Annotated in this window: 55 protein-coding genes, 3 tRNA genes, 1 pseudogene and 1 riboswitch; of the genes and pseudogenes, 33 read left to right on the forward strand and 26 right to left on the reverse strand. The window is 70.2% G+C overall.

The annotated features are described in order from the left end of the window. Nucleotides 1-61: 61 nt before the first annotated feature. From ACZ562_RS23740 to rdgB, 4 genes are all read left to right on the forward strand, one after another. Entirely contained in the window at nt 62-295 is a 234-nt protein-coding gene (locus tag ACZ562_RS23740; RefSeq protein ID WP_471182483.1) for a PTS sugar transporter subunit IIB, read from the forward strand. A gap of 87 nt (nt 296-382) precedes the next feature. Next, a complete protein-coding gene (gene rph / locus ACZ562_RS23745) occupies nt 383-1,120 on the forward strand; it encodes a ribonuclease PH (RefSeq protein WP_471182486.1) in 738 nt (245 codons plus the stop codon). Nucleotides 1,121-1,231: 111 nt separating this feature from the next. Next, nucleotides 1,232-1,642, forward strand: coding sequence for a hypothetical protein (locus ACZ562_RS23750; RefSeq protein WP_471182488.1), 411 nt, complete (start codon nt 1,232-1,234; stop codon nt 1,640-1,642). A gap of 42 nt (nt 1,643-1,684) precedes the next feature. Continuing rightward, nucleotides 1,685-2,287 carry an RdgB/HAM1 family non-canonical purine NTP pyrophosphatase gene (rdgB, locus tag ACZ562_RS23755; protein ID WP_471182490.1) on the forward strand — a complete coding sequence of 201 codons (603 nt, stop codon included), beginning with the start codon at nt 1,685-1,687 and terminating at the stop codon, nt 2,285-2,287. Between the two features lie 43 nt (nt 2,288-2,330). Here rdgB and ACZ562_RS23760 read toward each other — a convergent pair. Then, nucleotides 2,331-2,413: transfer RNA gene (locus tag ACZ562_RS23760), tRNA-Leu, on the reverse strand. Nucleotides 2,414-2,578: 165 nt separating this feature from the next. Beyond that, the gene (bcp, locus tag ACZ562_RS23765; RefSeq protein WP_471182492.1) at nt 2,579-3,046 is read right to left on the reverse strand and encodes a thioredoxin-dependent thiol peroxidase; all 468 of its coding nucleotides are present in this window, start codon (nt 3,044-3,046) and stop codon (nt 2,579-2,581) included. A gap of 94 nt (nt 3,047-3,140) precedes the next feature. Here bcp and ACZ562_RS23770 point away from each other — a divergent pair, with 94 nt between their 5' ends. From ACZ562_RS23770 to sugE, 3 genes are all read left to right on the forward strand, one after another. Continuing rightward, a complete protein-coding gene (locus ACZ562_RS23770; RefSeq protein ID WP_471182495.1) occupies nt 3,141-3,470 on the forward strand; it encodes a DUF3618 domain-containing protein in 330 nt (109 codons plus the stop codon). Nucleotides 3,471-3,514: 44 nt separating this feature from the next. Beyond that, nucleotides 3,515-3,871, forward strand: coding sequence for a GroES family chaperonin (locus tag ACZ562_RS23775; protein WP_471182497.1), 357 nt, complete (start codon nt 3,515-3,517; stop codon nt 3,869-3,871). Nucleotides 3,872-3,940: 69 nt separating this feature from the next. Further along, nucleotides 3,941-4,004: riboswitch (guanidine-III (ykkC-III) riboswitch) on the forward strand. A gap of 33 nt (nt 4,005-4,037) precedes the next feature. Continuing rightward, complete coding sequence (gene sugE / locus ACZ562_RS23780) at nt 4,038-4,358, forward strand: quaternary ammonium compound efflux SMR transporter SugE (RefSeq protein WP_471182500.1); 321 nt, start codon at nt 4,038-4,040, stop codon at nt 4,356-4,358. Nucleotides 4,359-4,374: 16 nt separating this feature from the next. On the opposite strand, the gene ACZ562_RS23785 is transcribed toward sugE, so the two are convergent. Then, nucleotides 4,375-6,780 (reverse strand): transglycosylase domain-containing protein, encoded by a 2,406-nt coding sequence (locus tag ACZ562_RS23785; protein WP_471182502.1) that lies wholly within the window; start codon nt 6,778-6,780, stop codon nt 4,375-4,377. 203 nt (nt 6,781-6,983) lie between these two features. Between ACZ562_RS23785 and ACZ562_RS23790 the strand changes: the two genes are divergently transcribed. The 4 genes from ACZ562_RS23790 to ACZ562_RS23805 are packed head-to-tail and all read left to right on the forward strand — an operon-like array spanning nt 6,984 to nt 10,359. After that, on the forward strand, nt 6,984-7,784 hold the full coding sequence (locus ACZ562_RS23790) for an ABC transporter permease (protein ID WP_471182862.1): 801 nt from the start codon (nt 6,984-6,986) through the stop codon (nt 7,782-7,784). Nucleotides 7,785-7,833: 49 nt separating this feature from the next. Further along, nucleotides 7,834-8,598, forward strand: coding sequence for an ABC transporter permease (locus ACZ562_RS23795; protein WP_471182864.1), 765 nt, complete (start codon nt 7,834-7,836; stop codon nt 8,596-8,598). Nucleotides 8,599-8,601: 3 nt separating this feature from the next. After that, nucleotides 8,602-9,579, forward strand: coding sequence for an ABC transporter ATP-binding protein (locus ACZ562_RS23800; protein WP_471182504.1), 978 nt, complete (start codon nt 8,602-8,604; stop codon nt 9,577-9,579). A gap of 33 nt (nt 9,580-9,612) precedes the next feature. Then, nucleotides 9,613-10,359, forward strand: a complete 747-nt coding sequence (locus ACZ562_RS23805) for a DUF1707 SHOCT-like domain-containing protein (RefSeq protein WP_471182507.1) — start codon at nt 9,613-9,615, stop codon at nt 10,357-10,359. Between the two features lie 303 nt (nt 10,360-10,662). Here ACZ562_RS23805 and ACZ562_RS23810 read toward each other — a convergent pair whose 3' ends face one another. Further along, nucleotides 10,663-11,997, reverse strand: coding sequence for an SGNH/GDSL hydrolase family protein (locus ACZ562_RS23810; RefSeq protein WP_471182509.1), 1,335 nt, complete (start codon nt 11,995-11,997; stop codon nt 10,663-10,665). A 218-nt stretch (nt 11,998-12,215) separates the two neighbouring features. Between ACZ562_RS23810 and ACZ562_RS23815 the strand changes: the two genes are divergently transcribed. The 3 genes from ACZ562_RS23815 to ACZ562_RS23825 all read left to right on the forward strand — a co-directional run bounded on the left by ACZ562_RS23815 (nt 12,216) and on the right by ACZ562_RS23825 (nt 14,808). Further along, a complete protein-coding gene (locus ACZ562_RS23815; protein WP_471182511.1) occupies nt 12,216-13,535 on the forward strand; it encodes a DUF445 domain-containing protein in 1,320 nt (439 codons plus the stop codon). Between the two features lie 55 nt (nt 13,536-13,590). Further along, entirely contained in the window at nt 13,591-13,740 is a 150-nt protein-coding gene (locus tag ACZ562_RS23820) for a hypothetical protein (protein ID WP_471182881.1), read from the forward strand. Between the two features lie 75 nt (nt 13,741-13,815). After that, nucleotides 13,816-14,808 carry a WD40 repeat domain-containing protein gene (locus ACZ562_RS23825; protein WP_471182514.1) on the forward strand — a complete coding sequence of 331 codons (993 nt, stop codon included), beginning with the start codon at nt 13,816-13,818 and terminating at the stop codon, nt 14,806-14,808. Nucleotides 14,809-14,907: 99 nt separating this feature from the next. On the opposite strand, the gene ACZ562_RS23830 is transcribed toward ACZ562_RS23825, so the two are convergent. Further along, nucleotides 14,908-15,210 carry a hypothetical protein gene (locus ACZ562_RS23830; protein ID WP_471182516.1) on the reverse strand — a complete coding sequence of 101 codons (303 nt, stop codon included), beginning with the start codon at nt 15,208-15,210 and terminating at the stop codon, nt 14,908-14,910. A 97-nt stretch (nt 15,211-15,307) separates the two neighbouring features. Further along, complete coding sequence (locus ACZ562_RS23835) at nt 15,308-16,153, reverse strand: NAD(P)H-binding protein (protein ID WP_471182519.1); 846 nt, start codon at nt 16,151-16,153, stop codon at nt 15,308-15,310. Between the two features lie 107 nt (nt 16,154-16,260). On the opposite strand from ACZ562_RS23835, the gene ACZ562_RS23840 reads away from it, so the two are divergent. Further along, on the forward strand, nt 16,261-16,647 hold the full coding sequence (locus ACZ562_RS23840) for a winged helix-turn-helix transcriptional regulator (protein ID WP_471182521.1): 387 nt from the start codon (nt 16,261-16,263) through the stop codon (nt 16,645-16,647). 183 nt (nt 16,648-16,830) lie between these two features. Here ACZ562_RS23840 and ACZ562_RS23845 read toward each other — a convergent pair whose 3' ends face one another. Then, nucleotides 16,831-19,911 carry a DEAD/DEAH box helicase gene (locus ACZ562_RS23845; RefSeq protein WP_471182524.1) on the reverse strand — a complete coding sequence of 1,027 codons (3,081 nt, stop codon included), beginning with the start codon at nt 19,909-19,911 and terminating at the stop codon, nt 16,831-16,833. 3 nt (nt 19,912-19,914) lie between these two features. Between ACZ562_RS23845 and ACZ562_RS23850 the strand changes: the two genes are divergently transcribed. Continuing rightward, nucleotides 19,915-20,037: a hypothetical protein gene (locus ACZ562_RS23850; RefSeq protein ID WP_471182526.1), complete on the forward strand. Its 123-nt coding sequence runs from the start codon at nt 19,915-19,917 to the stop codon at nt 20,035-20,037. A gap of 72 nt (nt 20,038-20,109) precedes the next feature. Here the strand turns inward: ACZ562_RS23850 and ACZ562_RS23855 are convergent, their stop codons facing one another. The 3 genes from ACZ562_RS23855 to ACZ562_RS23865 form a co-directional block, all read right to left on the reverse strand. Further along, nucleotides 20,110-20,529, reverse strand: a complete 420-nt coding sequence (locus ACZ562_RS23855; protein WP_471182528.1) for a DUF3592 domain-containing protein — start codon at nt 20,527-20,529, stop codon at nt 20,110-20,112. A 172-nt stretch (nt 20,530-20,701) separates the two neighbouring features. After that, nucleotides 20,702-21,712: a hypothetical protein gene (locus ACZ562_RS23860; RefSeq protein ID WP_471182531.1), complete on the reverse strand. Its 1,011-nt coding sequence runs from the start codon at nt 21,710-21,712 to the stop codon at nt 20,702-20,704. Between the two features lie 123 nt (nt 21,713-21,835). Next, on the reverse strand, nt 21,836-22,243 hold the full coding sequence (locus ACZ562_RS23865; RefSeq protein ID WP_471182533.1) for an RICIN domain-containing protein: 408 nt from the start codon (nt 22,241-22,243) through the stop codon (nt 21,836-21,838). 430 nt (nt 22,244-22,673) lie between these two features. Between ACZ562_RS23865 and ACZ562_RS23870 the strand changes: the two genes are divergently transcribed. Together ACZ562_RS23870 and ACZ562_RS23875 are read left to right on the forward strand one after the other, a co-directional pair. Beyond that, the gene (locus ACZ562_RS23870) at nt 22,674-22,985 is read left to right on the forward strand and encodes a DUF6412 domain-containing protein (RefSeq protein ID WP_471182867.1); all 312 of its coding nucleotides are present in this window, start codon (nt 22,674-22,676) and stop codon (nt 22,983-22,985) included. A gap of 122 nt (nt 22,986-23,107) precedes the next feature. Further along, nucleotides 23,108-23,824, forward strand: a complete 717-nt coding sequence (locus ACZ562_RS23875) for a YidC/Oxa1 family membrane protein insertase (RefSeq protein ID WP_471182536.1) — start codon at nt 23,108-23,110, stop codon at nt 23,822-23,824. Nucleotides 23,825-23,980: 156 nt separating this feature from the next. On the opposite strand, the gene ACZ562_RS23880 is transcribed toward ACZ562_RS23875, so the two are convergent. Both ACZ562_RS23880 and ACZ562_RS23885 read right to left on the reverse strand, forming a co-directional pair. Beyond that, nucleotides 23,981-24,484 carry a heme-degrading domain-containing protein gene (locus ACZ562_RS23880; RefSeq protein ID WP_471182538.1) on the reverse strand — a complete coding sequence of 168 codons (504 nt, stop codon included), beginning with the start codon at nt 24,482-24,484 and terminating at the stop codon, nt 23,981-23,983. Then, on the reverse strand, nt 24,481-25,578 hold the full coding sequence (locus ACZ562_RS23885; protein WP_471182541.1) for a Gfo/Idh/MocA family protein: 1,098 nt from the start codon (nt 25,576-25,578) through the stop codon (nt 24,481-24,483). Before ACZ562_RS23885 ends, ACZ562_RS23880 begins: the two co-directional genes overlap by 4 nt. Before the next feature lie 48 nt (nt 25,579-25,626). Here ACZ562_RS23885 and ACZ562_RS23890 point away from each other — a divergent pair, with 48 nt between their 5' ends. From ACZ562_RS23890 to ACZ562_RS23910, 5 genes are all read left to right on the forward strand, one after another. Beyond that, nucleotides 25,627-26,757, forward strand: a complete 1,131-nt coding sequence (locus ACZ562_RS23890; protein WP_471182543.1) for an ROK family transcriptional regulator — start codon at nt 25,627-25,629, stop codon at nt 26,755-26,757. Between the two features lie 81 nt (nt 26,758-26,838). Continuing rightward, nucleotides 26,839-27,612, forward strand: coding sequence for a hypothetical protein (locus tag ACZ562_RS23895; RefSeq protein ID WP_471182546.1), 774 nt, complete (start codon nt 26,839-26,841; stop codon nt 27,610-27,612). Nucleotides 27,613-27,727: 115 nt separating this feature from the next. Beyond that, on the forward strand, nt 27,728-28,507 hold the full coding sequence (locus ACZ562_RS23900; RefSeq protein WP_471182548.1) for an HAD-IIA family hydrolase: 780 nt from the start codon (nt 27,728-27,730) through the stop codon (nt 28,505-28,507). A 112-nt stretch (nt 28,508-28,619) separates the two neighbouring features. Then, nucleotides 28,620-29,153, forward strand: coding sequence for a hypothetical protein (locus ACZ562_RS23905; RefSeq protein WP_471182550.1), 534 nt, complete (start codon nt 28,620-28,622; stop codon nt 29,151-29,153). A 5-nt stretch (nt 29,154-29,158) separates the two neighbouring features. Then, complete coding sequence (locus ACZ562_RS23910; RefSeq protein ID WP_471182553.1) at nt 29,159-29,824, forward strand: class F sortase; 666 nt, start codon at nt 29,159-29,161, stop codon at nt 29,822-29,824. A 423-nt stretch (nt 29,825-30,247) separates the two neighbouring features. Here the strand turns inward: ACZ562_RS23910 and ACZ562_RS23915 are convergent, their stop codons facing one another. Then, nucleotides 30,248-30,433 carry an ANTAR domain-containing protein gene (locus ACZ562_RS23915; RefSeq protein ID WP_471182555.1) on the reverse strand — a complete coding sequence of 62 codons (186 nt, stop codon included), beginning with the start codon at nt 30,431-30,433 and terminating at the stop codon, nt 30,248-30,250. A 113-nt stretch (nt 30,434-30,546) separates the two neighbouring features. Then, nucleotides 30,547-30,999: pseudogene (locus ACZ562_RS23920) on the reverse strand (GAF domain-containing protein); the annotation flags it as partial. A gap of 165 nt (nt 31,000-31,164) precedes the next feature. Between ACZ562_RS23920 and ACZ562_RS23925 the strand changes: the two are divergent. Next, nucleotides 31,165-32,199, forward strand: a complete 1,035-nt coding sequence (locus ACZ562_RS23925) for a glycoside hydrolase family 6 protein (RefSeq protein ID WP_471182557.1) — start codon at nt 31,165-31,167, stop codon at nt 32,197-32,199. Nucleotides 32,200-32,299: 100 nt separating this feature from the next. Here ACZ562_RS23925 and glxA read toward each other — a convergent pair whose 3' ends face one another. From glxA to ACZ562_RS23940, 3 genes are all read right to left on the reverse strand, one after another. Continuing rightward, complete coding sequence (gene glxA / locus ACZ562_RS23930; protein WP_471182560.1) at nt 32,300-34,237, reverse strand: radical copper oxidase GlxA; 1,938 nt, start codon at nt 34,235-34,237, stop codon at nt 32,300-32,302. Next, nucleotides 34,234-36,207 carry a glycosyltransferase family 2 protein gene (locus ACZ562_RS23935; RefSeq protein WP_471182562.1) on the reverse strand — a complete coding sequence of 658 codons (1,974 nt, stop codon included), beginning with the start codon at nt 36,205-36,207 and terminating at the stop codon, nt 34,234-34,236. The genes glxA and ACZ562_RS23935 overlap by 4 nt, the downstream gene beginning before the upstream one ends. A 490-nt stretch (nt 36,208-36,697) precedes the next feature. Continuing rightward, a tRNA-Lys gene (locus ACZ562_RS23940) sits at nt 36,698-36,771 on the reverse strand. A gap of 177 nt (nt 36,772-36,948) precedes the next feature. Here ACZ562_RS23940 and ACZ562_RS23945 point away from each other — a divergent pair. The 4 genes from ACZ562_RS23945 (at nt 36,949) to ACZ562_RS23960 (ending at nt 40,651) form a co-directional block, all read left to right on the forward strand. After that, complete coding sequence (locus ACZ562_RS23945) at nt 36,949-38,310, forward strand: peptidoglycan-binding protein (protein WP_471182564.1); 1,362 nt, start codon at nt 36,949-36,951, stop codon at nt 38,308-38,310. Between the two features lie 40 nt (nt 38,311-38,350). Continuing rightward, on the forward strand, nt 38,351-39,472 hold the full coding sequence (locus tag ACZ562_RS23950; RefSeq protein WP_471182567.1) for an SPFH domain-containing protein: 1,122 nt from the start codon (nt 38,351-38,353) through the stop codon (nt 39,470-39,472). A 114-nt stretch (nt 39,473-39,586) separates the two neighbouring features. Next, on the forward strand, nt 39,587-40,192 hold the full coding sequence (locus tag ACZ562_RS23955) for a lytic polysaccharide monooxygenase auxiliary activity family 9 protein (RefSeq protein WP_471182570.1): 606 nt from the start codon (nt 39,587-39,589) through the stop codon (nt 40,190-40,192). A 27-nt stretch (nt 40,193-40,219) separates the two neighbouring features. Further along, on the forward strand, nt 40,220-40,651 hold the full coding sequence (locus ACZ562_RS23960) for a hypothetical protein (RefSeq protein WP_471182572.1): 432 nt from the start codon (nt 40,220-40,222) through the stop codon (nt 40,649-40,651). A 477-nt stretch (nt 40,652-41,128) separates the two neighbouring features. On the opposite strand, the gene ACZ562_RS23965 is transcribed toward ACZ562_RS23960, so the two are convergent. From ACZ562_RS23965 to ehuB, 6 genes are all read right to left on the reverse strand, one after another. Beyond that, a tRNA-Lys gene (locus ACZ562_RS23965) sits at nt 41,129-41,202 on the reverse strand. 206 nt (nt 41,203-41,408) lie between these two features. Continuing rightward, nucleotides 41,409-42,167 carry an IclR family transcriptional regulator gene (locus ACZ562_RS23970; protein WP_471182575.1) on the reverse strand — a complete coding sequence of 253 codons (759 nt, stop codon included), beginning with the start codon at nt 42,165-42,167 and terminating at the stop codon, nt 41,409-41,411. Nucleotides 42,168-42,363: 196 nt separating this feature from the next. Continuing rightward, nucleotides 42,364-43,149 (reverse strand): ectoine/hydroxyectoine ABC transporter ATP-binding protein EhuA, encoded by a 786-nt coding sequence (gene ehuA / locus ACZ562_RS23975; RefSeq protein WP_471182578.1) that lies wholly within the window; start codon nt 43,147-43,149, stop codon nt 42,364-42,366. Continuing rightward, nucleotides 43,139-43,789, reverse strand: a complete 651-nt coding sequence (gene ehuD / locus ACZ562_RS23980) for an ectoine/hydroxyectoine ABC transporter permease subunit EhuD (RefSeq protein ID WP_471182581.1) — start codon at nt 43,787-43,789, stop codon at nt 43,139-43,141. The genes ehuA and ehuD overlap by 11 nt, the downstream gene beginning before the upstream one ends. Next, nucleotides 43,786-44,505 carry an ectoine/hydroxyectoine ABC transporter permease subunit EhuC gene (ehuC, locus tag ACZ562_RS23985; RefSeq protein WP_471182584.1) on the reverse strand — a complete coding sequence of 240 codons (720 nt, stop codon included), beginning with the start codon at nt 44,503-44,505 and terminating at the stop codon, nt 43,786-43,788. Before ehuC ends, ehuD begins: the two co-directional genes overlap by 4 nt. Then, nucleotides 44,502-45,416, reverse strand: coding sequence for an ectoine/hydroxyectoine ABC transporter substrate-binding protein EhuB (gene ehuB, locus ACZ562_RS23990; protein ID WP_471182587.1), 915 nt, complete (start codon nt 45,414-45,416; stop codon nt 44,502-44,504). Before ehuB ends, ehuC begins: the two co-directional genes overlap by 4 nt. Before the next feature lie 47 nt (nt 45,417-45,463). Here ehuB and ACZ562_RS23995 point away from each other — a divergent pair, with 47 nt between their 5' ends. Next, complete coding sequence (locus ACZ562_RS23995; protein WP_471182589.1) at nt 45,464-45,958, forward strand: DUF3830 family protein; 495 nt, start codon at nt 45,464-45,466, stop codon at nt 45,956-45,958. Here ACZ562_RS23995 and ACZ562_RS24000 read toward each other — a convergent pair. Together ACZ562_RS24000 and ACZ562_RS24005 are read right to left on the reverse strand one after the other, a co-directional pair. Continuing rightward, nucleotides 45,939-47,333, reverse strand: a complete 1,395-nt coding sequence (locus ACZ562_RS24000; protein WP_471182592.1) for an amidase — start codon at nt 47,331-47,333, stop codon at nt 45,939-45,941. The two genes, ACZ562_RS23995 and ACZ562_RS24000, sit on opposite strands and share 20 nt — an antisense overlap. A gap of 28 nt (nt 47,334-47,361) precedes the next feature. Beyond that, nucleotides 47,362-48,309, reverse strand: a complete 948-nt coding sequence (locus tag ACZ562_RS24005; protein ID WP_471182594.1) for a D-2-hydroxyacid dehydrogenase — start codon at nt 48,307-48,309, stop codon at nt 47,362-47,364. A 164-nt stretch (nt 48,310-48,473) separates the two neighbouring features. Between ACZ562_RS24005 and ACZ562_RS24010 the strand changes: the two genes are divergently transcribed. The 3 genes from ACZ562_RS24010 (at nt 48,474) to ACZ562_RS24020 (ending at nt 51,206) form a co-directional block, all read left to right on the forward strand. Next, nucleotides 48,474-49,280: a maleate cis-trans isomerase family protein gene (locus ACZ562_RS24010; protein WP_471182869.1), complete on the forward strand. Its 807-nt coding sequence runs from the start codon at nt 48,474-48,476 to the stop codon at nt 49,278-49,280. Then, nucleotides 49,277-50,008 (forward strand): maleate cis-trans isomerase family protein, encoded by a 732-nt coding sequence (locus ACZ562_RS24015; protein ID WP_471182597.1) that lies wholly within the window; start codon nt 49,277-49,279, stop codon nt 50,006-50,008. Before ACZ562_RS24010 ends, ACZ562_RS24015 begins: the two co-directional genes overlap by 4 nt. A gap of 109 nt (nt 50,009-50,117) precedes the next feature. Next, nucleotides 50,118-51,206, forward strand: a complete 1,089-nt coding sequence (locus ACZ562_RS24020) for an LLM class flavin-dependent oxidoreductase (RefSeq protein WP_471182600.1) — start codon at nt 50,118-50,120, stop codon at nt 51,204-51,206. 8 nt (nt 51,207-51,214) lie between these two features. Here the strand turns inward: ACZ562_RS24020 and ACZ562_RS24025 are convergent, their stop codons facing one another. Then, nucleotides 51,215-53,050 (reverse strand): putative bifunctional diguanylate cyclase/phosphodiesterase, encoded by a 1,836-nt coding sequence (locus tag ACZ562_RS24025; protein WP_471182602.1) that lies wholly within the window; start codon nt 53,048-53,050, stop codon nt 51,215-51,217. Between the two features lie 301 nt (nt 53,051-53,351). Here ACZ562_RS24025 and ACZ562_RS24030 point away from each other — a divergent pair, with 301 nt between their 5' ends. Next, nucleotides 53,352-54,701, forward strand: coding sequence for a M6 family metalloprotease domain-containing protein (locus tag ACZ562_RS24030; protein WP_471182605.1), 1,350 nt, complete (start codon nt 53,352-53,354; stop codon nt 54,699-54,701). Nucleotides 54,702-54,773: the final 72 nt, after the last annotated feature.

The raw sequence follows: 54,773 nt of genomic DNA on the forward strand, positions 1-54,773 counted from the left end.
CGCAAAGATGGGCCAACTGTGGGTTACTGCGACAAAGCGGTTCGGATCAGGGAGAAAGAACATGGCCACCAAGGCTGAGAAGATCGTTGCCGGGCTCGGGGGCATCGACAACATCGAGGAGGTCGAGGGCTGCATCACCCGCCTCCGGACCGAAGTCGTCGACGCGAGCAAGGTCGACGAAGCCGCCCTCAAGGCCGCCGGAGCCCACGGCGTCGTCAAGATGGGCACCGCGATCCAGGTCGTCATCGGCACCGACGCCGACCCCATCGCCGCGGAGATCGAAGACATGATGTGAGCGCTGTGAGCCTAGCCCGCTCACTCGTCAGGGGCTCTTCCCGCCGCGGGAGGAGCCCTGTCCGCATGTACGGCTAGGCTCGTCGTCATGTCTCGAATCGACGGCCGCACTCCTGAACAGCTCCGCCCGATCACCATCGAACGCGGCTGGAGCAAGCACGCCGAGGGCTCCGTCCTCGTCTCCTTCGGCGACACCAAGGTCTTCTGCACCGCCTCCGTCACCGAAGGCGTCCCACGCTGGCGCAAGGGCAGCGGCGAAGGCTGGGTCACCGCCGAGTACTCCATGCTCCCGCGCGCCACCAACACCCGCGGCGACCGCGAGTCCGTCCGCGGCAAGATCGGCGGCCGCACCCACGAGATCAGCCGCCTCATCGGCCGCTCCCTGCGCGCGGTCATCGACTACAAGGCCCTCGGCGAGAACACCATCGTCCTGGACTGCGACGTCCTCCAGGCCGACGGCGGCACCCGCACCGCCGCCATCACCGGCGCGTACGTCGCCCTCGCCGACGCCGTCTCCTGGGCCCGGGGCAGGAAACTGATCAAGGCCGGCCGCCAGCCCCTGACGGGCACCGTCTCGGCCGTCTCGGTCGGCATCGTCGGCGGAGTCCCCCTCCTCGACCTCTGCTACGAGGAGGACGTACGCGCCGACACCGACATGAACGTCGTCTGCACCGGCGACGGACGCTTCGTCGAGGTCCAGGGCACCGCCGAAGCCGAACCCTTCGCCCGCGCCGAGCTCAACTCCCTTCTCGACCTCGCCGTTTCCGGCTGCACGGACCTCGCTGCCATCCAGCGCACGGCACTTGATACCGTCCTCGCAAAGTAAAGGACGCACCAAGGAAGGCGGACGGTCCGCGCAACCGCGCCGCCCGCCCTCGCGTCAGTACGGGTACCAACGGGGGCCTCTCAGGCCTGCACCAAGGGGAGGAACACCAACATGGCCGCGAGCCGACGTCCACGCCGAGTCCGCCGCAGTACCGCGATAGCCGCCACCCTGGCAGCCGTCGCACTCACCGCCGGACTCACCACCGGCTGCGACGCGGTCAGCAAGGCCCTGGACTGCGTCCAGACCGCCGAGGCCATCGCCGACAGCGTCACCGACCTCCAGCAGGCCGTGGAGAACGCGTCGAACGACCCGACCCAGATCGACGAGTCCCTCCGATCCATCGAGCAGAACCTCGACGACATCGGCGACAAGACGGACAACGCCGACCTCGACAAGGCCACCGAGGACATGCGCCGGGCCCTCACCGAGGTCCAGACCGCCATCAAGAACGGCGACGAGACCCCCGACATCAGCGGAGTCACGGACGCGGCGGGCGAGCTGACGAAGGTCTGCACGCCGTAGGCGACCACTGGGCCGAGTGGCGAGGCCGGGATACTGAACCCCATGACACGCCTGATCCTCGCCACCCGCAACCCCGGAAAGATCACCGAACTCAGGGCGATCCTCGCCGCCGCGGAACTGCCCCACGATCTCGTCGGCGCGGACGCCTACCCCGACGTCCCCGACGTCAAGGAAACAGGCGTCACCTTCGCCGAGAACGCCCTGCTGAAGGCCCATGCCCTCGCCCGGGCGACCGGCCTGCCCGCGGTCGCCGACGACTCGGGCCTGTGCGTCGACGTCCTGGGCGGCGCGCCCGGCATCTTCTCCGCCCGCTGGGCGGGCCGCCACGGCGACGACAGGGCCAACCTGGACCTGCTCCTCGCCCAGCTCTCCGACATCGCGGACGAGCACCGAGGCGCCCACTTCGCCTGCGCGGCGGCCCTGGCCCTGCCGGACGGCACGGAGAGGGTGGTCGAGGGCCGGCTGAGGGGCGTACTGCGCCACGCCCCGACGGGCACGAACGGCTTCGGCTACGACCCGATCCTGCAGCCGGAGGGCGAGACGCGGACGTGCGCCGAACTGACCGCGGAGGAGAAGAACGCGATCAGCCATCGGGGGAAGGCGTTCAGGGCGTTGGTGCCGGTATTGCGGGAGCTGATGGGGTGAGAGCGCAGAGGGGCCGCCCGGCCGGGCGGCCCCTCTGCGTGCGTGCGGCCGGTGGGATTCGAACCCACACGGGCTTTCGCCCACTGCGATCTAAACGCAGCGTGACTGCCATTCCACCACGGCCGCGTGCACGGCCATCGTACCGGTCATGGAGTGCCTGCCTGAGCGGAACCCGGCGGCCACCTCGACACCAGGTGGAGGTGACCGCATGGCAGTTGGGGCACAGAAACGTAAAGCGGCCCGCGCCGGGGGACCCCGGTGCGAGCCGCTCAGGCCGGTGCTGGGCGTCGCTCAGATGCCCAGGTCCTTGATGATCTTCGCGACGTGGCCCGTCGCCCGGACGTTGTACAGGGCCCGCTCGACCTTGCCGTCCTCGTCCACGATCACCGTGGAGCGGATGACGCCCATGTATGTCTTGCCGTAGTTCTTCTTCTCGCCGAACGCCGCGTAGGCCTCGGTGACGGTCTTGCCGGGGTCTGCGAGGAGGGTGATCTTCAGGGACTCCTTCTCGCGGAACTTGGCGAGCTTCTCGGGCTTGTCGGGGGAGATGCCGATGACGTCGTAGCCCGCGCCGGCGAGGAGTTCCAGGTTGTCCGTGAAGTCGCAGGCCTGCTTGGTGCAGCCGGGCGTCAGGGCCGCCGGGTAGAAATAGACGATGACCTTGCGGCCCTTGTGGTCGGCCAGTGAGACCTCGTTGCCGTCGGCGTCGGGCAGGGTGAAGGCGGGGGCCACGTCCCCGGGCTGGAGTCGCTCGCTCATCGGTCTAGCGTAACGGGGGGTCCTGACAGTGCGGCGGCATGTGAAGCTGACAGACTGTCCGGAACAAGCATCAGCAGACTTCGGAGGCCGTACGGTGGCGGACACGTCGGACACGAGAACCCCGGCGCAGATCGAGGCGGACATCAGGCGCCGCCGCGAGCTGCTGGCCGAGACGCTCGACGAGATCGGGGTGCGGGTGCACCCGAAGACGATCGTGGGGGACGCCAAGGCCAGGGTCGTCTCCAACATCGATCACACGCTCGGCCGGGCCTACGTCGGCGTCAACCGGGCCGTGAGTGACGTCAAGGCCCAGTTCGTCGACGAGGACGGGGCGCCCAGGCTGGAGCGGGTCGTGCCCGTCGCGCTGGTCGTGGTCGGGGTCGTGGGGCTGCTCGCCCTGGGCACCCGGCGTCGCAAGGGCTGACCCGGCGGCGTACGCCGGCGTCGAAGGCAGGTAGGTTCAGTGACGTGAGCGCCAAGAGAAACGACCACAGTACCCAGCAGGACAAGCTGCCCATCCGGATGCTGCACGACCGTGTGCTCGTGCGGCAGGACACCAGTGAGGGCGAGCGGCGTTCGGGCGGCGGCATCCTGATTCCCGCCACCGCGGCGGTCGGCCGCCGGCTGGCGTGGGCCGAGGTCGTCGCGGTGGGGCAGAACGTGCGGACGGTGGAGCCGGGTGACCGGGTCCTGTACGACCCGGAGGACCGTGCCGAGGTCGAGGTGCGGGGTATCGCGTACGTCCTGATGCGTGAGCGTGATCTGCATGCCGTGGCCGCGGACCGGTTCGAGGGGTCGGAGGACTCGACGGGCCTGTACCTGTAGGCCGGGGCCGGTGAGACAGGCGGAAAGGGGCCGGTGACCCTCGTCACCGGCCCCTTTTGCCTTCTGTTTGCTACCGTCGGACGAGGCCCGACGAGACGCGCCGTACCGGGACGGAAGGAAAAGACGACGCACCCCTGACACGAAGTCCGTCTCGGAGGTGCCTGTCATGGCCTGGGTTCTGCTCGTCGTCGCCGGTCTGCTCGAGGTCGGCTGGTCGGTCGGGATGAAGTACACCGACGGTTTCACCCGGCCCCTGCCCAGCGTCCTGACCGGTGCCGGGATCGTCGCGAGCATGCTGTTGCTCTCGTATGCCGCCAAGTCCCTGCCCATCGGTACCGCCTACGGCGTGTGGGTGGGGATCGGGGCGGCCGGGGCGGCGGTGCTCGGCATGGTGGTGCTGGGGGAGCCGGCGACCGCCGCCCGGATCTTCTTCGTGTGTCTGCTGCTGGTCGCCGTGGTGGGGCTGAAGGCGACCTCCGGTCACTGACGGGCCGGCGGCCCCGTCACTGTCTCCTTGTTCCGAAAATGCCGGTGCCCGTCGTGGTGCCGCTGTCCGTTCCTCCGGGCGTGCCGCCGCCGGTGCCGCCCGTGGTGGTGCCGTCGGTCGTGCCGCCCGTCGTGGTGCCGCCTGGCGTGCCGCCTGTGGTGGTGCCGTCGGTCGTGCCGCCCGTCGTGGTGCCGCCGGTGGTCCCGCCCGTCGTGGTGCCGCCGGTGGTGCTTCCCGTCGTGGCGCCGCCGGTCGTGGCGCCGCCGGTCTGGCCCTGGGTCTGGCCCTGCGTGTCGTCGCCGGTGGTGCCCCCGGTCGTGTCGTCCTCGTCCTCGTCGCCCGTGCCGGGCTCCGTTCCGGGGTCGGTGGGGGGCACCTGGATCTCCTCGGCGCCCGGCTGGAGCTGGAGGTCGAACTCGGTGACCGGCTTGCCCTCCAGGGCGTCCCTGGTGAACTGCGCCCAGATCTCCGCGGGCGCCCCGCCGCCGTTGACGCGGTCCAGGCCCATCGCGCCGTACAGCGACTTGTGGGCGGCGGTGACCGGGTCCTGGCCCATGACGGAGACGACCGTGGCGAGTTCGGGCGTGTAGCCGGCGAACCAGGCCGCGGTGTCCTCCTCCGCGGTGCCGGTCTTGCCGGCCGCGGGCCGGCCGGCGGCCTGGGCGGCGGTGGCGGTGCCGTTCTCGACGACGCTCTGCAGTATCGAGGTGGTGGTGTCGGCGGCTTCGCGGGTGACGGCCTGCCGGGTGGTGCGCTTGGGCATGTCCATCACCTCCTTGCCGTCCCTGGTGACCTTGTCGATCATCGTGTAGGTGCCGTGCCTGCCGTGGTTGGCGAGCGTCGCGTACGCCTGCGCCATGTCGAGGACGCTCGCGGTGGCCGTGCCGAGGGCGATGGACGGGTACGGGTTGAGGTCCTTGGTGTTGGCGGGGATGCCCAGGTCGATGGCGGTCTGCCGGACTTTGTCGGCGCCGACGTCGACGGCCATCTGCGCATACACCGAGTTGACCGACTTGTCGGTGGCGGTGCGCACGGTGATGTCGCCGTAGGAGTAGCCGTCCTCGTTCTCGGGGGCGTATGTGCCGCCGCTCCAGCCCTGGACGGGGCGTTCGTTGGTGCCGTCGTAGACGGTGTTCGGGGTGATGGTGCGGCCGTCCTGGGTGACCGAGCCGTTCTGGACGGCGGAGGTGAAGACGATCGGTTTGAAGATGGAGCCGTCCTGGAAGTCGCCGCGGGTGGCGTTGTTCGTGTACTGCTTGACGTAGTCGATGCCGCCGTACATGGCGACGACTTCGCCGGTCCTGGGGTCGACGGCGGCGCCGCCGGCGCGGACGTAGGTGTCGACCTTGCGGTTCTTCTTGTCGAGCTTGGACATCAGCTGGTCGTCGACGGCTTTGACGAAGGCCTTCTGCTTGCTCTTCTGCAGGGTGGTGGTGACGCGGTAGCCGCCGGCGGCGAGTTCCTCGGGGGTGACGATCTTGTTGTTCTTCAGGTCCTCCTTGATCGCCTCGACGATGTAGCCGCGCTGCCCGGACATGCCGACGGCGGCCCCGCTGGTCTCCCTCGGCATCGGGAACTTCATGGCGGCCCGCTCGGACTCGCTCAGCCAGCCCTTGCTGACCATGCCGTTCAGGACGTACTCCCAGCGGTCCTTGGCGGCGGCCTTGTTCTGGGGGTGGGCGACGACGTCGTACTCGCTGGGCGCGTTGAGCAGTGCGGCGAGGTAGGCGCCCTTGGCGGGGTCGAGGTCGGCGGCGCTCATGCCGTAGTAGGCCTGGGCGGCGGCCTCGATGCCATAGGCGTTGCGGCCGAAGTAGCTGGTGTTGAGGTAGCCCTCGAGGATCTGGTCCTTCGTCTCGGTGCGGTCCAGCTTGATCGAGATGAAGAACTCCTTCACCTTGCGGGTGACCGTCTGCTCCTGTGCCAGGTAGTAGTTCTTGACGTACTGCTGGGTGATGGTGGAGCCGGACTGCTTGCCCTTGCCGGTGGCGGTGTTCCAGCCGGCGCGGACCATGGCTCCCGGGTCGACGGCGGACTCGGTGTAGAAGTCGCGGTCCTCGGCGGCGAGTACGGCGTGCTGGGCGTCCTTGGAGACATGGGCGAGGGTGACGTTCTCGCGGTTGACCTCGCCGTCGCGGGCGATGACGGTGCCGTCCGCGTACAGGTAGACGTTGCTCTGTTTGGTGGCGAGCGCGTTGGCGGGCGGGATCTTCACCAGGGAGTAGCCGAGGAAGAACAGGCCGGCCAGGAGCAGGATGCCGACGATGAAGGTGCCGAGCACCATGCGCCAGGTCGGGACGAGCCGGCGCCAGCCGGTGCGCCTCGGCCGCTTGGGTTTCTTGCCCCCCGGGCCGGCGGCCGCTGTCGGCTGTTGCGGCCCCCAGCCCTGGTTCGGCTGCTGCGGCTGCGGCTCGTCGCTCATCTCGTGCACGGACTCCTGTTTCGCGTCGTACGTTCCCGTACGACCTCGTACGCCTTCTGCGCCCCCTGTTGAAGACTCTCGCACCAAGCGTTCCGTTCCCGGTTTTCGGCACGCTTCTGACCCGAAAAATGCCTGGCCTGCCTTGCCGCTCTGTGACTAGGCTCCTGCGCTTCGGTGTCGTGAGGGCGGGGAGGGCTGTGGGTGTGGGTTCGGGCCGGCTGTACGCGGCCGTCGCGGCGGGCGGGTTCCGGCGGTACGCGACGTATCGGGCGGCCACCGCGGCCGGGGTGTTCACCAACACCGTGTTCGGGCTGATCCTGGTGTACACGTACACGGCGCTGTGGGACGAACGGCCGCATCTCGGCGGCTACGACCAGGCGCAGGCCGTCACCTATGTGTGGGTGGGGCAGGCGGTGTTCAAGACGCTGGCCATCGGTGGCGGGGGTGTCGAGAACGAGCTGATGGAACGTATCCGTACGGGTGATGTCGCGATCGACCTGTACCGTCCCGCCGATCTCCAACTGTGGTGGCTGGCAGCTGACTTGGGCCGGGCGCTGTTCGAGCTGGCGGGCCGAGGCGTGGTGCCCTTCGTGTTCGGTGCGCTGTGTTTTCGACTGGCTCTGCCGACGGACGTGCTGACCTGGCTGGCCTTCCTGGGGGCGATCCTCCTCGCGATGCTGGCCGGGTTCGCGATCCGCTATCTGGTGGCCCTGTCGGCCTTCTGGCTGCTGGACGGCACCGGCGTGGCGCAGATGGCGTGGCTGGTGGGGTTCTTCTGCTCGGGGATGGTGCTGCCGCTGAACGTGTTCCCGGGCGTGATCGGCGAGGTCGTACGGCTGCTGCCGTGGTCCGCGCTGCTGCAGGCGCCGGTGGACGTCCTGCTCGGCCGCACCGATGTGTGGGGCACGTACGCGTTCCAGGCCGGGTGGGCGGTGGTGCTGCTGGTGGCCGGGCGGCTGCTGCAGTCGGTGGCGACCCGGCGGGTGGTGGTCCAGGGTGGGTGAGAGCGGCAGGATCGCGGACGGGCTGCGCACGTACCGACTGATCGCCGCGATGTGGATCCGGTCCACGATGGCGTACCGGGCCTCCTTCGCGCTGACCGCGTTCGGGAACTTCGCGGCGACCGCGCTCGACTTCGTCGCCATCCTGCTGATGTTCTCCCGCGTGGACGCGCTCGGCGGATACTCGCTGCCCGAGGTCGCCTTCCTGTACGGCCTGTCCAGCACCGCTTTCGGGCTGGCCGACCTGGCGATCGGCTCGATGGAGAAGCTCGGGCAGCGCGTGCGCGACGGCACGCTGGACACCCTGCTGGTCCGCCCGGCGCCGGTGCTGGCGCAGATGGCCGCCGACCGCTTCGGGCTGCGGCGGCTGGGCCGGGTCACGCAGGGCGGGCTGGTGCTGGGCTACGCGCTGGCCTCCGTGGACATCGACTGGACCGTGCCGAAGGTCCTGTTGATGCCGGTGATGCTGGTCAGCGGGGCGGGGATCTTCTGCGCGGTGTTCGTCGCGGGCGCGGCCTTCCAGTTCGTGGCACAGGACGCGTCCGAGGTGCAGAACGCGTTCACCTACGGGGGTACGACGATGCTGCAGTACCCGCCGACGGTGTTCGCGACGGAGCTGGTGCGCGGGGTGACGTTCGTGCTGCCGCTGGCCTTCGTCAACTGGCTGCCCGCGTCGTATGTGCTGGGGCGGACGCTTCCGCTCGGGCTGCCGCAGTGGGTGGCGTTCGCGCCGCCGGTGGTGGCAGCGGGGTGCTGTGCGCTGGCGGGCGCCGCGTGGCGGGCAGGTCTGCGGTCGTATCGGAGTACGGGGAGTTAGATCGTGACGGACAGGGCGTTCATCGAACTCGACCGCGTCGAGAAGGTCTTCGACGTGCGCAAGCGGACCGGTTTCCTGAGAAGCCGGCGACGGCAGGTGCGGGCCGTGGACTCGATCTCCTTCACAGTGGCGCGGGGCGAGATGGTCGGCTACATCGGGCCGAACGGCGCGGGCAAGTCGACGACCATCAAGATGCTCACGGGGATCCTCGCGCCCAGCGGTGGCCGGCTGCGGGTCGCGGGCATCGACCCGTCCCGTGAGCGCACGCGTCTGGCGCACCGGATCGGGGTGGTGTTCGGGCAGCGTACGACGTTGTGGTGGGACCTGCCGCTGATCGACTCGTACCGGCTGATGCACCGCATGTACCGCATCCCGGACGGCCGCTACCGCGAGAACCTCGGCCGGCTCGTCGAACTTCTCGATCTGGGCGAGCTGTTGGACGTCCCGGTGCGTCAGCTGTCCCTGGGGCAGCGGATGCGGGGTGACATCGCGGCGGCGCTGCTGCACGACCCGGAGGTGCTGTACCTGGACGAGCCGACGATCGGCCTCGATGTGATCTCCAAGGCCAAGGTGCGGGGCTTCCTACGGGAGTTGAACGCCGAGCGCGGCACGACCGTGCTGCTGACGACGCACGATCTGCAGGACATCGAGCAGTTGTGCTCGCGGGTGATGGTCATCGACCACGGGCGGCTGATGTACGACGGCCCGCTCGCCGGCCTGCACGAGGTGGGGGAGAGCGAGCGGATCCTGGTGGTGGACCTGGAGCGGGAGCTGCCGCCGATCGAGGCCGCGCCCGCGCGGGTGGTGAGGGTGGAGGGGCCGCGGCAGTGGCTGGCGTTCCCGGCGGCGGAGTCGGCGGCGGCGCTGGTGGCGCGGGTCGCCGCGGAGTATCCGCTGGTGGACCTTTCGGTGCGGGAGCCGGACATCGAGGCGGTGATCGCCAAAATGTACGTCGATCAAGCGGAGAGAGCGGTCTCGTAGCCGTGGGCCGGGGGACCTCGTAGGCTGCGGTACATGACCGACGACCTTCCGGAACTCCGAGCGTCAGACGCCGATCGCGAACGTGTCGCCGAGGTCCTGCGGGACGCCCTCGCGGAGGGCCGGCTCGACATGACGGAGTTCGAGGAGCGCCTGGACGCGACGTACAAGGCACGGACGTACGGGGAGCTGGCGCCGATCACCCGGGATCTGCCGGCCGCGAACGCACCCCGGCTGTCGATGACCAAGGTGCCCGCGGAGCACGGGAGTTGGGCGGAGCGGATCGTCGGGGGCGAGGGGACCTCGACGTGGGCCGTGGCCGTGATGTCGGGGTTCCGGCGCCGGGGGCGCTGGACGGTGCCCAGGCGGTTCAACGCGTTCGCGTTCTGGGGCGGCGGCGAGATCGATCTCAGGGAGGCGAACTTCGCGGACCGCGAGGTCGAGATCAACTGCGTCGCGATCATGGGCGGGATGGAGATCATCGTGCCGCCCGGCGTCGAGGTCGTCGTGCGCGGTATCGGGATCATGGGCGGCTTCGACCAGCGCGAGGGCGATCCCGGCGACCCCGGGGCGCCCCGGGTGATCGTGAAGGGGTTCGCGTTCTGGGGCGGTGTCGGCGTGGAGCGGAAGCTGCCGCGGGCGGAGCGGCGGCGGCTCAAGGAGGAGCGGCGACGGGAGCGGCTGGAAGGCGGCCACGGGTCCCATGGGTCTCACGGTTCCCACGGGTCCCATGGGTCTCACGGCTCCCAGGGTTCCCACGGTTCCCACGGCGAGCTGCACTGAGCGTGCTGCCGCGTCGCCACGGCTTCGCCGGTGCCGGGCCTTTCGCGTCGTCCGGGCGGCGACCGGCGCGCCCGGTGTCCCGCCGCCGCACATCGCCCGAGTCGGAGTCTGAGAGGTTTTGCGCGGGTTGAGGGCGCGGCGGCGGGAGCAGCTGGAAGGTTCGCCACGGCTCTCACGGGTCGCATGGGTCTCACGGTCCCATGGGTCTCACGGTCCCATGGGTCTCACAGGCCACATGGGTCTCACGGGCCACATGGGTCTCACGGGTCCCACAGTGAGCCGCCCTGAGCGGCTGCCGCGGCGCTACAGTTCCGCCGGTGCCGAGCCCTTCAGGTCGTCCAGGTCGAACACCTCGGCCATCCGCGCATAGCCCTTGTCACTCGGGTGCAGGTGGTCGCCCGAGTCGTAGTCGGAGCGGAACCTGCGTGGGTTGTAGGGGTCGCGCAGTGCCTTGTCGAAGTCGGCCACGGCGTCGTAGACGTGGCCCGCGCGGATCTCGGCGTTGATCCGCTGCCGTACGGACTCGCGGGCGGCGGTGTAGCCGCGGTGGCCCTCGAACGGCATCAGGGTGGCGCCGATCACCTTGAGGCCGCGGGCGTGGGCTTGGCGGACCAGCGTGCGCAGGCCGTCGAGGATCTTGTGGGGGTCGGCCAGCCTCGGGTTGCGCAGGATGTCGTTGACGCCGAGGTCGATGACGACGGCCTTGACGTTCGTACGGTCGAGGACGTCTCGTGAGAAGCGGCCCAGGCCGCTCTGGTTGTCGGCGGGACGGCCGAGGCCGTCGGCGAGGACCTGGTTGCCGCTGATGCCCTGGTTGACGACGCTGTAGCGGGGCACGTCCCGGCCGGTGTCGACCTCCGTGCGCAGCCGCTGGGAAAGGGCGTCGGTCCAGCGGCGGTTGGCGTTCGCGGTGGAGGTTATGCCGTCGGTGAGCGAGTCGCCGAGGACGACGACGGTGCCGTCCGACTCGTCGCTGATCACGTCCAGTGCGGTCAGGTAGCGCCAGGACTCGGTCTGCCCGGTGTACGCGGCCGCGGTCACGTCCTCGGTGCGGTCGCCTTCGGCGACGTAGGAGATCTGGCGGGCGTGCGGATGGTAGGTGACCGGGCCGGACCGGACAGGGGAGTAGGTGGTCACCAGGACGTCGCTGCCGCCGGGGACGCGGATGGCGACGGCGTCGCTGAGCACCTGCGCTCCGGCCGGGATGACGACGGTGGGCCGGCCGCCGAAGGTGAGGCGCCGCATGGTGTCCGTCGTCGCCGCCGCAGTGCCTGAGCCGGCGGCCACGGCGACGGAGGCGTGCGTGATCGTCAGCTGCGACTGGCCGTAGAGATTGGACAGCGTGACACGGGCACTCGTACCGCCGGTGCTCGCGTGCACGACGTTGCGCACCGAGCGGCCCGCCATGCCGGCGCTCTCGGTTCCGGGCTCGCCGCCGACCGGGGAGGCGGACCAGGCGCCGACCCAGACGCCGGTGGAGGCGGGAGCGGCGGAGTTGTGCGGGGTGCGGGCCCCGGCGAGGGTGTTCCTGCCGCCGGTGCCGTCGTCGGCGGCGACTCCGGCATAGATGGCGGCCGACAGGGCCACGATCACGGAGACGATCGCGGAAAGCAGGGCATAACCGTGACGCTTGGTCATGCGGTGCGTGTCTCCTCGGCGGACGGGAGCCGGCGGCTCCGATGTGATCACCTCATGATGCGTCATGAGGGAGGAGGAAGCCGAACAAGACCCCCATCGGGCCGCCGGAGGCCCCCGGTGACTTCCCCCACCGGACAGACGCCGGGAACTCCTGATCCGTTCCAGGAGTCGGTCAGGAAGGGACAATGTGTGCAGGAGATCACGAACGGGTGGAGCGGATGGAACGCACAGAACCTGCTGAGACGGCCGGTATCCCCGCCGCTGCCGCCCGCGCCATGACGACGTTCAGCGCGGCCGACGAGGAGAAACAGCGCGGAGTGCGCCGGATGAAGCTCACCGCGCTCGGGCTGCTGCTGCTCGTGGCGGTCGTCTACGTCCTCGCCCAGTGGGCGTCGAACGACGGCGCGGGACCCTGGGCGCGATATGTCGCCGCGGCCGCCGAGGCCGGCATGGTCGGTGCGATGGCCGACTGGTTCGCGGTCACCGCCCTCTTCCGCCGCCCGCTCGGCCTGCCCATCCCGCACACCGCGATCATCCCCACCAAGAAGGACCAGCTGGGCGTCTCCCTCGGCGAGTTCGTCGGCGAGAACTTCCTCTCCGAGGACGTCGTACGGCAGCGGCTGCGCGCCGTCGGCATCGGCAGCCGGCTCGGCGCCTGGCTCGCCGAACCGGACCACGCGGACCGCGTGACGTCGGAGCTGTCGGCCGCTCTGCGGGGGGCGCTGACGGTCCTGCGGGACTCCGACGTCCAGGCCGTGGTCGCCGAGGCCATCACCCGCCGCGCCGACGCCCAGGAGATCGCGCCCGGCATAGGCAAGCTGCTGGAGAAGATCGTCGCCGACGGCGGCCACAGGCGGGTCGTCGACCTGATCGTCACGCGCGCGCACGACTGGCTCGTCCTGCACGACGACCAGGTCATGGACGCGGTGCAGGGCGGAGCGCCCGGCTGGACCCCGAAGTTCGTCGACAGGAAGGTCGGCGAACGGGTCTACAAGGAGCTGCTGCGCTTCGCCGCCGAGATGCGCGACATGCCCTCCCACCCGGCCCGGGGCGCACTGGACCGCTTCCTCACCGACTTCGCCTCCGACCTCCAGTCCGACACCGACACGCGCGCGCGGGTCGAGCGGCTCAAGGGCGAGGTGCTGGGCCGTGGCGAGGTCCAGGACCTGATCGCCTCCGCGTGGACCGCCGTACGGTCCATGATCGTCTCTGCCGCCGAGGACGAACGCAGCGAGCTGCGGCTGCGTGTACGGGCCTCGCTGCTGTCGCTCGGCGCCCGGATGGCGGCCGAACCGAAGATCCAGGGCAAGGTCGACAACTGGGTGGAAGGCGCCGCGGTGTACGTCGTCACCACCTACCGCAAGGAGATCACCTCCCTGATCACGGACACGGTGGCCGGCTGGGACGCCGAGCACACGACCCGCAAGATCGAGGCGAACATCGGCCGTGACCTCCAGTTCATCCGCATCAACGGCACGGTGGTGGGCTCGCTGGTGGGGCTGCTGATCTACACGGTGTCACGGGCGGTGGGGGCGTAACCGCGGCTGGTCGAGGGAACCCGGCCCCGGTTTCCGCTCGACGAGGAGGCGCCCCATGGCAACCGCACTGGCCGACACCGGACGCACCGTCACCACCACCATCCCAGCCCGCCTCGACCGCCTCCCGTGGTCGCGCCGGCACTGGACGATCGTCATCGGGCTCGGCACCGTCTGGATCCTCGACGGCTGCGGGCGAAGTCGGTGACTCTGCGTAATCGGCTACGTACATCGCGTTCATGACCGCCTGCGCCTGTACCGACCGGATGATTGCATACGGGTCATGTCTGATGATTGCGCAGCCGAAGCGCGGTGGGAGGTCATGTGGGCCACCGGCAGCATCGTCGACCCCCGCTCCCGGAGTCTCCTGGCCGGCCACACCGGCAAGGTGACCGCGGTGGCGACGGGGGTGCTCGACGGCCGGGCGGTCGCCGTCACCGGCAGCGAAGACGAGACGGTGCGGGTGTGGGACCTGACCACCGGCCGGCACATCGGCGCACCCCTCACCGGCAACGAGTACCAGGTGGGTTCCGTGGCAACGGCGGTGGTGGACGGCCGTACGGTCGCCATCACCGGCGGCTATGACACGGTGCGGGTGTGGGACCTGACCACCGCCCAGCAGATCGGCGGATTCCTGCAAAGACACACCTACTTGGTGTGGGCGGTGGCAACGGCGGTAGTCGACGACCGCACCGTCGCCGTCACCGGCAGTGTCGACAACATGGGGTGGGTGTGGGACCTCGGCGACGACGACCGGCCCGTCGGCGGATACCTCCAAGGCCACACCCACTGGGTGCGGGCGGTGGCAACGGCCGTGGTGAACGGCCGCTCGGTCGCCGTCACCGGCAGCCTGGACAAGACGGTGCGGGTGTGGGATCTGGACACTCGCGAAACGGTCGGCGAGCCCCTCACCGGCCACACCGACGGGGTGACCGCCGTGGCAACGGGGGTGGTGGACAGCTGCCCGATCGCTGTCACCGGCAGCGACGACAGGACGGTGCGGGTGTGGGATCTGACCACCGGCCAGCCCGTCGGCCGGCCCCTCACCGGCCACACCGGCACGGTGAACACGGTGGCGACAGCGGTGGTGGACGGCCGTCCGGTCGCCGTCACCGGCAGCGAAGACGAGACGGTGCGGGTGTGGGACCTGACCACCGGCCGGCAGGCCGGACCGGAGTTGGTGCTTCCCGAGCAGGTGCACGCGGTGGCCGTCACTTCGGACGGTCGGCTGGTGGTGGGATTCGGCCATGAGGTGGCCGTCCTGGCCCCCCGCTGACCAGGTTCCCGCACGCGGGCGTTTCGGTCGTCGGGGGTGTCATAAGGGAGGGGCTGTCGCTGAGGCCGGCAGAGACGGGGCTGCTGCCGAGGCGTCCGCTCAGCCGCGCCGGTCGGCGACCGCCCACGACGCCAGGGCCACGGCCCCCGCCACCCCGAACACGGCGGGCCAGGCGCCCACCTTCTTGGCCAGCGGATGGGACCCGGCGAACGCGGCGACGTAGGCGGCGGTCAGCGCCCCCGCGGCCTTCCCGCCGGCCTGCTGCCGCCACTGCTGAGCTGCCGCGACCCCGGCGACGGCGAGCACGGCCCCGCCGAGCTGCCGCTTCCTGGTCCAGCGCGCCACGCCGTACCCGCCCACGAGCCCGCTCGCGGCCACGACCGAGCTGGGAACCTTCGCCATGCCTGCCTCCTGCGATCGCTGTGTTCTCCGTGTCCTGGTACGACGTGCGATCACAGGCTAATGCTCGCGTACGGCGCCCGGCCGTGACGGAAGGGCCCTACCGGAAGACGGAGACGTGGTGTTGGGCCCACTCGCCGAAGGTGCGGGGCGCCCGGCCGAGGACGCGCTCGACGTCGGGGCTGATTCGGCGCTCCGCAGGGGTGGGCCTGCCCAGGATGTCGAGGGTGGTCTCGACGACGGGCTCAGGCATGAACCGCAGCATCTGAGCTCGCGCCTCGTCCCGGGTCTGCTCGACGAAGCGGACCGGCTCGCCCAACGCGTCGCCGATCGCCGCGGCCCGCTGCCGGGGCGTGCTGAGGGCGGGCCCGGTCAACTCGTAGACACAACCGCCGTGATGGCCCTCGCGCAGCGCCGCAGCGGCGACCCCGGCGATGTCGGCGGGATCGATGGCCGGCAGCCCGACGTCACCGAACGGCGCGAACACGGTCCGCTCGTCACGGACCGACTCGATCCAGGCGTAGGCGTTGGAGTGAAAACCGCCAGGCCGCAGGATCGTCCACTCCAGCCCCGACTCCCTTACGGCGTTCTCGATGGCCCGTGCCGCAGCCCCGTGCGAAGCCGACTCCGGCCGCGTCGCGACACCCTGTGAGGACAGCAGGACGACCCGCCCGATCCCGCCGGCCTTTGCGACATCGAGGATGTCCCGCGGACTGAGCAGATGCGCGCTCGGTCCACCGTTCTGCAGGAACAGCCCGTCAGCTCCGTCGAACACCCCCCGAAGGCTTTCGGCATCGATCAGATCGGATCGCCGCTGCCGGACGCCCGCCGGCACGTCCCTGTCCGAGATCCCCCGGGACGTGGCGGTCACCTGCTCGCCGGCTGCCGCGAGCGCCCGCACGAGCGCTCGGCCGACGTTGCCGGTCGCCCCCGTAACCACAAACATGAACAACTCCCCTGCTAATTCGGCTTGGTTGCCGATGAAGGGACGCTAACACCGCCGATATAGTAGGTACCTACAGGAAAGTGGCTATCCCGAAGGGATGCAAAGGCATGTCCGGCGACACGACCTGGAAGGCATCGGCCGAGACCGACCCGCAACTGGCCTGCCCCATCAGCCCGGTCGTGGACCTGGTGTTCAGCCGGTGGACCACACCGATCCTGTGGACCCTCCACGCACACGGACGGCAGCGCTTCGTGGAACTGGAACGACGTATCACCAAGATCACGCCAAAGGTGCTGACCCAACGTCTGCGCCAACTGGAACGCGACGGCCTGGTCGTGCGCACGTACCACCCGGAGGTCCCCCCACGAGTGGAGTACGAGATCAGCGAACTCGGCCACACCCTGGCCCCACTCTTCGCGCACCTCGCGACATGGTCCGCCACGAACCTGAACAAGGTCGAGGAGGCCCGCCAGGAGTACGACTCCGAGAGGTGATCTCCGACGGGTCAGCTCCGGTGGGGGACGGTGAAGTAGTGGTGCGCGGTGGAGTTCGCCCCACCAAGGCTGAAGTCCAGGACGGGTGCCGACCGCTTCTGAGGCACTGAGCGGAAGAGAGCTGCCGCGCTTCGGGCCGATTCCACCCGCTCGATTACCAATAGAGGGATCGATGTGGCGCGGCTAGCTGGAAGCGATAGCCGCATATGACCACACATCGGCTGGAAGCTCATGCTCCAATCGCCATGTGATCGCCATCGGCTTGCTGCCCGTGTGGGCCTCATAGGTCGCCGGACCCAAAAGCATCCACGGTTGGGACTTGCCGATGTCCGTGTTCTTGTAGCGGCGCATGAACAGGAGGACGTGGCTGCCCCGTTGGTTGTGGTTTTGGTAGCGCAACCCGGTCGGCGAGTTGGCGGCGGTCGCGTTCTGGGACTCCCAGTGGAAGAGCGTTGGGCTCAGGGCGTAGTCCTTGTAGCGGACCGTGGGGGAGAAGTCCTTTTCGTTCTTCTCCAGGGTGATCAGGAGGGCGTCGGTCTTGATCTCCTCGACCCACTGGACGCCCTGAGCGAAGGATCGAGGCATCTGGCCGCCCAAGCGAGCCACTCCGAGAGCCGCCAGGATCTCTGAACGGTTGTAGGAGCCGTGGACCTTCAGAGGGATGTCGCGGTGGTTGTCGGGAAGGGCGATCGGGAAGTGGTCGGTCTGTTCCATCACGAACGACAGCACCTGCCGGAGCTCATCACGGAGCATCGGTTGGTCGAGCAGCGACTCGATGCCTTCCTGGTAGCTGGCGAAGCCGCCCGCGTTGTCCCACAAGTTGAAGAAGAGCATGCGCGCGTACGTCTGATCCGCAGGGCTCAGCACTTCGTAGGACGGCGCATCGTCGGAGAGGAGGCGGAGGTACGCGTCGGCCCGGTCCGGGTCGTCGACGTGGAGGAAGGCGTGGACGCGCTTGAGGAGTGCCGCTTCTCCTGAGGGCGCGATGTCCTTGACGACGCCCGCCTTCCGAAGCACGGTCGTCCACGAGTTGTCGCTTTTGTAGAGCTCCTTGATCTCTCGTCGGCTTTCACGGACGTAGTCGGCGAGTCGCTGCGTGCCGTATGCCTTGACCTCGTTGACCAACGTCTTGACCGTGGCGCCCAGTTGATTGCGAATGTTGTCGAGCACGAGGTCCTTGGACTTGCCTTCCAGAATGATCTGGCATCCGGAGGGAAGTTGCGGGAAGTCATGCTCGATGTGGTCGACGAGTCGGTTTCGCGAGAGATTCGTCAGGGCCCGGAACTGCTCCTCGAAGCGGAACTCCGCCCTGTGCTGACCGATGAAGTCAAGGACGGTGAGCACCGGCTTCGTCTGCGTGCGGCGCAGCCCTCGGCCAAGCTGTTGGAGGAAGATCGTGGCGCTGTTGGTTGGCCTTAGGAGGAGCAGGGTGTCGACATCAGGGATGTCCAGGCCCTCGTTGAACAGGTCGACGGAGAAGATGACTTGGAGCTTGCCGTCACGTAGATCAGCGAGCGCCTGAGCGCGTACTGCGGCCGGTGAGTCGCTGTCCAGCGCCACAGCCTGGAAACCGGCCTTGCGGAAGAAACCGGCCATGAAGTGAGCATGGGACTTGGTGACACAGAAGCCCAGGGCTCGCATGGCTCCAGGGTTGGAGGCCTTGTCGCGGATCTGCTTGACGACGATACGAGCACGGGCGTGGTTGCCCGTATAGAGATTTCCGAGCTCTTGATCGGCGTATGTGCCCTTGCTCCAACCGAGGTTGGTGAGATCCGTGCCATCTGGGATACCGAAGTAGTGGAAGGGGCACAACAGGTCGTTTTCGAGAGCCTCCCAGAGTCGCATCTCAGCTGCGATGCGACCGTCGAAGAACTCGTCCTGGACATTTAGCCCGTCCATCCGCTCAGGGGTGGCGGTGAGACCCAGCAATTCCTTCGGCCTGAAGTGGTCGATGACCCGCCGGTACGTGGCCGCGGTGGCGTGATGGAACTCGTCAATGACGATGATGTCGAAGTGGTCTGGGGTGAGCTGCTCCAGGCGCCTGACATTGAGGGACTGGACGCTCGCGAAGACCTGATCCCAGGCTTGCGGCTCCTGTCCGCTGTGGAGCAGTTCTCCGAAGGAGGCGTTGTCCAGGACCTCCTGGTACGTGCGCAGGGACTGCCGGAGAATCTCCTTGCGGTGGGCCACGAACAGCAACCGTGGCTGCTTGGTGCCGTGCTTCTTGGCCAGATCGCGGTAGTCGAGGGCTGCCATCACGGTCTTGCCGGTGCCGGTGGCTGCGACGAGGAGATTGCGGTTCCGTCCTCGGATCTCTCGCTCGACACGGAGGCGTTCCAGCATGTCCCGCTGGTGAGGGTAGGGGCGGACTTCAAGGCCCGAGAGACTGATCTTCAGGTCAGTCGCGGAGGTGTTGCCGCTTGCCTGAGCCAGGGCTTGATCGAGGCGTTCGCCGTGCTCGTCGGGGTCATACGGCTCAAAGGCGATGTCGTTCCAGTACGCGTCGAAGGTCGCCTCGAACTTGTTGAGGACCGACGGCGTGGCGATCGACGACAGCCTCACGTTCCACTCCAGGCCATCGAGGAGTGCGGCCTTCGACAGGTTGGAGCTGCCGACGTACGCAGTGTCGAAGCCGCTCTTCCGGCGAAACAGCCATGCCTTCGCATGCAGCCTGGTGGATCGGAGCTCGTAGTTGACCCTGACCTCGGCGCCGAAGTCGCGGACGAGCCGGTCGAGAGCGTGGCGGTCAGTGGCACCGATGTAGGTCGTCGTCATGACACGGATCTGTACGCCGCGTTCCTTCGCGGCGCGGAGGGAGTCCTCCAAGACGCGAATGCCGTACCACTTCACAAAAGCGCAGAGCAGATCGATGCGGTCTGCGGTGGCCAGTTCGGCTCTCAACTCCGCACCCAGGCTGGGGTCTTCAGGAGAGTTCGTGATCAGCGAGGTTTCGGACAGAGGCGTGAGGGGGCGCACCGCATAGGCCCCAGGAGCCTGCTGCTCGGCGAGAGCGAGGAGCTGCCGCGGACCCTCGACGATCGTGCTCGCCGCCTCGGCATCCTGTTCCTCAGGCGTCGAGGTAGCCAGAGATCGCAGGACCCGGTTGGCGACAGCGACCTGCTTTTCATGCGGCAGCTGACTCAGCCGCCGCTCGACGGCCTCACTGATGTGCCGAGCCAGCACATGAGGGGACGACTCGGCGCTGACCTCGGCATCGATGGCCTTCCAGCCTGAAGCAGCGAGCTGCTCCAGCTCATCGTGCATGCCATGGGTGATGAGCCTCTCGTAGATACCCGCGACCGGCTGCCCGAGGTCCCCCCGCTCCGTCACGACTGCTCCTTGATCACCTACGTCGAGATGACTCAGTTCTACGAGATGACTCAGTTCTAACAGCAGCCACCGACGATCGAAGGCGTTCCAGGGAAATCTGATCGTTTTCGGATGACCCTGGTCCCTGCGCGGTCACACCCACGACCACGCCGCCAGCCCCACCCCGAACAAACAAAGCAACACCCCGTTCACCACGTACGTCTCGGGGTTGAACGTCCGCTGGGTCCTGACCACGACCACCCTGCGAGGGTCCGCCGGGTCATACCGCGCCACTACCTCGAATCCCACCCACAGAGAGTGCACGTCCGCGTTCAGTGGGGCCCGCCGGTAGGTCTGGTTTCTCGGGCCCGCCTGGTAGCGGATCTGGGCCGGGTGGAGGGTCGGGCCCTCGCGGCGGGGGCCGCGGACGACCTCGCCCTGCGTGCGGGTGCCGCGGACGCCGAGCAGTCGTACGCCCTTGCGTTCGCGTAGGCCGCGGCGGACCACGCGGAGTCCGTAGGCCAGCCACCCGGCGGCGAAGACGAAGGCGAACGTCAGCCAAGGCTGGTCCATGTCAGGCTCCCCCCGAGGCGGATGTCCGCTTCCCCTGAAGCAGAAAGCCGCCTCCCCCGGAGGCCAGTGTCGGCCACCGCTCGACGCGGACGCGAGTCTTCCCCGGGAACCGGCGCCCAGCCCTCGCGGGAAACCGCGCCCCGCCTTCTGTGGAACGGGCGCCCCGCCTCCCCTACGCCCCGTGGCACCCCTCATAAATCCGCCCCGACCCACACCAGCAATCAACCCCCCGCTGCGGCGGCCAGGCCACCGCCCGCCCCCGTGCCGCCAGCGTCGTCGCGTACTGGGGGAGCAGCGCCACGTCCCCGGGCGACGTCCCCTCCGACGCGGCGAAGGCCTCGTAAGAAGGGACCGTGCCCGACACGATCCCCAGGTTCGGTGTGCCCGACGCCGCGAGCTCGCGCAGTGACCGCTCTATCGTCGCCAGGTGCTCCGGATGCGACGGGTACTCGTCCGCCAGCGTCGGGTACGCCGTCACCAGCTCCGTCAGTTCCCCCGCCGGCCAGTGCAGGACCGCCACCGGGAACGGGCGGGACAGGGCCTCCCGGTATGCGCCGAGTTCCGCCTGGAGCCGGGAGATCTCGGCCGCCAGCTCCGCCGGGTTGTCCGAGCCCAGGGACCAGATCCGCTTCGGGTCGTGGAGCTCGTCCAGCGACACCGAGGACGAGTGCAGCGTGTCCGCCAGCATGTCCAGCTCGTCGTGCCCCACGCCCAGCATCCTCCGCACCCGGTGGCGGCCGAACAGAAGCGGATGCGTCGAGTACGGCGGCTCCGAGCCGTCCGTCAGGAGCAGCCGCGCCCCCTCCGAGAAAGTGGCCTCCGCCGCCTCCAGCTCGTCGTGCGCCTCCAGTGCCTCCGCCACGATCACCCACGGTGCCGGGTCCTGCGGGGACCCCGCCCGGACGCCGTCGATGATCGCTCGGGCCTCGGCCTCGTGGTCGTACTCCCAGAGGTTGGAGGCCTTCAGCGCCCGCACGAGATACGGGTCCTCGAGCCCGTCGGGCGACGACAGCAGGCGGTCGTAGAGCGCGGTGGCCGCGGGGCGGTCGCCTGCCAGTTCCAGGTGGGCCGCGGCCTGCAGCAGCAGGGCTTCGGTGTCCTCGGGATACAGGCCGGCGGTCCGCTCCAGGCGTGCCGCTTCGGCGGTGTGGTCGGCGTTCTCGGCAGGCGTGTCGGGGCGCATGGGGGACACCGTACTGCCGACCGACGGCAAAGGAGAGATATGCGCAGGCCGGCGGGGGGCGGGAGTCGAGTCACTCGCTCCAGAGCGTGCTGTGAACGTGCTGGGCACGCGATCAGGACGTGCCTATGCGGTCCCGCCGTCTCTCCACAGCTGCTGGGGCTCGTCGCTGTTGCAGGTGGTCACCATCACCTGCTTTCCGCCGCCGTAGGACGGTGAGGCGATCTCCAGGCAACGCCCGGTCTCGGTGTTCTTGAGGGTCTGACCTTCAGGTGTCTCGCTCCCGATACGCCATTGCACGTAGCCGGTGCCTCCGATGCCGCCGCAGGCTTCCAGCCCGGCCGCGTAGTCGTTGTTGTAGGGCGCCGACAGGCAGTCTCCGCTTGCCCGGTTGACCAGCTCGAAGGTGCCGCCGCCGGAGGAGCGCAGGGTCCACGCGTAGGAGTCGCTGGAACTGCAGGTCCCGAAGCCGGGGTAGACGCCGTCGTCGCCGGACACGCACTGGTCGGTCGAGACGTTCCGGATGCGCGACACGGACCCCGGGGAGAGTGTCGTGGCCTCGGACTCTGCGGACGGCGGCGGCGTGGCCTCAGGGGTGCTCCCCGTATTGGTCTGTGCCGACTGAGACCCGGACCGGGCGGGGCCGGATGGGGGCATGGCGGGTTTCGACGGGGAGCGGGTGGCGGACGGCGATCCGGAAGCCGACGCCGATCCGGAAGGCGACGGCGACGGGGAGGACCGCTCCCGGCCCGAGAGCGAGCGGGCGGCGTCTGCCGGCCGCAGGTGGGCTGCGATACTTCCGGCACGCCGACTGCGGGAAGGACTCGCGCCGTACGGCGGATGTCCCGCCCGCGCAACCGTCGTACCTGTCGAGGACGTCCCCTACGGAGCCGGGACCCATCGGGGACCCATCGAGGCTGATCCGGTAGGAATACTGGTGGACACGGAGACGAGGGGAGCGGCCATGACGAGCAGCTGGGCGAACCTGCGTCCCGCCGCCACGCTCCTGCTCCTGCTTCTCCACGTCGCGCTGCTCGACGCCGGCAGCCTCTCCGCCACCGTCGCGCTGGCCGCGACCGCCGCGGCCGGCTCCACGTTCGCCCTCTGCTCTGTGCTCGCCGCGCGCTGCGCGCCGGCCGTGCCGCCCACCCGGGTCCGTACGGCCATCCGCGACCGCGCCCGCCGTACGGCGTTCCTGCCGCAACGCGATCCCGACGCGGCGGGCCGGCCACGGCCCCGAGCACCCGGACACGCCCTCTTGACGACCGCCGCGTAGGGCACGCCGTCATGTGAGTGCCTGAGTACTCGGGTACGTGACCTGCGCGGGTGGGTCGTCATGCCGTCATCCCCTTTTCTCTTTCAGCCGGCACGACGAGACCCCCGGAGGGCTCCTCACCCATGTCCGTTTTCGCCAGCCTGGTCGAGTACCTGGCCGACCTGCTCCAGCCGCTGTTCGGCGCATCGGCGGCCGCGGCCGCGATCGTGCTGTTCACCGCCCTCGTACGACTGCTTGTGCACCCCCTGTCCAGGGCGGCCGCCCGCGGGCAGAAGGCCCGCACCGAACTGCAGCCGAAGATCAACGAGTTGCGGAAGAAGCACGCGAAGGACCCCGAGAAGCTGCAGAAGGCGGTGCTGGAGCTGCACGCCGAGGAGAAGGTGTCGCCGCTCGCCGGGTGTCTGCCCAGCATGTTCCAGCTGCCGGCCTTCTTCCTCCTCTACCACCTCTTCTCCAGCACGACGATCGGCGGGCAGGCGAACGCGCTGCTCGGCCATCAGCTGTTTGCCGCGCCCCTCGGCGACCGCTGGGCGGACGCCCTGAGCGGCGGCGTTCTCGCGGGTGCGGGGCTCGTGTACGTGGCGCTGTTCGCGGTCGTCGCCGCCGTGGCCGCCTTCAACTACCGCCGTGCGAAGCGGACGCTGGCCGCCGCCGCGGATTCGACGGTGCGGGTGGGCGACGGCGCGGGGATTCCCGGGTTCGGCGCCGTCAGCAGGCTCGCCCCGTTCATGTCCTTCTTCACGCTCTTCACCGTGGCCGTGGTGCCGCTGGCCGCCGGGCTGTATGTGGTGACCAGTACGACGTGGAGCGCGGTGGAGCGGGCGGTGCTGTACCGCTGACAGGAGAGAGCCGAGGGCACGGTCCAGTCCGTGAACGGGGTTCGAAGACGCGCAGACAATCCGCTGGGAGGGGGAACCGCGGGTTGTCTTCGGCCGCGGGCCTGCTGTGGCTTGTCGCGTGGTTCCCCGCGCCCCGGGATTCTCCAGCCGTGTCGGCTACCGGCCCAGGAACTCCTCCAGCGCCTCCACCACGAACCTGTGGTCCTGGAGCTGGGGCAGTCCGCTCACCGTCACCGCGCCGATCACGCCCACGCCCTCCACCGTGATGGGGAAGGAGCCGCCGTGTGCCGCGTACACGTCCGGGTCCAGGCGTGAGGAGTCCTCGAACGTGGTGCCCTTGGCGCGGCAGCGCGCTCCCACCAGATACGAGGCCGAGCCGTACCGCTCCACCACGCGGCGCTTGCGGGCGATCCAGGCGTCGTTGTCCGGAGTCGAACCCGGCAGTGCCGCGTGGAAGAGCTGCTGGCCGGCGCGGTGGATGTCGATGGCGACGGGTGCCTGCCGTTCGCGGGCCAGGTCGACCAGGAGGGAGCCCAGCGCCCAGGCGTCGTCGTAGGTGAACCGGCGGAACACCAGGCGGCGCTCCTGTGTCTCCAGTTCCTCGACGCTCGGAGTGATCTCGGGGCGGAACTTCGGGGTGATTCCCTGGTTGTGCGTCACAGCGTCACCGCCACTCCATCGTGGGCCGAACGACGGGCCGCCTGCAGTACGTCGAGAGCCGCGGCCGCCCCCAGTGCGGTCACGGGGTTCTCGCCGGTGCCGGTGATGGCGGCGGCCACTGCTGCATAGTAGGCCGGGTAGTCGCCCGGGAGGGTCGGTACGGGGCTTCCGCCGCCGGTGAGCGGGGATTCTTCCCCAAAGTGGGGACCGCCGGCGCCGACGCGGCCCCACAGCGACTCGGGCTCCACGCCCCAGTCCTCGCCGCCGCCGGGGCGCCTGCCCTCGCGCAGGGCCGCCTCCTGCGGGTCGAGGCCGTACTTCACGTAACCCGCCTGCGAGCCCAGTACCCGGAAGCGCGGGCCGAGTCGGGCCGCGGTGGCGGAGACGTACAGGTGCGAGCGCACCCCGTTCGCGTGCGTGAGCGCGATGAACGTGTCGTCGTCGGTGCGCGCGCCCGGGCGCCGGATGTCCGACTCGGCGTACACGGTGGTCACGGGGCCGAACAGGACGAGGGCCTGGTCGACGACATGACTGCCGAGGTCGTACAGCAGACCTCCGATCTCTGTGGGGTCGCCGGACTCCCGCCAGCCGCCCTTCGGCTGCGGCCGCCACCGCTCGAAGCGCGACTCGAACCGCCATACGTCACCCAGCTCGCCTCCGGCCAGCAGTCCCCGCAGGGTCAGGAAGTCGTTGTCCCAGCGGCGGTTCTGGAAGACGGAGAGCAGCAGTCCGCGCTCCTCGGCCAGCGCTGCCAGCTCGCGCGCCCCGGCCGCCGTGCCGGCGATCGGCTTGTCCACGACCACGGGCAGACCGGCCTTCAGGGAGGCTTCCGCGAGCGGGACGTGCGTCTTGTTCGGGGACGCGACGACGATCAGGTCCAGTTCGCCGGCCCGGTCGAACAGCTCGTCGGGCGTGGCGGCGACGCGTACGTCCGGGAACTCGGCGAGAGCCCGTGCCTGCCGCTCAGGGTTCGAGGTGACCACCGTGTCCAGGGCGAGGCCTTCGGTGGCGGCGATCAGCGGGGCGTGGAAGACGGAGCCCGCGAGGCCGTAGCCGATGAGGCCCACGCGGAGGGGGGTAGTGGTGCCAGTCATACGGCCCACTTTCGCAACGCTGTTGCCAAAGTGCAAGTACAGGGGAGAATGGGCGGCGTGAACCGGACGAACGGCGGCGCCAATCTGCTCGCCCTGCGCAGCCACAACGCCGCGCTCGTGCTCGACCTGCTGCGCGGGTCGGGCGCGGACGGCATCAGCCGGCTCGAACTCGCCGAGCGGACCGGGCTCACCCCGCAGGCGGTCAGCAAGATCACCGCCCGGCTGCGGGAGGACGGTCTCGCCGCGGAAGCGGGGCGCCGGGCGTCCACCGGCGGCAAGCCGCGCACGGTGCTGCGGCTGGTGCCCGACGCGGCACACGCGGTGGGACTGCACGTGGACCGGGACGAGTCGACGGTGGTGCTGTGCGACCTGACCGGTGCGGTGGTCGCCGAACGGCGCTCTCCGCTGGATTTCGGCGCGGGCTCCGAGGCGGTGATCGAGGAGGCGGCCCGGGCGGTGGCGGCGCTGCCCGGCGGGCGGTCGCCCTCCGTTCTCGGCCTCGGCGTCGCCCTTCCCGGCCCCCTCGACCACACCCATGGCGTCCTGCACCGGGTCACCGGATTCCCCGAGTGGGACGGCTTCCCGCTCCGCGACGCGCTGGCCCGGCGGCTCGGAGTGCCGGTCGTGGTCGACAAGGACACCAACGCGGCCGCGTTCGGGCTCTCGGTCGGCGGAGGGGGTGCGGACGGGGGTGGGAGCGACGGCGGCGGCGGGTCCTTCGCGTATCTGCACCTCGGTACGGGGCTCGGCGCCGGGCTCGTGATCGACGGCGCCGTCCACCGGGGGGCCCGGACCGGCGCGGGCGAGTTCGGGCACCAGGTCGTCCAGCTGGACGGGCCGCCCTGCGACTGCGGGAACCGCGGCTGTATCGAGGCCCTGTGCCTGGACGCGGTGGCGCGCGGCGAGACCGACGAGGCGGCTCGGGTGCTGGGCGTGGGTGCCGCGAACCTCGTCGGACTGCTCGACATCGACCTCGTTCTGCTCGGCGGCCGTACCGTCACCGCCGAGCCGGAGGCGTTCGTCCGCGGGGTCGGGGCCGTCCTGGACGCCCGCGCCCGCCGCGAAGGCGGCCGCGACGGCGCCGTACCGGTACGGATCGCCCCCGGCGGGGCGCGAGGCGTCGCAGAGGGCGCGGCCCAGCTGCTGCTCGCGCCGCTGTTCGGGCGGGCCGGCGGGTGACGTCCGTCCGCTGATCGAGGGGACTTCCGCACCTCCACGGAGCGGCGTCGCCACCCGCACACCCCCGCCCGGCATGGTCATGTGCTTATGCGACTGTTCACGCCCGCCTCCCTCTGCCTGGCAGCCGCCGCCGCCCTCCTCCCCGCAGCCGCTCCGGCGCACGCGCAGGCCGCCCCGTCCTGTGCCGCCGGCGGCCGGGCCTTCCCGCTCACCACCCGTATCCGCGGCGGCCCCCACACCTACGAGGCCGGCGGCGGCTTCGGCACCTGGTACCTCGACCTCACCAACACCACCGACCGCACCTGCTCCGGCGTCCACCCGGTCGTCGTCCTCGTCGACGAGAAGCGCGCGCTCAAGCCCGGGCAGCCCCGCCTCGAGTTCTACGAGGGCACGCGCCCGCACTCCGTCCGCCTGGAGACGACCGACGAGGACGAGCTGGTCGGCGCCTTCGACGACGGCTTCCCCGGGTTCACCGTCGGCCCCGGCCGGACCCTCACGGTGAAGGTGCGGCTCTCGGTCACCTCGGACGCCGTCCCCAACGAGGTCACCGTCAACGCCGCCGTCGTACAGCGCCACGACGACGACGGCGACTGGATCGGCGAGTCGAACGCCTACCGCTTCGGCATCGACGCCGGCCCGGCCGCGAAAGAGCGGAAGCAGAAGCCGGACCCCGAGCCCGAGCCGGACGAGGAACCGCGCCCCGAGGCCTCCGCCACCGCCCCGGCCGGCCCCCTCCCCTTCGCCGACGAGCTCGCGCACACCGGACTCGGCCCGGCGGGCGGCGCCGTCGCGGCGGCCGCGGCCGTGCTGCTCGCCACGGGCGGCGCGCTGCTGGTGGCACGCAGACGCCGCTGAAGCGCGAACGGCAGGGCGGAGGTCGTCGGGAGCGGGCCCATTCCCCCAAGATCCCGGCGACGCTTAGGGTGGGCGCACGCAGCACCGCCCACATGCGTACGGCAGGAGATCCCGCATGGCTGACCGCAGGCCCATCGAGTCGTGGCTCACCGACATGGACGGTGTGCTGATCCATGAGGGCGTACCGATCCCCGGCGCCGACGCCTTCCTCAAGAAACTGCGTGAGTCGGGGAAGCCGTTCCTGGTCCTCACCAACAACTCGATCTACACCCCGCGCGACCTGCACGCCCGGCTGCGGCGCATGGGACTGGACGTGCCGGTCGAGTCCATCTGGACCTCGGCGCTGGCCACCGCCCAGTTCCTGGACGACCAGCGGCCGGGCGGCTCGGCGTACGTGATCGGCGAGGCGGGCCTGACCACGGCACTGCACGACATCGGCTACATCCTCACCGACCACGAGCCCGACTACGTCGTCCTCGGCGAGACCCGTACCTACTCGTTCGAGGCCATGACCAAGGCCGTACGGCTCATCAACGGCGGCGCCCGCTTCATCTGCACCAACCCCGACGAGACCGGCCCCTCCACCGAGGGCCCGCTCCCGGCGACCGGCGCGGTGGCCGCGCTGATCACCAAGGCGACCGGCAAGAAGCCGTACTTCGCGGGCAAGCCGAACCCTCTGATGATGCGGACCGGGCTCAACGCGATCGGCGCCCACTCCGAGACCAGCGCCATGATCGGCGACCGTATGGACACCGACGTGCTGGCCGGCATGGAGGCCGGGATGCAGACGTTCCTGGTGCTCACCGGTCTGACCCGGCCCGAGCACGTCGAGGACTTCCCGTACCGGCCGTCGAAGGTCGTGGACTCGATCGCGGACCTCGTCGACCGGGTCTGAGCCGCGGGGCCCGAGCCTGAAACCCTTCCGCACCCGAATGGAGCAGCCGGGTCGCGCTGAGGATGCGAGGCCCGGCCGTGCGGGGGAGGCTCCAGATATCTGGAGGTTCACGATGGGTTCAGCAAGAATCACTCTCTGTGCGGGCATCCTGGCCGCCGTCGCCTTCGCCCCGACGGCGTACGCGCAGGACGGAGGTGTCTCGGTCAGCCCGTCGTCCCCGGCTCCCGGCAGCGACGTCGCGATGCGGGTCAGCGACTGCAAGGAGAAGACCGGCACAGCCGTCTCCGCGGCCTTCGTCGCGGACATCCGGCTCACCGGGACCGACGGAATGCTCGTCGGCGAGAGCCGCATCCGCTCCACGCTCACCGCGGGCACGTACGAGGTGAAGGTGCGCTGCGGCGGCGCCGACCGCAAGGGCACGTTCACCGTCGGGCAGGGGCATGCCACGGTCCATCCGTCCGCCCCGTCCACGCCCGTCGCCCCCGTCCACGCCGGCGGCGGCGGCGCCGCCCGCCGGCTCTCCGCCGTGGACGCCCACGCCGACGGCCCCGGCACCGCACACGCGGTGACCGGGCTGGTCCTCGTCGGCGCCGCCGCGGTGGCCGTCGCGCTCCGGAGCGCCCGCCGGAGCCGCGGGACGGGCTGACGGCCATGTCCGACCGCGAACGCTCCGCCGGCTCCGGCCGGCTGCTGACCGGCGTGGCCTGGGCGGTCCTGCTGCTCGGACTGTGGCTGTGGGGCCGCGAGGTGACCGACGTACGGCAGGGCATATCAGCGCCGGCCACCGGCGACATGGCGGCGGTCGGACGGCCGCCGGACGTGAAACTGCCGCCCGCGCTGCGGCCGCTCGCGGACGCGCTGCCGCAGCGCGTCGACATCCCAGGTCTCGGCATTCAGGCGCCGGTGGTGGCCCGCGGGCTGGACGGGCAGGGAGCGATCGACCCGCCGCCTTTCGACCAGCCCGGTGTCGTCGGCTGGTACGCGGACGGAGTGAAACCCGGGGCCGCCGGGACCGCGCTGATGGTGGGGCACGTCGACACCGAGACCCGGCCCGCCGTCTTCTACAAGATCAGCGTGCTCAAGCCCGGCCAGACCGTCCGGGTGGTGCGCGACGACGGCAAGGTCGCCGAGTTCACCGTCGACGACGTCCGGGTCGTCGCCCGCGACCGCTTCGACGCCCGGCAGGTGTACGGCCCCCGGCAGTCGGGGCGGGCCGAACTGCGGCTGATCACCTGCGGCGGCACCTTCGACCGCGCGAGCCGCAGCTACACGGCGAACGTGATCGTGTCGGCGTACCTCACCGGAATCCGTGCCTAGGCCGCGTCAGCCAAGGTTCGCCCCGTCGCGACGCCCGGCACGCCCTCTCGCCGCACCGCCGCACCGGCCGAAAGCCCGAGTACGTCCAGTACGAGGACTTCCGGCCGGCACGCCGAGAGCACGCACCGGACGCCGCTCCTTCACGGCAAACCTTGGCTCGCCGCACTGGTGCCGCGTCAGCCTTGGCTGGCGGCACGGGGTTTCGCCGGCAGGCACGCGTCCGCCAAGACCACCTGGCCCGGTCGGCGACCCGCTCCCCCAGAAGCCGCCGACCGGGCTGGTCCTCAACCGCGCGCGCACGGGCTGCGGGAGTAACCCGGCGACTGCCGCGGGAGGCCTGAAAACACAGGGGGACCAGGGCCTGGCCGGGGGCTGGGGCCGTCCGAGAAGACTCTAGAACGTATGAGCGGCCTAGGCCTAGGCCTAGGCCTCCCGGCGCAGCTCCGCGTCGTCCGCGACCCGCTCGACGACCGCGCTCGCGACCCGGTCCAGCGGCAGCCGGCGCCGACGCGCGTACTGCCTGAGCGCCATGAACGCCTGGTCCGGGCCGGTGTTCCAGCGCTCGGCGAGCATGCCCTTGGCCTGCTCGACGCGCACCCTGCTGGACACGCCTCCTGCAACTGCCCCGCCAGGGTGCGGTACTCGGTGTACGTGCGATGGTTCTGCAGCCCCACGGCGGCGGCGTCGGCGAGGGCCTGCGCGACCCGCACATCCGGGGCCGCGCCGGACGGGTCGCTCTCGGGCAGGGCCGGCACGAACACGTTGAGCGCGCCGAGCAGCGTCTCCCGGCGGCGCAGCGGGACCGCGAAGGTCGCCGCGATGCGGTGCCGCAGCGCCCGCTCGGTGAAGTCGGGCCAGCGGGAGTCCGCGTGGGCCGCCTGGATGGAGACCGGCAGAACCGGTTTCCCGGAGCCGTGGCTGTCCAGACAGGGGCCGCCGCCGTGCTGGGCCTCCAGCAGGTCGAGCGCCACCTCCCGCTGCCGGCTGCTCCCGGCGAGCGACACCGCCCGGCCGCCGTCGATCAGCATGATGCCGGCCGCCCGCGCGGACAGCAGTGCGACGCAGTTGTCCAGGACCCGTTGCAGATGGTCCGCGGCCTCGAAGCCGTCGGTGAGGGTGTCCGCCGCCTCTACCAGTGCCGCCGCCAGCCGGGCCTCCCGGGTGGTGTGGTGCATGACCGCGCACTCCCCTTCCGGCGACGAGCGCACCTCCACAGGTGCGCACCTGCCTCGACCATGGGGGCTGTAACAGGTGTCCGACAAGGCCCGGACGATCTCGTGGGTGAAGCGACTCCTGTGTCAGGATTGAGACTTGGACCGGTACACCCAAGGGGGAGTTGGATGTACGGCAGCAGGGGGGCGGCCATTTCTTCACGGGCGCGGGCGTCGGCGGTGGTGCTGGGGGCGGCACTGCTGATCGGGGGATGCTCCTCGTCGGGGAACCCCGGCGGCGACGACGGACCGGACACCGGAGCCCGGATCACCCAACAGCCCAAGGAGGCCGACCCGTTCTGGGTCAACCCGGACGGCAATGCGGCCCGGCAGGTGGCGGCCTACGCCAAGGCCGGCGAGAAGGACGGCGCCGAGCAGATCCGGAAGATAGCCGAACAGCCGACCGGCGAATGGATCGGCCCGGAGAACCCCGAGGAGGAGGCCCGCGGTTTCACCGAGGCCGCCGACAAGGCCGGCCGCACCGCGCTCCTGGTCCTGTACAACATTCCGCACCGCGACTGCGGCCAGTACTCCCAGGGCGGCGCCGCCGACGGCGACGCCTACCGCGCCTGGATCGACGGCGTGGCCACAGGCATCGGGGACCGGGGCGCGACGGTGATCCTGGAACCGGACGCCGTACTGCACCTGGTGGACGGCTGTACAGAGGACGAGTTCCACGACGAGCGCTACGACCTCCTCAAGGGCGCCGTCACCAAGCTCACGTCCCTGGAGAACACCAAGGTCTACGTCGACGCGGGCAACGCCGGCTGGGGCCAACCCGACCAGATCTTCGAGCCTCTCCAGCGAGCGGGCATCGACCAGGCCGACGGGTTCGCCGTCAACGTCTCCAACTTCTACTCCACCGAGGACTCCATCACGTACGGCAGGCAGCTGTCCGCGAAGGTCGGCGACAAGCACTTCGTGATCGACACCAGCCGCAACGGCAACGGCCCGTACACCGGCGGCGACCCGAACGAGCGCTGGTGCAACCCGCCCGGCCGCGCGCTCGGGGAGACCCCGACGACGAAGACGGCGGACGCTCTGGTGGACGCGTACCTGTGGGTCAAGCGCCCGGGGGAGTCGGACGGCGAGTGCAAGGGCGGTCCGAGGGCGGGGGAGTGGTGGGCGGACTACGCGCTGAAGCTGGCCGAGGCTTCCGACTGACGCAACTGCCCGCGCCCTCACAGGGGCGCGGGGCTGTGACGCCGTACCGCTCCGCCGCGTAGGCGCGACAAGCCCCACGCACCCGCAGCCGAACGAACGGCTACGGCACCCGAACCCACTGTGCCTTGCTCGGTGTCCCCTCACCGTCGACCACGAACAGCATGTACCACCCCGACTGCACCAGGTTCTTGTTCTTCGGCACAGTCACCGTCACCTGGTCATCCGACGCCTTGAAGTCCAGCGCGATGGACCGCTGATCCACGTCCGTGACATGTGTCGACGCGCTGGGCCGGATCAGCCGGACCTTCTTGACGGCCGACGCCCCCTTCGAGGTGAACGTCCCGGACTCCCCGCGCGAGAGGGACTGCGGCCCGCCCGAAAGGGAGGGCCGCGACCCCCCGTACAGGTACGGCGGCGTGTAGATCTCGATGCGCTGCTCGAACGTGCCCGGCTTGGTGTTGGCCTTGTCGCCGTAGAGGGAGTCAGAGCCGAAGAACATCACGCGGCCGTCGGGCAGCAGGATCGACCCGGAGTGGTAGTTGCGGCCCACCAGAGGATCGGCGACCCGGTCGAACGTGTTGGTGTCCGGGTGGTAGATCCGCGCCTGGAGGATGTCGGAGTCGCCGCGCCCGCGGTAGTCCTCCGAGCCGCCCGACACCAGCACCGTGTCGTCGGGCAGCACCGAGGCCTGCGGATAGCGCGTGCCCTTCTCCAGCGTGGGGCCGTCGACGAACCTCGGTTTCCGGGCCTTCAGGTCGATGATCCGCGTCCTGTTGCTGGACAGCTTGGACTCGCCGACCCCGCCGCCGCCGATCACCATGTACTTCTCGTCCTGCGCCGGCGCCAGCAGCACCGTCCCGGACGTCTCCATCCTGTCGGCGTCGCTCAGGCCGGGCAGCTCGGTGAACCTGTTGGTGTCCACATCCCAGACGCCGGGGTCCCGGCCGACGTCGTCGGGACCGTATCCCGCGTTCGAACCCGAGTAGAAGACCTTGCCGTTCTGCAGCAGGAACAGCGCCGGGTAGGTCGGGAACTGACGGATCTTCGGCGTGTACGTCCACTTCCTGGTCTCCGGGTCGAAGACCTCGTTCTTGCCCGGGACCAGCTGGCCGATGTCGTCGAGCCCGGAGACGCTGAGGATCCTGCCGTCGCTCAGGGTGGTGAGCGTCGGGTACCAGCGCGCCTCCTTCATCGGGTCGACCTTGATGTACCTCTCGGCGACCGGGTCGAACTCGAAGGCGTCCCGGATCCCCTGGAAGTCCTTCTTGTCGAGGGCGAGCTTCTGCGCGATGCCGTACGTGTTACGGGCGTCGACACCCGTCAGCCCCTGGATCCGGTAGTTGTCCTGCGTGCCGGTCTCGTACCGGGAGCCGCTCTTCTGCGCCTCGACATAGATGCGGCCGAGGCCCGGGTCGTTGCGCAGGAACCTGCCGGTCTTCTTGTCGAAAACCTTCTCGGCGCGCGGGACGAGCACCGGGTCGTTCGACACGAACGTCTTGCCGTTCTCCTTGCCGGTGAACCTGGTGCCCGCGGGCAGGGTGATCGGCTTGTCGGGGTTCTCGTTGTGGACGATCATCAGGCCGCCGGCCTTGGTGACGTCGCCCTTCAGCTTCTCGTACCGCTTGGTGCCGCCCGCGATCAGCAGGTTGCCGTCGGCGAGCTGGGTGTGGCCGGTGCAGAACAGGTCGCTGGGCGTCGGGACCCGCTTGATCGTGCCCTTGACCGGGTCCCAGATCCTGGTGTCGAACTTCTTCGCGTCGAAGTTCTCCTGGTTGTTGCCCGAGCCCGCGACCAGAAGCACCTTGCCGGTCCGCAGCAGCGCGGCGTGAATGGTGTTCTGGCGGTACTCCTCCGGGAACTCGACGACCTTCCAGTGGCCGTTGTCCGCTTTGTACTCGGGTCTGTTGATCTGGTACTCGTGGTACTTCTGCGTACCGAAGCGGTAGACCCACGGCCCGTTCATCCCGGCCAGTGCGAGCACCACCGCCGTACCGAGCGCGAGACGACGGGCCCGACGGTGTCCGGCACGGTCGTTCATTCCTTACGTCCCCCGAGTCCGCCCAGCGCGATCTGCATGGTCTCCCCGCCCGTCCCGTCCGGGGCGGCCCAGCCGGGTCTGTGCGCGGGGGCCTGCGGTGCGTACGGCGAGGCCGCCGCGGGAGCCGGCGCCGGGGCCGCGTCCTGCGGCTCGGCCTGTGCCGGGGCGGCGGGCCGCCTCTTCGCCGCGCGCAGCGTCCACCGCCAGGCGAAGACCGGCGACGCGGTGATCAGCAGGGCGAACGACGCCCAGGTGATCATCGCTGGGTGGGAGTGCCCGAAGACGGCTCCGGCGGCGATCGAGGCGCCGAAGACCAGGATGAAGAACAGGTGGATGCGGAAGGTCCCGAAGAGGGTGTCCGGGCTGGCCGAGTCGCCCTTGGGCGTCACCACGAACTTGCTCTTGCGGCGCAGCACGGCGTCCATCAGCGAGCGGGCGTAGATCGGCGCCGACAGGGCCGACATCACCATGCCCGCCACACCGCCCGACCCCTCCGGCTCGTGCGGGGAGACGTTGTGCCGGCGGTTCCAGACGTACAGGCCGATCTGCAGCGCGGAGGCGTTGCCGTACAGCATCAGCCACACGGTCGGGTCGATGTTCACACCCGAGGCGCCCAGGCCCAGGAACAACGCGCAACTCAGCGCCGCGAGAATCCAGTTGAGGGCCGACATGGGGTAGAAGATGATCATCATCGTGTAGTTGAAGAGCTTGCCCGGCGGCAGCGAGTAGAAGCCCTTCCAGTACTGCTTGAGGATCGTCTCGTACGTCCCTCTCGACCAGCGCAGCTGCTGGGTGAAGAAGTCCGTCCAGGCGCCCGGCCCCTCGCCGACCGCGAGCACGTCCGGCGTGTAGACCGACCGCCACTTCTTCCCCGTGGCCGGGTTCCGGTGACGGTGCATCTCGAAGCCGGTGGCCATGTCCTCGGTGATGGAGTCGTACAGGCCGCCGATCTGCTTCAGTGCCCTGATCCGTACGGCGTTGGAGGTGCCGACGAACATCGGGGCGCCGTAGCGGTTCCCCGCGCGCTGGATCAGCGCGTGGAAGAGGAACTGCTGCGACTCGGCCGCCTTGGTGACGAACGTGTCGTAGTTGCCGTACACCTGCGGGCCGATGACGAAGCCGACGTCCGGGTCACGGAAGAAGCCGAGCATCCGCTCCAGGTAGTTCGGCAGCGGCACGTGGTCGGTGTCGACGGAGGCGAAGTAGTCGTAGTCGTCGCCGTGGGCCTCGAGCCAGGCGTTGTAGTTGCCGTGCTTGGTCCTGGCGCGGTGCGGGCCCTTGGGGCGGTTCCACTTCTCGACCCCCTTGCGGGAGAAGTGGTGCACGCCGAGCCGCAGGCAGACCTCCTTGACCTCGGGGTCGTCGCCCTCGTCGAGGAGCCAGACGTGCAGCAGACCCCGGTGGCGCAGCCTGACCGCCGCCTCCAGGGTCTTCGTGACCATCTCCAGGGGCTCCTTGCCGGGCACGAAGGAGGTGAGGAAGGCGACTCTCGTGCCGGTTTCCGGCACCACCGGGATCGGATCGCGGGCGACGAGGGTGGCGTGCGCGTTCGACAGCACGTTCATGCAGCGGAAGAACTCGATCAGACCGATCGACACGAGCATCACGATGTCGAGGGCGGGCAGCCACTCGAAGGCCGGGTAGTCGCGCTCGGTCCAGTGTTCGGGCTGCAGCAGCCAGCCGAGCAGGACCAGCGAGAGCAGCGGCGCCGCCGCCAGCATCAGGGCGACCCGGACACGGTGCGGTTCCTGTGAGATCAGGGAGCGGTACTGCACCTTGTACGGCTTGGCCGGATCGGGCTGTGTGAGGGGACCCGCCAGCCGGCTGTAGTGCTCGTAGTCGTACTTCGGCAGCGAGGTTCTGATCCGGTGCAGGGCTCCCGTGTTCCCGGACCGGTGCGAAGGCATTCTGAGCTGAGTGGTCCGAGACGAGTCGGAGTTCTGCCGGGCGCCCGTCGGCGTCGACGTCATGAGTCATCCCCCCAACACGCGGGTCACCGCGTGTTCGTCGGTTCCTCGACACCTGGTCGGCCCCCCCTTGGCCGTCACAGGCGTTTCAATGGCGGGTCACAGTGATCACACAGTGCACTCACATGGACATCAGACTGTGACCGTCCGGTTGCAGGATGCCCCCCTCGACATCCCCCATGGCCGGGGCCCCCTTCCCCCCGCAACACCGGCAACCGGTTCCCTGCCCCCCAAGTGCCGCGAATCCACAGCATCTTGCACACCAGGGTTCTACGGCGTTCATCATGATCGCAAGATGCGAAACGAGCTGTTTACCGGTCATAGGCGCTCATTGTGAGGCCTGTGGGGAGCTTGTGGAGCCTTTGCAGGCAGGCGGGCACGGATGTTACGGAAGTGCTCTCTGATGGCCTTCTCCGCCCATATCTGATCACCGGATCGCATGGCACCAAACAGCAGCAGGCCCCCCGTGTGAACGGAGGGCCTGCTGTGTCGGTGCGCCGCCAGGGACTCGAACCCCGGACCCGCTGATTAAGAGTCAGCTGCTCTAACCAACTGAGCTAGCGGCGCCTGCTGACCTGCACGACTTTACCCCACCCCCGAGGATGCTCCCGACCGGCGGGCCCGTCCCGGGCCGGGCCCGTGTACATCATTCGGACCGTCAACATGCGCGTCCCGAACACAGTTGGGAAACTGGCGAACGTGCACAGTTGCGGACATTTCCACCTGGAGTGTGAGGGGCGTCGCATGGAGACTCCGGTATTCGAGGAATTCGATCCCGCGAGCGACTGCGACTGCCCCGGATGCGTTCACTGGCGTCGGGTGCTGCCGCACTCCCGGGCCGGCCGCACCCGCGGCCATCCGGCCGCCCACCGCGCCGTGATCCTGGCGGCCGCGGCCTCCGCCGCCCTCGGCGTCGGCCACGCGGCACCGGCCCTGGCCGCCCCCCACGCACCCGAACGGCCAGGCGTTCCCGCAGGTGACGAGCCCGACACACCGCAGGGCGGCAAGGCCCCGCTGCACGGCCCGGGCGGCACCGCGGCTCATCCGGCGGGCCCGCTCACGACGCCGGCGACCACCCGCGCGGAGATCATCAGGCGGGCCAAGGAGTGGGTCGCCGCGAAGGTGCCGTACAGCCTGTCGGACTACCGGCCTGACGGGTACCGGCAGGACTGCTCGGGCTTCGTCTCGATGGCCTGGAACCTGCCGGGCAACGAGTGGACGGGCAGCCTCGACCAGTACGGGGTGCGCATCGCGAAGGACGATCTGCAGCCCGGCGACATCCTGCTGTTCCACAACCCGGCGGACCCGGAGCGGGGCTCCCACGTCGTCATCTTCGGCGGCTGGACGGACTACACGCATACCTACTACATCGCCTACGAGGAGACCCGCCCGCACGCCCGCCGCCAGGCCACCCCCTACGCCTACTGGAGCCACTCGGACAGCTATGTCGCCTACCGCTACAAGGGTCTCGCGGGCGCCGCGGCGGGCGCTGAGGCGGGAACCGGCGCGGCGGGCGCGGCGCCGGACGCCGGCACCGGTACGGGTGCGGCACCGGGCACCGGCGCGGAGGCGACGCCCTACCCGGGAGCGGCGTACTTCGGACCCGGCGCCGACAACAAGTACGTCACCCAGCTCGGCCGGATGCTCGTCGAACGCGGAGCCGGCCGCTTCTACACCTCCGGTCCCGGCCCGCGCTGGACGGACGCGGACCGCCGGGCCACCCTGGCGTTCCAGCAGGCCCAGGGCTGGACGGGCGCGGGAGCGGACGGGCTGCCGGGGCCGCAGACCTGGGCGCTGCTCATGACCGGCGGGGGCAAGGACGTCGCGGCCGGCGCGGCCGGACCGCCCGCACCCTCATCGCACGGGGTGCCCGGCTATCCGGGGCGGGCGATGTTCCGGCCCGGAGCGGCCAACGAGTACGTCACCCGGCTCGGAAAGCAGCTGGTGAAGAAGGGGTTCGGCAAGCACTACACGACCGGGCCGGCGCCCCGCTGGAGCGAGGCGGACCGGCGGGGCGTCGAGGACTTCCAGCGCGCCCAGGGCTGGCGGGGCGGCGCGGCGGACGGTTATCCGGGGCCCGAGACCTGGCGGCGGCTCTTTTCCTGACCACCTGTTGACGCATCTGGCGCGGAGGCTGGAGGCACGCATGAGCACGACCACTTCACATACGCCCGAGTCCGAGGAGCCCGCCGAGGGGCCGTCCAGGCCCGCCAGGCTCATCCAGAACGAGGCCACCACCGAGATCCCCGTCCACCTGCTGTTCCGCGACGACCCCGGCACGGCGCCGCTGCATCTGGAACCGGCGGTCGTGGGGCGCAGGCAGGGCACGGGGGAGCAGCCGCGCCCGCGTCGGCCCGGGCCGGCCAAGGCCCGGCCGGTGCCACAGGTCGACCCCGTGCTGGTGGAGCGGGCCGCGCGGGTGCTGCCCGGCTCGGCGGGCGTGCTCGCCGGTGCCTGCGGGCTGGCAGGCTGCGTGGTCTCGTCGTGGTGGGCGGGCGCGCTGCCGCCGCTCGCCGTGGAGGCGTTGCGGCTGCCGTCGTACACCGGGGCGGGACTGGGCCCCGTGCAGTGGGCCACGTTCACGGGTGCCGGGGTGCTGAGCCTGTTCGGCTTCGGCGGACTGGCCCGCGGCCGCACGGGGCGTGCCTCGGTGCTCGGCCTGTTCGGCCGCTACCGGGGGACCGTCCGGCGCACCGGCCTGATGTGGGTCAACCCGCTGCTGCTGCGCCGCCGCGTGGACGTACGGCTGCGGCACTGGCGCAGCGAGCCGATGCCCGCGGCCGACGTCAACGGGGTCGCGCTGCGCGTGGTGGTGCTCGTCGTGTGGCGGGTGCGGGACACCGCGCGGGCCACGCTGGGCGTCGAGGACCACGAGACGTACCTGCGCGAGTGCGTGGAGGCGGCGCTCGCCCGGGTGCCGGTGGAACCGCCCGGTACCCGCCGGGGGTCCGGCGACGAGGCCGGGGAGGCGCTGACCCGGATGGTCGAGTCGGACGCGGCGCCGGTCGGGCTGGAGGTGTTCTCGGTGCAGCCCGTCCGGGTGGAGTACGCCCCCGAGGTCGCGGCCGCGATGCACCGCCGTCGTATCGCCGCGCTGGACGCGCAGCACCGGGCCAGCGTGCTCACCTCGGTCGTGGACTCGGTCGAGGACACGGTGACCCGGCTGACCATGCGCGGGCTGGTCGAACTCGACGACTACGAGCGGAAGGTGTTGGTGAAGGACCTGACGGTGGCCTTCTGTTCCGGACGCGGGGAAACCACCCCGTGATGGGGATGGACACGCCTTTGATATGGACACGGTCAACGCACGGCAATAATCTGGGACTTGGTCTAGACCTGCACGGCTCACAGAACTTCCCCCACGTTCTCCAGGAGCGGCAGCATGCGCAAAAAGACCAGGTTGTATGCCACCGTGGTGGGCCTCGCCACGACCGGAGCCTTCGTGCTCTCCTCCGGCGGTGCCAGCGGCCACGGCTACACCGACCTCCCCATCAGCCGTCAGAAGCTCTGCCAGAACGGCACGGTGACCAACTGCGGCGACATCCAGTGGGAGCCGCAGAGCGTCGAGGGCCCGAAGGGCTTCCCGGCCTCCGGCGCGGCGGACGGCCGGATATGTTCCGCGAACAACACGCGCTTCGCCCAGCTCGACAGCCCGCGGACACCCTCGGGCGGCGCCTGGCCGACCACGAAGGTGACCGGCGGTCAGAGCTACACGTTCCGCTGGCAGTTCACGGCGATGCACGCCACGACCGACTTCAAGTACTACGTCACCAGACAGGGCTGGAACCAGAACCACAACCTGGCCCGCTCCGACCTGAACACGACACCGTTCCTGACGGTGCCGTACAACGGGCAGCGCCCGCCGTCCACGCTCTCCCACAGCGGCACACTGCCGAGCGGACTGAGCGGCCACCACGTCATCCTCGCGGTGTGGACGATCGCGGACACGGGCAACGCGTTCTACGCCTGCTCCGACGTCACGTTCTGATCCCCGCTCGGGTAGGGTCCGCGTCCCATGGACGCCTACACGAACATACTGGTGCCGTTCCTGATCGCCCTGCTGGTGTGGGGCGGATTCGCGCTCGTGCGCCGGACCAGGGAGCGGCGCGCCGCCTGGGAGAGCGGACTCACCGCCCGGGCACGGGTGGTGCGCGCCTGGGCCACCACCCAGATGGTCAACAACGTGGCCCGGCGCGTGCAGTGGCACGAGTACGACTACACCACCGGCGACGGCCTCGCGGTCCGCTTCAAGGAGAGCGGCGGCCCGCGGGACCGGGCGGTCGGCGACGAGACCCTCGTCCACTACACGCCGGCCGACCCGGAGAAGGCGACGGCGTCCGAGCCGCAGCCCGGCAAGGACATGGTGGGCACGGTCGTCGGCCTGGTCTTCATCGGGGCGTCGGTCGTCGTCCTCCTGTACGCGTGGGCGACGATGCCGAAACCATGAGCCTTACCGTGGCTCTTGCAGAAAGCCCCGGCGTTCGCGCCGGGGATGAACGCATCTCAAGGCTGCTCTGACGTGCACTTTGGAGCGGACGTCTTTGCTGCTCGATGTACTGGCGGACGGTTGGTCGAGGGCGACTTCGTCACCGTGTACTACACGGAGGGCGGCGAGGTGGTGGCCACGGCACCGCCGCCGCGCCGCGGCAGGCAGGCGGCGTCCACCTTCGGCATCCTGGCCTTCCTCGGTGTGTTCGTCGCGTTCTGCATCGGCTTCGCATCGGCTTCGCATCGGCTTCATGGTCCGGTACACGGTGGTCTTCGAGTGGTCGGACACCGGCGGGTTCCAGTGCCGCCCCGACCCCGTGCGCCCTCGGCCGCGCAGCCGGGCGGCACGGGACGCGCCGATCGGGGAGCTGGTCAAGCGGGCGTGTCCGGGAAGACGTAGAAGGGCCTCCCGCTCCCACGAGAGGCCCTTCACAAGTGCGCCGCCAGGGACTCGAACCCCGGACCCGCTGATTAAGAGTCAGCTGCTCTAACCAACTGAGCTAGCGGCGCATGACTCACGCCGTCCGCTCTCCGCGGCCGGCGACAGAGAAAATACTACCCGGTCCCCGGGGGTGCTTCTGACCACCCGCCGGGGCCGGATCCCATGGGGTGTCCAGTGGCCCGTCAGCCAAGGTTCGCCCCGTCGCGACGCCCGGCACGCCGAGAGCGCGCACCGGACGCCGCTCCTTGACGGGCAAACCCTGGCTGACGCGGCACTAGATCGCCAGCGACAGCAGCACCGGCGCCGCGTTCCTGTTCAGCGTGTCCGCGGCCTGGCGGAGACGGTGTGCGTGCTCCACCGGGAGTGACAGGGCCAGGCAGCCCACCGACGAGCCCGCCGTGATCGGGACGGCCGCGCAGACCGTGCCGACCGCGTACTCCTGGAGGTCGAGGTGGGGCACGGTGGGCGGCTGTGACTCCAGACGGGAGAGCAGCAGCTTGTCGCTGGTGATGGTGCGCGAGGTGAGGCGGGCCATCTTGTGCCGGGAGAGGTGGTCGCGGCGGCCGTTGTGGTCGAGCTGGCCGAGCAGGCTCTTGCCGACCGCGGTGGCGTGGGCGGAGTAGCGGAAGTCGACCCATTCGTTGACCGCGGGCGTGGCCGGGCCGGCGGCGTACTGGGTGACCTTGACCTCGCCGTCGACGTACCGGCTGATGTAGACGGCGGCGCCGACCGAGTCGCGCAGCCGGTCCAGGGTGCGCTGGAGCTTCTCGCGCACGGCCTCCTCGTGATGGTCGGCGGAGCCGAGGCGGCTGAGTGCCTCTCCGGTGACGTACGCCCCGTCGGTGACCTGCTCGACGTAGCTCTCGCGGCGCAGCATCCTCAGGAGCGTGGTCAGTCGCTCCGGGCTGAGGCCGGTGTGCCGGGCGAGCTCGGGGTCGGTGACTCCGGTGGTGTGCCGTGCCACGGCCTCCAGGACGCGCAGGGCGTCCTGGGCCGAGTGGTACGGCGCGGTCGGCTCGTGCATCAGCGCCACGGTGTTCCCCCTGCGCTCGCTTCTTGGGCCGTGATCCGGACAGCGAATCCCCTCCACGATAACGGCCAAGAGGCCTGTTGGGAGCGGCGGTTGACGAGATTGCGACGCTCTCAGCAGGGGCGCCGGCACTCTGGCATATGCCTGTGCCATCACCCAATGCGTGGACCTCGGATGTTGATGCTTTTACTTCTCAGGGTCAGAGAACCGCGCCGAGAAATTCCCGGGTCCGGTCGTGGTCCGGATCACTGAAGATCTTCTCCGGCGGCCCGGACTCGATGACACGACCCGAGTCGAACATCAGGACCTGGTCCGAAATGTCACGGGCGAAGTTCATCTCGTGGGTCACACAGAGCATCGTGATGTCGGTGCTGCGGGCGATGTCCCGCAGCACGTCCAGGACGCCCGCGACCAGCTCCGGGTCCAGCGCGGAGGTCACCTCGTCCAGGAGCAGCACCTGCGGCCGCATCGCCAGTGCCCTGGCGATGGCCACCCGCTGCTGCTGGCCGCCGGACAGCCGGGTCGGGCGGGCGTCGCACTTGTCGGCCAGACCCACCAGGTCCAGCAGCTCGCGGGCGCGCGCCTCCGCCTCGTCCTTCGACAGGCCGAGAACCGTGACCGGGGCCTCCATGATGTTTCTGAGCACGGTCATGTTCGGGAAGAGGTTGAACTGCTGGAACACCATCCCGATCTTCTTGCGCACCTCCCGGACCTGCTTCTCGGGGGCCGGGAAGAGCCGCTGCCCGTCGACGGTGATCGTGCCCTCGTCGGGCTTGGTCAGCGTCATCAGCAGCCGCAGGATCGTGGTCTTGCCCGACCCGGACGGTCCGATCAGGGTGACGTGCTTGCCCGTCTCCACGCGGAAGTCGAGCCGGTCGAGGACGGTGTGGTCCCCGAACCGCTTGGTGACCTGATCCAGGCGGACCAGCTCGCCTGTGCGCTGCTCGGGGTTCTTCCCGGGGTTCTTCGCGGTGTCAACGGACAAGACGTCGCTCCATGGCTCGCAGCAGAAGGGAGGCCAGATAGGAAATGAGGATGAAGGCCACGCCGATCACGGTCAGGGGCTCGGTGAACTGGAAGTGCTGCTGGGAGTAGAGCCGTGCCTCGCCGAGCATCTCCAGCACGGTGATCACCATCAGCATCGGCGTGTCCTTGAGCATCGCGATCACGTAGTTGCCGAGCGCCGGCACGACCCGGCGGATCGCCTGCGGCAGGATCACCGCGGTCCAGGTCCTGCCGACCGGCAGGTTGAGTGCCGTCGCCGCCTCCCACTGGCCGGCGGGCACCGCCTCGATGCCGGCCCGGTAGACCTGCATCGTGTACGTCGAGTAGTGCAGCCCGATCCCGATGACGCCGGTGGTCGTCGCCGACAGGGTCACGCCCCACTCGGGCAGCACATAGAAGAGGAAGAACAGCTGCACCAGCAGGGGGGTGTTGCGCACGAACTCCGTGACCACGCCCACCGGCCAGCGCACCCACCGGTAGGGCGTCCGCATCAGCAGCGCCCACACCAGGCCGAGGGCGAAGGAGATCAGCGAGCCGAGGGCCAGCGCCTCCAGGGTGACGACGAGGCCGTCCCAGAAGTGCGGCATGAAGTCGCCGACCGCGTTCCAGTCCCACTTCACGCGACACCACCTCCCACGCCGGTCGTCTCGGCGCGCTTGAGCTCATGCGCGGACACACCGCGCTCCGGCGCCTTGCCGACCCCGGCCTTCAGCCGCTTCTCCAGCCCGCGCATGACGCGGGTGAGCAGGAATGCGATCACGAAGTAGATCAGCAGGACGTACGTGTAGATCTCGGCGCTCTCCTGCAGTGCGAGGCGCACCAGATTGCCGCTGAACGCCAGATCGCCCATGCCCATGACGGACACCAGCGCGGTGCCCTTGAGCAGTTCGATCAGCAGGTTGCAGAACGGCGGGATCATCTCCGGCACCGCCTGCGGCAGCAGGATCAGCCGCATCCGCTGCCAGGGCGTGAAGCTGAGCGCGATCCCGCCCTCCTTCTGCGCCGGATCGACCGCGCCGAGCGCACCGCGCACGATCTCCGAGCCGTACGCCCCGTAGGTCAGCCCGAGCGCCAGCGTGCCCGCCCACATGGGCACCAGCTGCCAGCCGAAGGCGGGTGGCAGCACGAAGAACACCCAGAAGATCATGACCAGGGCGGAGGTCCCGCGGAACACCTCGGTGTAGAAGCCCGCGAGGAAGCGGACGATCCACAGCCGGTGGGTGCGTGCGACTCCCACGACGAAGGACACGGCGGCCGCGAGCAGCCCGCTGAAGACGAGCAACTGGACGGTGGTCCATATCCCCTTGAGTACGAGTTCCCAGAGTCCCGAGGTCATCCGCCGCACAGCTCCTTCGCGGTCAGATCGGTCATCTCGGCCTCGGTGAAGCCGAAGGGCCTGAGGATGCGGAACAACTCGCCGCTCTTCTTGAGCTTGCGCAGCTCGACGTTGAAGGCGTCACGCAGTTTCGTCTCGGTCGGCCGGAAGGCGAAGGCGCCCCCGTCGACATGGGGTTTGCCGCCGACGATAGGGGTGAAGGCCTTGGTCGCCTCGGCCTTGGCGGACTTCTTCACCACTTCCCGGGTGGTGAGCGCCGTACCGGCGAAGACGTCGGCCCGACCCGCCTCCACGGCGTTCAGCCCGGCGACCTGGTCCGGCACGATGAGGATGTCGCTCTCCTTGTACCCGGCCTCGACGGCGTACTGGATCTCCGCGTAACCCGTCCCGGTCGCGAACCTGGCCTTCTTCTCGACGACGTCCTCGTAGTCGTTCAGCCCCTTGGGATTTCCCTTCCGCACGATGAAGGAATCGAGCATCTGGTAGTCGGGGTCCGCGAAGACGACCTGCTCGCAGCGCTCGGGATTGACGTACATCCCGGCGGCCACGACGTCGAACTGCTGCGAGTTCAGCCCGGGAATGAGCGACCCGAACTCGGTCGGCACGGGCTGCACCCTGTCCACGCCGAGCCGCTTGAAAACGACCTTCGCCAATTCGGGTGCTTCGCCGGTCAGTTCGCCGTTCCGGTCGATGTATCCGAAGGGAATCTCCCCCGCGATGCCCAGCCGCACGACGCCCTGCGCCTTCAGCCGGTCGAGCAGGTCACCGCCGTCCGTGGCCGACGCGGTGGCCACGCGGGAGCAGCCGGCCGCGCCCAGCGCGCCGAGCGCCGCCACCCCCGCGAGCAGCGATCGGCGTGTGGTCCCGGTGGACCCATATGTGTGTTCGCCATGTTCCAGTGGTGGAGCCATGGCGGCGCGGCTACCCGAGACGATGCGATGTATGCACCATGGAAGGCATGGCTGACCGTCACATCGAAGTCTCGCTGGTCAAGCGTGGAATCACCTGTACGGCAAAGCTGCTGGACGACCGCGCGCCGCTCACGTGCGCGGCCGTGTGGGACGCGCTTCCGCTGTCCGGTGACGTCTACCACGCGAAGTACGCGCGCAACGAAATCTATGCGCTTTTCCCCCCGTTCGCGGAATCGGAGCCACCTCTGGAAAATCCGACAGTCACCCCGATCCCGGGAGATCTCTGCTATTTCTCCTTCGCGGGCGCGGAACTCGGCTCGAAGGCCTACGGCTACGACCGCGAGGTCCGCCCCGGCACCACCCTCGTCGACCTGGCCCTCTTCTACGAGCGCAACAACCTTCTCCTCAACGGCGACGTCGGCTGGGTTCCCGGCATCGTCTGGGGCCAGGTCGTCGAGGGCCTGGAGGAGATGGCCGAGGGGTGCAACGACCTGTGGCGGTCGGGGGCGGCGGGGGAGACGCTCAGCTTCCGCCGGAGGTGACCCCGGCCTCGTACAGCGTGTGCGCGGCGCGCAGCACCAGCTCGTCCCGGTGCCGGGCCGCCACGATCTGCAGGCCCACCGGCAGACCGTCCCCGTCCGTGCCGACGGGGACGGTCGCCGCCGGCTGCTGGGTCATGTTGAACGGGTAGGTGAACGGCGTCCAGCCCGTCCAGCGCCGGTGCCCCGAGCCCTTGGGGACCTCGGTTCCCGCCTCGAACGCGGTGATCGGGAGGGTCGGGGTGACCAGGAGGTCGTAGGACTCGTGGAAGTGGCCCATGCGGCGGCCCAGTTCCATGCGGACGTCGACGGCGGCCAGGTAGTCGAGGGCGCTGTAGCGGGCCCCCAGACCGCAGATCTCGCGCAGGCCCGGGTCGAGCAACTCCCGCTGGTGCGGCCCGAGATGCTGGACCACACGGGCCGCCCCGCTGAACCACAGGGTGTGGAAGGCCTCCAGCGGTTCGGTGAAGTCCGGGTCGGTCTCCTCGACGTACGCGCCGAGCCCGGCGAGCCGCTCCACCGCCCGCCGTACCGCCGCCGCGACCGCCGGCTGCACCGCCACCTGGCCGCCCAGAGAGGGCGAGTAGGCGACGCGCAACCCCCGCACACCGCCGGACAGCCCGGCCGTGAACGGGCCGGGAGGCGGGCCGAGAGCCGACCAGTCGCGGGAGTCCGGAGCGCCGATGACGTCCAGCAGCAGGGCCGCGTCGGCCGCGTCCCGGGTCATCGGTCCGACGTGCGACAGCGTGCCGAAGGCGCTCGCCGGGTAGAGCGGCACCCGGCCGTACGTCGGCTTCAGGCCGAAGATCCCGCAGAAGGACGCCGGGATACGGATGCTGCCGCCGCCGTCCGTGCCGAGGGCGAGCGGGCCCGCGCCGAGTGCCACGGCCGCCGCCGCGCCCCCGCTCGATCCGCCCGCGGTACGGGTCGGGTCGTGCGGATTGCGGGTGATTCCGGTCAGGGGTGAGTCCGTGACGCCCTTCCAGCCGAACTCGGGGGTCGTGGTCCTGCCGAGGAAGACGGCGCCGTGCTCGCGAAGGCGGGCGACGGATGGCGCGTCCTCATCCCAACTCCCTTGCTCCGAGATGGTCCTGGAGCCGCGCAGGGTCGGGGTGCCGCGTTGCAGCAGGATGTCCTTCACCGTGACCGGGACGCCGTCCACCAGGCCGGACGGCTCCCCGCGCCGCCATCGCTCCTCCGACCGGCGGGCCCGGTCGAGGGCCTCGTCCGAGGTGAGACGTACGAACGCGTTCACCTCCGGCTGGATCCGCTCGGCCCGTTCCAGGGCCGCGCGGGTGGCTTCCACGGGGCTGAACTCGCCCTTGCGGTAGCCGTCGAGGAGTTGTACGGCGGTCAGCTCGTCGAGGTCGTCCGTCATGCGCCCTCCAGCATCGTCGGTCGGTGGTTCAGCGTCCCGGTACGTATCCGCGCTTCTTGTCGACCACGTTCGCCAGTGGTCTGCCCGCCTCCCAGCGCTCGTACAACTCAACGAACTGGGCGCCGAGTTCGTCCCGCCAGCCGACCGTGTCGCCGCTCATGTGCGGGGACACGATCAGATTCGGGACCTGCCACAACGGGCTGTCGGGCGTGAGGGGTTCGTGCTCGAAGACGTCCAGTGCGGCGCCCGCGATCCAGCGCTTGGACAGCGCCTCGACGAGCGCGTCCTCGACGACCAGCGGCCCGCGCCCGACGTTGATGAACCGGGCGGAGGGCTGCATCACCCCGAACCGGCGGGCGTCGAACATGCCGTACGTCTGCTCCGTGAGCGGCGCCGCCGCGATCACCCAGTCGGCGCGGGCCATCAGCCGGTCGAGTTCTTCGGGCCCGTGGATGCCGGTGGCCGGGGTGCGCCCGACGAGCGCGGTCGTCACGTCGAGTGCCTTGAGCGCGCGGACGATCGCACGGCCGATGGGCCCGGACCCGACGACACAGGCCCGGGTGCCGGCGACCCGCTGCGACTCACGATGCCGCCACGTCCGCTCCCCCTGCAGTTTCCAGGTCAGCGGCAGGTCCTTGGCCATCGCGAGGACGAGCGCGGCGACGTACTCGGCGATGGGCCGGTCGAAGATGCCGCGGGCGTTGGTGACCACCGTGTCGGACCCGGCCAGCTCCGGACAGAGCAGGTGGTCCACGCCCGCGCTCGCCGTGTGCACCCAGCGTGGCCGCGGGCCCTCGCCCGGCCAGGCCTCGCGAACGGCGTGCGAGGTGAAGTCCCAGACGAGCAGGACGTCGGCGTACGGCAGCCGGGCGGCCAGCGTCGACTCGTCGGCGTGCTCGATCCGGGCGCGGCCGGTGAGCCGGCCGAGCCGGGGGAGCGGGTCGGCGTCGAGGACGAGGAGGGTGGGGGCGGTCATCGGGGCACCGTGTTCCTACGGGGTGACCGGGCGTCTGACACATGTCGTGACGTGGGCGGATTGACCACGCTCGCACCCGAATCTACCGTCGTCAACACGGGCATGCGTACGGTCCGTTCTCCTCCCGCATCCCACAGTGAGGGGCGGTGCCTGCCATGGACGCCATGGACATCTCCTTCCTCGGCGGCCCCCGCCCCCAGCGTGGTGTCGGCGTCGTCGCCCCCTTCGACTTCGCGCTCGACCGCGAGCTGTGGCGGTGGGTCCCGGACGAGGTCTCGCTCCACCTGACCCGCACTCCGTACGTGCCCGTCGAGGTCAGTCTCGGCCTCGCGCGCCTGATCAGCGAGCACGCGACGCTCGGCGACGCGGTACGCACACTCACCGTGATCACACCGGAGGTCGTCGCCTATGCCTGCACCTCCGGCAGCTTCGTCGGCGGGATCGCCGGGGAGCGGGAGATGTGCGCGGCGATGACCCGGGCGGGCGCTGTGCCGTCCGTGACGACGTCCGGAGCCCTCCTGGAGGCGCTGACCGAGCTCGGCGTACGACGGGTGGCGCTGGTGACCCCGTACACGGTGTCCGTCACACGGGCGCTGGAGGACTACGTGGCCGAGGCGGGCGTCATGGTGACCGGGTGCGCGTACATGGGCCTGACCCGGCACATCTGGAAGGTCCCGTACCGGCGGGTGGTCGACATGGCGCACAGGGCCGTACGAGGCGACGCCGACGCGCTGTTCATCAGCTGCACGAACCTCCCGACGTACGACGTGATCCCCCAACTGGAGGCGGAACTGCGCATCCCGGTGATCTCGGCCAACCAGGTGACGATGTGGGCGGCGCTGCGCCGGCTGGGTACCCGGGCGGTGGGACCGTATCAGCTGCTGATCGACACGGCGGCGCGGTCCGGTCCCGTTCTACCGCAGGTGCCGGAACTGCCGGACGAAGAACAGCAGCAGGAAGGCTGGACATGACAGCACTCGGACTCCTCTACCCGGGCCACTCCGCCGAGGACGACTACCAGCGCATCGAGCAACTCCTCGGCAGTGACATCCGGGTGGACCTGGTCCACACCGACATCGGCGAGGACGCGCACCGGGTGGAGGCACTGCGCCGGATGGGCTCGGCCGAGCGCCTCGCGACGGGCGTCGAGGAACTGCGGATGTCCGGCGCCGAGTCGGTGGTCTGGGCCTGCACCAGCGGCAGCTTCGTCTACGGCTGGGAGGGCGCCCACGAGCAGGTGCGCACCCTCGCCCGCGCGGCCGGCCTGCCCGCCTCCTCCACCTCCTTCGCCTTCGTGCACGCGGCACGGGAGATCGGGGTGCGCCGGGTCGCGGTCGGCGCCACGTATCCGGACGACGTGACCGCGCTGTTCGCGGACTTCCTGCGGGCGGGCGGTGCGGAGGTCGTCGCGGTGCGCGGCTCCGGGATCATCACGGCGGCGGAGGTCGCGACCTGGGGCGAGGCCGAGCTGTTCGGCCTGGCGAGGGCGGCCGACCACGAGGACGCCGAGGCGGTGCTCCTGCCGGACACGGCTCTGCACACGGCCGCTCACGTCCTCGCGCTGGAGAAGGAACTGGGCAAACCGGTCCTCACGGCGAACCAGGTCACGGTGTGGGAGGCGCTGCGCCTGGCGGACCGCCGGGTGAACGCGCCGGCGCTGGGGTCGCTGTTCACGCGGGAGCCGATCGTGCAGGTGTGACAGGCCGGAAGATCCCACATCCTTCTCCCGGCCGCCCGGGGAATAAAGCGGAGGGGGTCTCCTGTTAGTGGCGGGCAGAGCAGCGTACGGCCACTACCAGGAGGCACAGGTGTCAGCAGACGAGATCCGAGGCGGGGCCCACGGCACCGCCCCCGCCCCTCTCTCCGTCCTGGACCTGGTCACCGTCGGCGCCGGCCACACCGCCACCGAAGCCCTGCGCACCAGCGTCGCCCTCTCCCGGCTCGCGGAGGCCCGCCGCTTCCACCGCTACTGGGTTGCCGAGCACCACTCGATGCCGGGCGTCGCCTCATCCTCCCCGGCCGTGATCCTGGCCCACCTCGCCGCGCACACCAGCCGCATCCGCCTCGGCTCCGGCGGCGTCATGCTCCCGAACCACGCCCCCCTCGTCATCGCGGAGCAGTTCGGCACCCTGGAAGCCATGGCCCCCGGCCGCGTCGACCTCGGTCTCGGCCGCGCCCCCGGCACGGACGGCGCCACCGCCGCGGCCCTGCGCCGCACCGAGCGCCTCGACGAGGGCGCCGACGACTTCCCCCAGCAGCTCGCGGAGCTCATCCGCTTCCTCGACGACGACTTCCCCGACGGCCACCCTTACCGCCGTATCCACGCCGTCCCCGGCCCGGTCCAGGCGACCTCGCCCGGCGGCGTCCAGTCCGCGCACCGCCCGCCCGTCTGGCTGCTCGGCTCCTCCGGCTTCAGCGCCCGCCTGGCCGGCGTGCTCGGCCTGCCCTTCGCCTTCGCGCACCACTTCTCGGCACAGAACACGATCCCGGCCCTGGACCTCTACCGGGAGTCCTTCCAGCCCTCCGCCGTCCTCGACGAGCCCTACGCCCTCATCGGCGTCTCCGCGCTCGCCGCCGACGACGAGAAGGAGGCCCGCCGCCAGGTCCTGGCCACCGGCCTCAGCATGGTCCGCCTGCGTACCGGCCGCCCGGGCCTCTTCCCCTCCCCGGAGGAGGCCGAGGCGTACGAATTCAGCCCGCGGGAGCGGGAGTTCGTCGACTCCTGGAACTCCAACGTCATCCACGGCACCGCCGACGAGGTCCGCTCCGGCCTCGACGACCTGCACAAGCGCACCGGCGCCGACGAGCTGATGATCACGTCCCATGCCCACGGCGGCGACCTGCGCCTGCGCTCGTACGAACTGATCGCGGACGCCTACGGACTGCCCGGCAGCTGAGCCGCGGCTCACGTCCGGGGGCAGGCCGGTGCCCCCAGCAGTCCGGAGATGCGATCCGGCGGCACCGGCCGCGAGTACAGCCACCCCTGGCCGGTGTCGCAGCCGATCTGCCGCAGACGGGAGGCCTGCGCGGACGTCTCCACGCACTCCGCGGTGACGGTCAGGCCCAGCCGGTGGGCCAGCTGGATCATCGCCTCGACGATCACCTCGTCGGCAGGGTTCGGAGGGACACCGGCCCCGTCGTACTGGAAGCCCCGGACGAAGGAGCCGTCCAGCTTCAGCACGGACACCGGCAGCCGGCTCAGGTACGCGAGGTTCGAGTACCCGGTGCCGAAGTCGTCGATCGCGATCCGGACACCCGTCTCGCTGAGCGCCTGGAGGGCCTGCAACGGCCGCCCCGCCGAGCCCATCACCGCCGACTCCGTCAGCTCCAGCTGGAGCAGTCGCGGCTCGAGACCCGTCTCCGTGAGGACCTCCGCCACGTCCGCGACCAGGTCCGAGTCCCACACCTGACGGACCGCCACGTTCACGCTCACGAAGATGGGCGGCTCGTCCGGGTTGTCCACCTGCCAGCGGCGGGCCTGGCGGCACGCGGTGGCCAGCACCCAGCGGCCGAGCGGCACGATCGAGCCGTCCTCCTCGGCCAGTCCGATGAACCGATTCGGCGTCAGCACCCCGAACTGCGGGTGGTTCCAGCGCACCAGCGCCTCCACCCCCCGCAGCCGGCCGTCCTCCATGCCCACCAACGGCTGGTACTCCAGGGCGAATTCACCACGCTCGATGGCCGGCCGGAGCGTGGAGGCGAGGGCCTGGCGGGTCATGCGGTGGGCGTTGCGCTCCGGGTCGAACAGGGTCCAGCGGGACTTGCCGTCGGCCTTGGCCCAGTAGAGCGTGGTGTCGGCGGCCTGCATCAGAGCGGTGGCGGAGGTGCCGGCCGCGCGCCGCTCCACGACCCCGATCGACGCCGACACCGACAGCCGCTGACCGGAGATGTCGAAGGGGGCCTGAAGCGCCGTGAGGGCGGCCTCGGCGAGATCGGCGAGCTGCTCGGTGCCCGTCGAGTCCTCGACCAGCAGGGCGAATTCGTCGCCGCCGAGTCTGGCCACCAGTGGTGTGCTCGTTCTGGCGCAGCCCGCCTCGTCGGCGCAGTGGGTGAGGCGTTCGGCCACGGCCGCCAGCAGCCGGTCGCCGACACGGTGGCCGAGGGTGTCGTTGACGGCCTTGAAACCGTCCAGGTCCAGATAGCACAGACCGATCCGGCCGGTGCCGCTCTCCTCGTACGACTCCGCCTCCAGCGCGGCCGACAGACGCTCGAAGAACAGCGTGCGGTTGGGCAGCCGGGTCACCGGGTCGTGCATCTGCAAGTGGCGCAGCCGGGCCTGGAGTTCCCGGCGGGCGCTGATGTCGGCGACGGACAGCAGAACGCCCGGCTCCTCGTCCGGCAGGGGCGCGACCGTGACCTGCACCCACAGGGAGTGCCCGTCGGGATGCTTGAGGCGGCGTGTGCAACGCAGCCGGGCCTTGCGGCCGCGCAGCATCTCGCGGTACGCGTGCCAGGTGCGGGCGTCGGACGTCAGGTCCACCAGGTCGGCCGCCACGCACCCGGCCGATGTGTCCGTGCCGGCGCCGAGGAGGCCGGCGAACGCGTCGTTGGCGCTGACCACCAGGCCCTCGCGGTCGACGACGGCCATCGCGAGAGGGGCGACGGAGAAGGCGGACCGGAAGGGCGCCGGTGACCGCGGCGGGCCCGGCTCCGAACCCGGTGACGGCTCGGCGTTACTCTCTGTGACGGCCGGCCGGATGAGGTCTGCCGCGGGCGTCGGCCCTTCGGAGGTTCCGCTCACCTCTCGCTCCCGCAGTGCACTCGGTCTTCGTATGGGGCTCGTCGGGCAGGAATGGTCAGGAAAGTGTGCCGATCATAGAGGCTGGCCCCCCGCCCTTCCAGCCGTAGTCCAGTGTCCCGGACCCGGCCACCCCCCTGGCAGATCGTTTCTGCCCGCACCTGGACGGCTCCTACGAGCCTCCGACCAGTTGTGACGTTCTGTGAGCGAATCAGGGTGTCATCAGGACGGTCATCCGCCCCTCTCACTCTTCTGGTGCAGACAATCAGGGCAAAGTACGACAATCTCACACAGGCTGGGTGCGGTGTCCCGCGAACCGCTCCCGGAGGTCCACGTGCCGCGTCAGCCCCCTCTCAGGGCCCTCACCCGTGAGGCCGTCGAGCGGCTCGGCCGGACACCCGTGCGGCCCCGACTGCGCAGTACCGCCGCCGTGTTCACCACCATGTCGGCGCTCGCCGCGACCTCGATCCTGACCGGCCCGTCGGTCGCCGGGCCCCTCGCCGCGTCGCCGTGCGCCCTGCAGCGTACCGAGGCCCACCACTCGGAGGGCCTGGACACCTGGAACACCGCCTATCCGCGCCCGGCCCGCTCGCTCGACGCGGTGATGATCTTCCTGTCCTTCCCGGACGCCGTCCCGCTGACCACCACCGCCGAGCTGGTCGCCGACCACTTCCCGGCCACCAGCAACTTCTTCGAACGGGCCTCCTACGGCAAGTTCACCCTGCGCCCGCATCCCCTGCGGCACTGGATCAAGATGCCGCGGCCCTCGACCTCGTACGCCATAAGACGCGACTGGAACGCCGCCCACCGCGCCGCGTACCTGGGCGACGCGCTCGCCGCGGCCGACGGGCAGGTGGACTTCTCGCGCTACGACATCGTCTATTTCGTCGCCGACCCGGACGCCCCCGGAGTGGACTCGGACGCCACCAAGGTCGTCAACCTGGACACCCCGCTGCGGATCGACGGCACGGACATCCGCCGGGTCGTCACCGTCTTCGAGAGGCACCCGCCCGACCGGCTCGTCCTGGCCCACGAGACCGGGCACGTCTTCGACCTGCCGGACCTGTACCACCGGCCGATGGACGGCAAGGGCGACTGGGACACGTACGTCGGGGACTGGGACCTGATGGGCAGCCAGTTCGGCCTGGCCCCCGATCTGTTCGCCTGGCACAAGTGGAAGCTGGGGTGGCTGGAACCGCGCCAGGTGGTGTGCGTACCGAGGAACGGCTCCACACGGCTGACGCTGGAGCCGCTGGGTACGGGACCGGGTGTCCCGGCCGTGGGCGCCGCCGGGTCGCCCGTCTTCGGCCTGGGCACCGGCACCAAGCTCGCCGTGGTGCGGACCGCCCCCGACAGCGCGCTCGCGTTCGAGGCGCGCGGTCCGGTGGGCAACGACGCGGACGCCTGCGGGTCGGGGGTCCTCGTCTACCGGGTGCGCAGCGGCGCCGAGTCCGGCGGCGGGCCGGTCGAGGTGATCGACGCCCACCCGCACACCGAGGCCTGCTGGGAGGACTCGGTCTATCCGCCGCTCGCGGACGCTCCCGTCGCGCTCGGCGAGAGCTTCACCGTGCCGGACGAGGACGTACGGGTGGAGGTGGAGGGGCGAACGGCTTCCGGCACGTGGACGGTGAAGATCACACCCGGGCCCCTATGACAGCCTCACGGCCACTGGGCCCGGCGGCGAGGGGGCGTGGGGGTGTGGGTGGCGGGGCCTCTGCCTTGAGGA

This window comes from Streptomyces sp. NPDC040410, from assembly GCF_055595715.1.

Bases quoted from the DNA above. Each gene is read 5' to 3' on its own strand.
- ACZ562_RS23935 (WP_471182562.1), bottom strand. From the start codon at position 36,207: ATGACGTCGACGCCGACGGGCGCCCGGCAGAACTCCGACTCGTCTCGG.
- ACZ562_RS23960 (WP_471182572.1), top strand. From the start codon at position 40,220: ATGGACGCCTACACGAACATACTGGTGCCGTTCCTGATCGCCCTGCTG.
- ACZ562_RS23820 (WP_471182881.1), top strand. From the start codon at position 13,591: ATGGCAACCGCACTGGCCGACACCGGACGCACCGTCACCACCACCATC.
- ACZ562_RS23870 (WP_471182867.1), top strand. From the start codon at position 22,674: ATGACGAGCAGCTGGGCGAACCTGCGTCCCGCCGCCACGCTCCTGCTC.
- ACZ562_RS24005 (WP_471182594.1), bottom strand. From the start codon at position 48,309: ATGACCGCCCCCACCCTCCTCGTCCTCGACGCCGACCCGCTCCCCCGG.
- ACZ562_RS23900 (WP_471182548.1), top strand. From the start codon at position 27,728: ATGGCTGACCGCAGGCCCATCGAGTCGTGGCTCACCGACATGGACGGT.
- ACZ562_RS23815 (WP_471182511.1), top strand. From the start codon at position 12,216: ATGGAACGCACAGAACCTGCTGAGACGGCCGGTATCCCCGCCGCTGCC.
- ACZ562_RS23835 (WP_471182519.1), bottom strand. From the start codon at position 16,153: ATGTTTGTGGTTACGGGGGCGACCGGCAACGTCGGCCGAGCGCTCGTG.
- ACZ562_RS23830 (WP_471182516.1), bottom strand. From the start codon at position 15,210: ATGGCGAAGGTTCCCAGCTCGGTCGTGGCCGCGAGCGGGCTCGTGGGC.
- ACZ562_RS23785 (WP_471182502.1), bottom strand. From the start codon at position 6,780: ATGAGCGACGAGCCGCAGCCGCAGCAGCCGAACCAGGGCTGGGGGCCG.
- ACZ562_RS23890 (WP_471182543.1), top strand. From the start codon at position 25,627: ATGGGCGGCGTGAACCGGACGAACGGCGGCGCCAATCTGCTCGCCCTG.
- ACZ562_RS23750 (WP_471182488.1), top strand. From the start codon at position 1,232: ATGGCCGCGAGCCGACGTCCACGCCGAGTCCGCCGCAGTACCGCGATA.
- ehuC (WP_471182584.1), bottom strand. From the start codon at position 44,505: ATGACCTCGGGACTCTGGGAACTCGTACTCAAGGGGATATGGACCACC.
- ACZ562_RS23845 (WP_471182524.1), bottom strand. From the start codon at position 19,911: ATGCACGATGAGCTGGAGCAGCTCGCTGCTTCAGGCTGGAAGGCCATC.
- ACZ562_RS23810 (WP_471182509.1), bottom strand. From the start codon at position 11,997: ATGACCAAGCGTCACGGTTATGCCCTGCTTTCCGCGATCGTCTCCGTG.
- sugE (WP_471182500.1), top strand. From the start codon at position 4,038: ATGGCCTGGGTTCTGCTCGTCGTCGCCGGTCTGCTCGAGGTCGGCTGG.
- ACZ562_RS23740 (WP_471182483.1), top strand. From the start codon at position 62: ATGGCCACCAAGGCTGAGAAGATCGTTGCCGGGCTCGGGGGCATCGAC.
- ACZ562_RS23950 (WP_471182567.1), top strand. From the start codon at position 38,351: ATGAGCACGACCACTTCACATACGCCCGAGTCCGAGGAGCCCGCCGAG.
- ehuB (WP_471182587.1), bottom strand. From the start codon at position 45,416: ATGGCTCCACCACTGGAACATGGCGAACACACATATGGGTCCACCGGG.
- ACZ562_RS23860 (WP_471182531.1), bottom strand. From the start codon at position 21,712: ATGCGCCCCGACACGCCTGCCGAGAACGCCGACCACACCGCCGAAGCG.
- ACZ562_RS23910 (WP_471182553.1), top strand. From the start codon at position 29,159: ATGTCCGACCGCGAACGCTCCGCCGGCTCCGGCCGGCTGCTGACCGGC.
- ACZ562_RS23825 (WP_471182514.1), top strand. From the start codon at position 13,816: ATGTCTGATGATTGCGCAGCCGAAGCGCGGTGGGAGGTCATGTGGGCC.
- glxA (WP_471182560.1), bottom strand. From the start codon at position 34,237: ATGAACGACCGTGCCGGACACCGTCGGGCCCGTCGTCTCGCGCTCGGT.
- ACZ562_RS23875 (WP_471182536.1), top strand. From the start codon at position 23,108: ATGTCCGTTTTCGCCAGCCTGGTCGAGTACCTGGCCGACCTGCTCCAG.
- bcp (WP_471182492.1), bottom strand. From the start codon at position 3,046: ATGAGCGAGCGACTCCAGCCCGGGGACGTGGCCCCCGCCTTCACCCTG.
- ACZ562_RS23945 (WP_471182564.1), top strand. From the start codon at position 36,949: ATGGAGACTCCGGTATTCGAGGAATTCGATCCCGCGAGCGACTGCGAC.
- ACZ562_RS24015 (WP_471182597.1), top strand. From the start codon at position 49,277: ATGACAGCACTCGGACTCCTCTACCCGGGCCACTCCGCCGAGGACGAC.
- ACZ562_RS24000 (WP_471182592.1), bottom strand. From the start codon at position 47,333: ATGACGGACGACCTCGACGAGCTGACCGCCGTACAACTCCTCGACGGC.
- rph (WP_471182486.1), top strand. From the start codon at position 383: ATGTCTCGAATCGACGGCCGCACTCCTGAACAGCTCCGCCCGATCACC.
- ACZ562_RS23995 (WP_471182589.1), top strand. From the start codon at position 45,464: ATGGCTGACCGTCACATCGAAGTCTCGCTGGTCAAGCGTGGAATCACC.
- ACZ562_RS23850 (WP_471182526.1), top strand. From the start codon at position 19,915: ATGGGTGATGAGCCTCTCGTAGATACCCGCGACCGGCTGCCCGAGGTC.
- ACZ562_RS23855 (WP_471182528.1), bottom strand. From the start codon at position 20,529: ATGGACCAGCCTTGGCTGACGTTCGCCTTCGTCTTCGCCGCCGGGTGG.
- ACZ562_RS23795 (WP_471182864.1), top strand. From the start codon at position 7,834: ATGTGGATCCGGTCCACGATGGCGTACCGGGCCTCCTTCGCGCTGACC.
- ACZ562_RS23905 (WP_471182550.1), top strand. From the start codon at position 28,620: ATGGGTTCAGCAAGAATCACTCTCTGTGCGGGCATCCTGGCCGCCGTC.
- ACZ562_RS24010 (WP_471182869.1), top strand. From the start codon at position 48,474: ATGGACATCTCCTTCCTCGGCGGCCCCCGCCCCCAGCGTGGTGTCGGC.
- ACZ562_RS23955 (WP_471182570.1), top strand. From the start codon at position 39,587: ATGCGCAAAAAGACCAGGTTGTATGCCACCGTGGTGGGCCTCGCCACG.
- ACZ562_RS23885 (WP_471182541.1), bottom strand. From the start codon at position 25,578: ATGACTGGCACCACTACCCCCCTCCGCGTGGGCCTCATCGGCTACGGC.
- ACZ562_RS23840 (WP_471182521.1), top strand. From the start codon at position 16,261: ATGTCCGGCGACACGACCTGGAAGGCATCGGCCGAGACCGACCCGCAA.
- rdgB (WP_471182490.1), top strand. From the start codon at position 1,685: ATGACACGCCTGATCCTCGCCACCCGCAACCCCGGAAAGATCACCGAA.
- ACZ562_RS23925 (WP_471182557.1), top strand. From the start codon at position 31,165: ATGTACGGCAGCAGGGGGGCGGCCATTTCTTCACGGGCGCGGGCGTCG.
- ACZ562_RS23805 (WP_471182507.1), top strand. From the start codon at position 9,613: ATGACCGACGACCTTCCGGAACTCCGAGCGTCAGACGCCGATCGCGAA.